We start from the raw sequence: 54,744 nt of genomic DNA, 5'->3' as shown, positions 1-54,744 counted from the left end.
CCGATACAATGTGGCTGTGCGGGGTGGCGCTTCATGAAGGCCTCGGCCTGGTGGGGCATTCCGATGCCGATGCCGGCCTGCACGCGGTCACCGATGCTGTTCTGGGCTGCGCCGGAGCCGGCGATATCGGGCAACACTTCCCGCCCTCGGACCCGCAATGGCGCGGCGCCGCGTCCGACAAATTCCTGCTGCATGCCCTCGATCTCCTGGCGAAGGCCGGGGGTGAGGCCGTGCATGTCGATGTCACCCTGATCTGTGAGCGCCCCAAGGTCGGACAATACCGCGCCGCCATGCAGGCCCGTCTGGCCGAGCTCATGGAGCTCCCCATGGCGCGGGTGAATATCAAGGCAACCACAACAGAAAAGCTCGGCTTCACCGGGCGGGGCGAAGGGCTTGCCGCGCAAGCCATCGTAACGGCGAGGATGACATGATTTTCAACCACTCCCTTATCGACCAGGCGGAAACCCTGCTGGACCGGGCACGGACCGCCGGCGTGATGATCGCAACGGCCGAGTCTTGCACAGGCGGGCTGGTCAGCGGATTGCTCACGGAAATCCCCGGCTCCTCCGACGTGGTGGACCGGGCCTTCATCACCTATTCCAATGAGGCCAAGACCGAGATGCTGGGCGTTCCGGCGCGCATCATCGAGGGGCATGGCGCGGTCTCGGCGGAAGTCGCCAAGATCATGGCCAAGGAAACCCTGCTGCGCTCGAATGCCGATATCACCGTCTCGATCACCGGCGTGGCGGGACCGGGGGGCAGCGAACGCAAACCGGCCGGCCTGGTCTATTTCGGACTGGCTTGCCGCGATCAGGCGACCCGCACCCATGTGCAGCGTTTCGGCGATCGCGGCCGCGATGCGGTCCGCCTGGCCAGTGTCGCCACGGCGCTCGACCTGTTAGCTGAGGGCGTCGATCTCTTCAGCTAGATCCTTTGAGGGATCACCGGCCGGTTCACAGCGCTGTTCGGCCTCGGCGGAAAACTTGCCGATCAGGATGCGCCCGGCCCGGTCGCGATTGCCTTCCAGCAGCATTTGCAGGATGGCATTGCGGAACTCCGCCTTGATGGTGAAGTCCACCAGGGTGGAGCCATCGGACAGGGCGTGGAACCGCCAGGCATTCTCCAGCACCCGGAAGGGGCCGGAGACAAAACTGACATCGATCGTGCGATGCACCGCATCCGCCCGCACCCGCGAGGTGAAGCGTTCGGCCACGAATTTGTAGCGCACGCGGGCCTCGGCGGTCAGATCGGTCAGCGGACCGTCATGCGCTTCCTTGAGGACCCGCATGGCGGTGATCTGCGGGATGAAGCCGGGATAGCGCCGCACGTCGAGGACGAGTTCGAAGAGATCGTCCGGCGCATGCAGCAACCGCAGGCGTTCACGCGTTTCGACCGCCACGACCGACCCGTCAGCCGCGCGCCAATTGCGCGTCGCGGGCGTCGCGCAGCTTGCGGAAATCATCCCCGGCATGGTGGCTCGAGCGGGTCAGCGGCGTTGCCGACACCATCAGGAAGCCCTTGGCCCGGGCGATGGTCTCATAGGCCTTGAACTCGTCCGGATGCACGAAACGGTCGACGGCGGCGTGCTTGCGGGTCGGCTGCAGATATTGGCCGATGGTCAGGAAATCGATGCCGGCGGAACGCATATCGTCCATCACCTGCATGACTTCTTCCTTGCTTTCCCCCAAGCCGACCATGATGCCGGACTTGGTGAACTGGGCCGGATCGCGTTCCTTCACGCGCTCCAGCAGCCGCAGGGAATGGTAATAGCGCGCGCCCGGGCGGATGGAGAGATAGAGCCGCGGCACGGTTTCCAGATTGTGGTTGAACACGTCCGGCTTGGCGTCGATGACGCGCTCGGCGGCGCCCGGCTTGCGCAGGAAGTCCGGCGTCAGGATCTCGATCGTGGTGCCCGGCGTTGCCGCGCGGATGGCCTCGATGACATCGACGAAATGCTGGGCCCCGCCATCATCCAGATCATCCCGGTCCACCGAGGTGATGACGACATGGTTCAGCCCCATCTGGGCGACGGCTTCCGCGACACGGCGGGCCTCGTCATGGTCGACGGCGGCCGGCAGGCCGGTCTTCACATTGCAGAAGGAACAGGCGCGGGTGCAGGTATCGCCCAGGATCATGAATGTGGCGTGTTTCTGTTCCCAGCACTCACCGATATTCGGGCAGCCCGCCTCTTCGCAAACGGTCACCAGACCGCCCTCTTTCACGATCTTCTGGGTTTCCGAGAAGGTCTTGCCGAGGGGCGCCTTGACGCGGATCCAGTCCGGCTTGCGCAGGACCGGCGTATCCGCCCGTTTCTGCTTTTCCGGGTGACGGGCCGCGCGGGCCTCGGTGGCAGCGCTGCGCGCCGTGTTATCGATCAGATTGGCCATGGGCTGCACATAATCCCGTGCGGGCTTTCCATCAAGTTGATCGGACTGTTGAGGGGTATGCGATTTTGCAGAGAGGCCGCCGAATGACCGATTTCACCATTTCATTCTGTCATCCCGGCCGAATGGCCTGCGTCGGCAGGCCGCAGAGCCGGGACCCATAAACACGGAGCAAGCCCGAAAGCAGGTACGGGCATCAAAACCGGCTGGAAACGCACCGGGCGTTTGGGTCCCGGACCTTCGCCCGGCCTGCGCCGGGCATCCATCCGGGATGACAATCTGCTTCAATTCCAAAATCGTCTTCCCAACACGACCAACAGCGCCACGGTGGTTACACCTGGCGGTATGAGGAGTGCGGGACGCCATCCGGCATCGTCGCTAATGAATTTGTGAGTGACACCGAAAGGCGTCCCGCACACGGAGATTTCCTCCCGCCTCTCGACGGGTATTCAAGACCGGGTGGGTACAGGTGCCGAACCCTTGGCACCAGCGGACCCCCTCGATAGCCGTTCCTTCCTTCCGGTGGTCAGCCCGGATGTCCGAAACGCTCCGCTAACTCATCACCCCCGACCTGACCGGGCCGGGCCTCGAGTGGTGAAGAGGCGGGAGGGAGATTATGCGAGGCGGTTGGGGGTGGGGATAAGTTTCCTCTGGTCCGCTCCGCGGACGCCCCTCACCCGGCGCTACGCGCCACCCTCTCCCGCAAGGGGAGAGGGAGTTCCCGTAGAGCTCAATGCCCTCCTTCTCCCCTCGCGGCAGAAGGTGCCCCAAAGGGGCGGATGAGGGGGATTCCCGATGACGGAACGATCATCCCCGAAACGAAGAACGGGCGGTGCCATAACCACAGCCCGTCCTGCATTCGAGTCTGTTCAGCAAGCTAAGCGCTTTGAGAACCGGAAGAAGCGGCCGGCTTTCGTGCCACCAGGAACAGGGCCTTGGACGGGCCGGGCCGCCATTCATAGGTGATCTCGAAGCCGGCGTCCTGCATGTCCTGTTTGAGGCGTTTCGCCCCGAACACGCGCAAGACCGGAAACAGACCCAGGGCCTGGGCGATCGGAATGATCGGAATCAGGAACCAGAACCCGTCTCCGAGGCAGACGGTTGATGTGACCAGCCGTCCGCCCGGTTTCAGCAGGTCGCGGGCTCTTGCCAGGGTCTCAGCCCGATCCCGGACGAGGTGAAGGATCGACATCCCCATCACCACATCAAACGGGCCGTCGGTGGCCGGGTCGATATCCTCCAGCCGCGCCTGGCGAAAGGTCACGTTTTCAACACCGGCTTCGGCCTTGCGGGTCTCGGCGATACGCAGCATCTCACCGGAGAAATCGGTCGCCAGTATGTGTTTCACGAACGGAGCATGCAGCAAGGCCGTTCCACCCGTACCGCAACCGAATTCCAGCACGGTCGACTCCGGGGTGAAACACCCCCGGGTCATCTCCAGCTTGTGTTCGTAGGACTCCATGTCCTTGATCGGATCCGCGGCATACTTCTCTGAAATCTTGTCCCAGAAGCGCCGGTCCTTGCTGTCACCCATTCCCTGATCATCCTTAGCCATGTGTCAGAGATGTCTGTTTACCCATACATTTTTGCGATAAAAATGGTCTTTTTCCTGCATCTGATATACGTAAATCAATGAACTGGCAGAGTATTCGCTTCGACTGGAACCACGTTCGCGCTTTCCTGGCGACGGTCGAGGAAGGCTCGTTTTCGGCAGCGGCCCGGGCGCTGGGCCAAACCCAACCCACCCTGTCCCGCCAGATCACGGCTCTGGAAGCGGATCTGGGCGTGACGCTGTTCGAACGGGGCCGGCGAAGCATGACCCCAACCCAAGCCGCGCTCGAACTGGTCGACCATGTGCGGACCATGGGGGATGCCGCCCACCGGATTTCACTGACGGCCTCGGGACAGGCCCAGTCCGTGGAAGGCTTTGTGTCCATCACGTCGACCGACATGATGGCCATCCATTTCCTGCTGCCGGTCCTGGAGCGGCTTCGGGCCCTGGCGCCCAAGCTTCAGATCGAGATCATTGCTTCGAATGATGTGCGCGATCTGACCAAGCGCGAAGCCGATATCGCCATCCGGCATGGCCGGCCAGAGCAGCCCGACCTGATTGCCCGGCTCCTGGGCGAGACTTCCGCCGCCCTCTACGCTGCGCCGGCCTATCTGGACCGTGTGGGCCGACCCAAAACCCTGGAAGAACTCAGCCAGTGCGACTTCGTCGGGTTCGAGCGCAGCCCTCGCCTGCTGGACGTCATGCATGAGCTCGGTCTCGACCTGACCACCGAGAACTTCCGCGTCACCTCGGAAAGCGGTCCGACCTACATGGCCCTGATCCAGCGCGGTTTCGGTCTCGGCTTTGTCACGCGCGACATGCTGAGATTCTACCCGGAGCTGGAACCCGTCTTCCCGTCCCTGCCCCGTCTCCCGGTACCGGTCTGGCTGGTTACGCACCGCGAATTGCACACGAGCCGGAAGATCCGGCTGGTCTTCGACACATTGGCCGAGGGTCTGAGCGACGCCCTTACACAGACCGGGTAGCGACGCCCCAACACAAAAAACGGGCGGTGCCAGAAGCACCGCCCGTCTCGCATTCGGGTCTGTTCGGTAAGCTTAGCGCTTGGAGAACTGGAAGGAGCGGCGGGCTTTCGCGCGGCCGTACTTCTTACGCTCAACCACGCGGCTGTCGCGGGTCAGGAAGCCATTGGCTTTCAGGACCGGGCGCAGGCCCGGTTCGAACAGGGTCAGAGCCTTGGAGATACCGTGACGCACGGCACCGGCCTGACCGGACAGGCCACCACCCTTGACGGTGGCAACGATGTCGAACTCGTTCACGCGCTCGGCGGTTTCCAGCGGCTGCTGGAGCAGCATGCGCAGGACCGGACGGGCGAAATACTTTTCCTGTTCCTGGCCGTTGATCGTGATCTTGCCGGAACCGCGCTTGATCCAGACGCGGGCGACCGCGTTCTTGCGCTTGCCGGTCGCATAGGAGCGGCCGTGTTCGTCGATCTGGGGCTCGGTCGGGATCGCCTCGTCAGCAACGGCAACATCGCTGCCACCGTCTTTCATGACGTCCTTCAGGTCTTCGAGCGAGCGGGCTTCTTCACTCATATCAGCCTCGCGTATTCTTGGAGTTCATGGACTTGAAATCGACCACTTCCGGCTGTTGAGCCTCGTGCTTGTGGTCGGCACCGGCGTAAACGCGCAGGTTCGAGAATTGCTGACGGGCCAGCGGGCTGTCTTTCGGCAGCATGCGCAGCACGGCTTTCTCGACAACGCGTTCCGGGAAACGGCCGTCCAGCAGCTTGGCCGGAGAGGTTTCCTTGATGCCACCCGGGTGACCGGTGTGCCAGTAATAGCGCTTGTCGTTACGCTTGTTGCCGGTGAAGACGACCTTGTCAGCGTTCACGACGATGACATTGTCGCCCATGTCGACATGCGGGGTGTAGTCCGGACGGTGCTTGCCGCGCAGACGGGTGGCGATGTAGGCAGCGAGGCGACCGACAACGGCACCTTCTGCGTCGATCACGACCCACTTCTTCTCGACATCCGCCGGTTTAACGGAATAGGTCTTCATAATAATCCTCAGGCCTTTGGGGGGCTCGGGTTGAATTCGAGCGCGCCGTTTAGAGGGGATTTCGCACTCGGTCAAGCGACCTTCGGATTTTGGCCGTGTTTTTATGCACCTAGCAGTGCGGTGTAATAATACCGCATTCCGCAGCACCGTCATATTCGCGTCGCGAAGTCCTTGTATTTCCGAGACTAAATTTCCAGCCCGGAGCTCGACTCATGTCCCTGTCCCGTCGCAATTTCCTGCAGTCCACTGCCGCCACCTCCCTCGCCTTCGCCGGTCTGGCCGCCTGTCAGCGCCAGCATGATACGGGCGGTGCCGTACGCCAGGGCTATCTCAACCAGGTCGAGGGACTGGGCGGACTGGTCCGTGACCCGAACGAACTCTTCGATCTGCCGGAGGGCTTCACCTATCAGGTGCTCTCCCAGACCGGCGACGCGATGACCGATGGACTGATCGTGCCGGGGGATCCGGACGGCATGGCCTGCTTCCAGCGCGCTGATGGCAAGATCGTCCTGATCCGCAATCATGAACTGCGCGCCAATGAGCTCGACAAATCGCCCTTCGGCCCCGATGCGGAAGGCCTTGCCCAGATCGAACGGGACCGGGTGCATGACTGGGCTTCGGACCGCGAACCGCATCTGGGTGGCACGACCCATCTCGTGCTCGATCCGGGCACGCTCACCGTGGAGGAACAATTCCTCTCCCTCGTCGGCACCGAAGTGAATTGCGCCGGCGGACCGACGCCCTGGGGCAGCTGGCTGAGCTGTGAGGAAACCGAACGCAATGCCGGCCAGGCCGCCGGCGTGGAGCACGGTTATGTCTTCGAAGTCCCGGCCGAGGCCCGCGGCCTGGTCGAGCCGGTTCCGCTCAAGGCGATGGGCCGTTTCCGTCACGAGGCCGTGGCCGTCGATCCGGCCACCTCGATTGCCTATGAGACCGAGGACCGCTCCAACCGCGCCCTCTTTTACCGCTTCATCCCGAATGTGCCGGAACGCTATGCCGAAGGCGGCCGCCTGCAGGGCCTGGCCGTGCGGGGCCGTCCGTCGCTGGACACCCGCAACTGGCAGAACCGGACAGTGCGTGTGGGCGAGTGGATGGAGGTCGACTGGATCGACCTGGACGATGTGGAAGCGCCGAATGCCGATCTGGCGGATCGCGGCGTCGTGGCAGGCGCGGCCCAGTTCACCCGTGGCGAAGGCCTGTGGTGGGGCGACGGCGAATGCTATTTCGCCTGCACCGACGGCGGTCCGCGCCGGCTGGGCCAGATCTGGCGCTACCAGCCGGGCGAGACTGGCGGCCGGCTTCAGCTCTTCTTCGAAAGCGATGACGACGCCGTGATGGAGGCTTGCGACAATCTGTGTGTCGCGCCCTGGGGTGATCTCATCGTGGTTGAAGACGGAGATGCAGAACAGTACATCCGCGGCGTGACGCCCCAAGGCGAGGTGTATACCATCGGCCGCAACGCGGCCTCCGGCCCCGATGGTGATAAAAGCGAGATTTGTGGTCCATGTTTCAGTCCCGACGGTTCGACCCTGTTCTTCAACGTGCAAAAACATCCCGGTCGCACATTCGCAGTGCGCGGTCCCTGGCCTCAGCCTTCGCTCTAGGCGCCAGCCTGCTGGCCCTGTCCGCCTGCAATAATCCGGTCGAGGAACCGGACCTGCCGGAACAGGGCCCGGACGCCAATACGGTCGAAGTCCTCGTCACCGCTGCCTTCACCGGCGTGCAGGGCGGCGGCGGCGATGTCGATTTCCTGCCGGATCCCGATGCGCCCTCTCTGGGCTATGTCGTCGCGGCGCCGCGCGAAGGCGGTCTCGACCTGTTCAATCTGGACGGGGAACTCGTCACGCGGCATGCCGGCGCCCGGCTCAGCTCGATCGCGGTCGCCCCGGACTTCGAGCTGCGCGGCGAAAGCCTGCCGCTGATTTTCGGCGCCTCTCCGGACAATGGCCAGGTCTTCGGCTATGCCGTGGTCCGGGCCGGCGCGCGCGTGCTGGACCTGCCGCTGGGCGCGGTCGAGGCCGCGGACGGCGTCTCCGGTATCTGCCTGCTGCGCGAAGGCGCAGGCTATGTCGATCTGGTGGTTCTGGGCACCGGCGCCAGCGCGGAAGTCTGGCGTGTGCGCGATGCCGGCGAGGACGCCCTGTCGGTGGAAAGCCTGCGGCGCTTCAACCTGCCCGCTCCGGCCCGCCAGTGCGACGCCTTCGACAGCGAGATCTACACGCTCAGCCCGGCCGGTGGTCTGGCCCGGCTCGATGCCAATGGCAATGTGCTGGCCGAAAGCCCGGCCCGCGCCTCCTCGCTCTCCGTGTCGGAATTTTCCGGCTCCCGCCTGGTCCTCGCCACGGACGGGTCCGGCGAAACCGTGATGAGCCTCGACGGCCGCACGCTGGAACCGCATTTCGACATTGATGTCATCGACGGCCTGTCCACGCCCGGGATCGAACAGCCCGGTGCGATCGATGCCTCGATGGCGAATTTCGGCTTCACCGCCTATGCCAATGGCATGCTCGCCGTGTTCGATGAGGACGATCAGCGCCTCAAGGTGATCTCGCGCGATGCGTTTTCGCGGGCCGTCATCACCGGTGAGGGTCCGGTCGCCGAATAGGCGGGCCCCGCTGAAAAACAGAAAAAGCCCGGGTCCAGGCCCGGGCTTTTTTGTGTCGTCGGGTGACGGTCTAGACCGAACGCCGGGCTGTCCAGGCGGCGCACAGTGTGCCGATGAAGAGGAGCACCGCGCCGAACTGGTGCAGCAGCGACAGGCTCAGCGGCACCACGGCCAGCAGGGCCGCAATGCCCAGACCGATCTGGGCAATGACCAGGGCCGGCAGAATGATCATGAAGGGTTTCAGCGAGACCCGCGGCTCGAACCAGAGCTTGGCCGCATAGGCCGCCACGGCAAGCGCCACGAGATAGCCGGTCCAGCGGTGATGCATCTGCACGGCGGCATGGCTCTCGAAAACGGCCGGGAAGAAGCTCATCCCCGCCAGATAGCCTTCCGGGATCAGGTCCCCATTCATCAGCGGCCAGGTATTGTAGATGCGCCCGGCATCCAGTCCGGCCACGAAGGCGCCCAGGATGATCTGCAGGAAGACCAGGGCGAGCAGGCCGAAGGACAGGCCGGTCAGCGTGCCCCGTCGCAGGGGCGGCGGTCCGAACCGCGCCTCCAGCGACAGCCAGAGCGAATAGCCCAGGATGATGAAGGCCATGCCCAGATGGGTGGCGAGCCGGTACTGGCTGACATCGAGACGGTCCACCAGGCCGGAGGCCACCATCCACCAGCCGATCGCGCCCTGCGATCCACCCATCACCAGAAGGATGAGCAGGCGCGGTTTGAGACGCGCGCTCAGCTGGCCCCGCATCCAGAAGACAACCAGCGGGACAAAGAACACCAGACCGATCAGCCGGCCCAGCTGGCGGTGCCCCCACTCCCACCAGAAGATCAGCTCGAACTCGGCCAGCGTCATGGCGGAATTCTGTTCCTGGAATTCGGTGGTGCGCTGGTAGAGGCGGAATTCCTCCTCCCAGTCGGACTGGGTCAGCGGCGGGATGGCGCCGGAGATCGGCTTCCACTCCGTGATCGACAGGCCGCTATCGGTCAGGCGGGTCGTACCGCCGACAATGATCATCGCCACAACCAGGAAGGCCACGACAAGCAGCCAGTTGGAGACCGCACGGCTGGTCAGGGAGGTGTGATAGGACATGGCGCGCTAACTACCGCAAACTTCGTGTCTGGCAAGTGAGCGACTTCACACGCCGCACAAAGACCGGTGATAATCCCCGTTACGCCCTTGCCCCCACGCGCCATGATGCCGCAGGGATAGAGGTCGTGGAATCAAGAACAGACCGGCCGCCCGATCGGACCGGCACGATAACGGGGAAGATATCATGAGCGGCGAGAACGAGACCGTGATCATCATCGGGGCGGGTCAGGCCGGCGGTCAGTGCGCCGCCTCCCTGCGCCGCAATGGCTGGACCGGCCGCATTGTGCTGGCGGGTTCGGAACCCCATCCCCCCTATCAGCGCCCGCCCCTGTCCAAGACCTATCTGTCCGGCGAGATCGGCGAGGACCGGCTCTGGCTGCAGCCACCGGAGACCTGGGACGCCCAGAATGTGGATCTGCGCACCGGCGTGACCGCGACGTCGATCGACCGCGAAGCCCGCACCGTCCGCTTCAGCGATGGCAGCCAGGAACGCTATGACCATCTCGTCCTGGCCACCGGCTCGCGGGTGCGCACCCTGCCCGTGCCGGGCGCCGACACGGAAGGCGTGCGCTATCTGCGCACGATTGCCGATGTCGATCATCTCAAGGCGGATTTCGCCCCAGGCAAGCGCATTGCCATCATCGGTGGCGGCTATATCGGGCTGGAGGCCGCCTCGGTGGCCAAGAAGCTGGGTGCGGAACCGGTCGTGCTGGAGGCCATGGACCGGCTGCTGGCCCGCGTCGCCGTGCCCGAATTGTCCCAATTCTATCTCGACACCCATCGCGATCATGGCGTGACCGTCGAACTGGGCGCCCAGGTCGCCGAAATCGCGACCAAGGGCGGCGGCCTGCTGGGCGGCCAGAAACGCGTGACAGGCGTGAAACTGGCCGATGGCCGCACCCTGGCCTGTGACAGCATCCTGGTCGGGATCGGTATCCTGCCCAATCAGGAGATCGCGGCCGAAGCCGGGATCAAGACCGGCAACGGGATCGAGGTGGACGGCGAATGCCGCACCTCCGATCCCGCCATCTTTGCCATCGGCGATTGCGCGGAACAGGAAAACTGGCTGACCGGCACCCGCCTTCGCCTGGAAAGCGTGCCCAATGCGCTCGACCAGGCCAAGCATGCCGCCGCCGCGATCTGCGGCTCAGCGGCGCCGAAGCCGGAAGTCCCCTGGTTCTGGTCGGACCAGTATCACCTCAAACTCCAGACCGCCGGCCTGATCGGCACGCAGGACACCACGATCCAGCGCCGCCCGGCGGACAATACGGAATTGGGCCATTTCTCCCTCTTCCATCTGAAGGATGGCGTGATCATCGCCGCTGATTGCGTCAATGACGCCCACGGCTTCATGGCCGCCAAGATGATGATCGCCCAGCGCGCCAGCCCGAACCCGGATGATCTGGCCAATCCGGAGATTTCCATGAAGGATGTGATGAAGGCAGCGCTGGGGAAGTAGCGTCGGCCTCACGGGCACAGCGAAGGAGCGCACAATGGCCAAGGCAGTGGGAATGGGCGGCGTCTTCTTTCGCGCCAAGGATCCGGCGGCGCTGGCAACCTGGTATGACACCCATCTGGGCATCAATCCGGCCCCGACCAATATGGAGATGAAACCCTGGACCGGCACGGAGGGCGTCACCGTTTTCGCGCCCTTCAAGGCCGATACGGACTATTTCCCCGCCGACAAGGGTTTCATGCTCAATTTTCGCGTCGACGACCTGACCGCCCTCACCGCCCAATTGCGCGCGGCAGGCATCGAAGTCAGCCATGAGATGGAAGAGGCCGGTATCGGAAAATTCGCCCGCATCCACGACCCGGAAGGCAATCCGGTGGAATTGTGGGAACCGCCGGTGGCGGATTGATCACAAATTCGGAAGAAAAATGGTCGGAGCGGCGAGATTCGAACTCGCGACCCCCGGTCCCCCAGACCGGTGCGCTAACCGGGCTGCGCCACGCTCCGACACTCTTTGTTGGACAGGCGGGCCCGTCCGATGGGGAGGCCGGTTATAGGGTGCGCTTTGCGGCTCGGCAACCAGCCTGTCAGCGCAAAATGCGGTGATGGCACCGGCCCGTGACAGGCGGGCTCAGTTTTGCGGCTCGATCGCCGCTTTCAGCTTGGCGCGGGCGCCTTCCAGATCATCCAGGATGTCCTGCAATTGGCGCTGCGGCGCCTCGGCCGGACGATGCGCCTGGGGGCGCGGTTCCGGGCGTTCAATATCGGCGGCATCCACGGCCTGCGGGCCGGGTTCGGCCGCGACCACGCCGCCACCGCCCTCACCCATTTCCATGACCGAGGCGATGCCATTGTCCTTGATGAATTTACGCGCGCCCTTGATCGTGAACCCGTCCTCATAGAGGAGGCGCTTCACGCCACGCAGCAATTGCAGGTCCTGGGGACGGTAGAAGCGTCGTCCGCCGGCCCGTTTGAGCGGGCTGATCTGGGGGAATTTGCTTTCCCAGAAGCGCAGGACATGCGCCGGTACGCCGATTTCATCGGCGGCTTCGGAGATGGTCCGGAAGGCTTCCGGTGATTTCTTGCTGACCGACATGATCTCACCGCGCCAGCATCATCCCGTGGGTGTCAGGCCCGGGCCGTTTGCGGCCTAGTCCTTGGAGAGGGATGAATCGACGCGCTCCTTGAGCACTTGCGACGGTTTGAACACCAGGACGCGGCGTTCCTCAATGGGAACTTCCACCCCGGTCTTCGGATTGCGGCCGACACGGCCACGCTTGTCCCGGAGAAGGAAGGACCCGAAAGATGACAGTTTGACGTTTTCACCGTTGGCCAGCGTATCCGACACCATGGTCAGGACCGACTGGACCAGGTCGGCAGATTCCTGCCGAGAAAGTCCGACCTCCTGATAGACCGCTTCGGCCAGATCTGCTCGCGTTAAGGTTTTATCCGACATGGCAATCCCCGCATAGACGTAAACAGGCTACGCCTCTCTTGGTCAGAACGTCAACGCCAAGACATTGGAAAATGGCGCTTATCGTAAAAAACAACGCAATACACACGCTTCAATAGCGTGCCAGCGCCGCTCCCCAGGTGAATCCACCGCCCAAGGCCTCCATCAAAACGAGGTCGCCCCGCTTGATGCGGCCATCCTGAACCGCCCGGTCAAAGGCCAGCGGAACCGAGGCCGCCGACGTATTGCCGTGATCGGCAACGGTCGAGATCACTTTCTCGGTCGGGATCGACAATTTGCGCGCCACACCTTCCAGAATCCGTTGATTGGCCTGGTGCGGGACGAACCAGTCGATATCCGCAATCCCGATCCCGGCCCGGCCGGCAATCGTGGTCATGGATTCCGCAATATTGGTAACGGCGTGACGGAAGACCTGGTTCCCGATCATGCGCAGCTGCCCCACCGTACCGGTCGAGGACGGTCCGCCATCGACATGGAGCAGATCCTTGAAACGGCCATCCGAGCGCAGATAGGTGCCCAGAATGCCCGGCTGTTCGCCCTCACCGGCCTCTTCGCCGGTCAGGACCATGGCGCCGGCCCCGTCACCGAACAGGACGCAGGTCGTGCGGTCGGTCCAGTCCAGGATGCGCGACATGGTCTCGGCCCCGACCACCAATGCTGTCTTGGCCTGACCGCGCGCGATCATGTTGTCCGCAACGGACAGGGCATAGACAAAGCCCGTGCACACGGCCTGGACATCAAAGGCCGCACCCTTGGTCGCGCCCAGACGGGCCTGCAGCATCGTGCCGACCGAGGGGAAGGTGAAATCCGGCGTCGTGGTCGCCACCACGATCAGGTCGACATCCTCACCGGTCAGTCCGGCGTGATCGAGTGCCCGGCGCGCAGCCTGCTCGGCCAGATCGGCCGTTGTCACGCCCTCCGGCGCGATATGGCGCTGGCGAATCCCCGTCCGCTCCCGGATCCAGCTATCGCTGGTATCCACCATGGAGGACATTTCTTCGTTGGTGAGAATGCGTTCGGGCAGATAGGACCCGATCCCCGCGATACGGGCCGTGAATTCGGTCATGAGGCGGCTGCCACACCCTGTTCTTCTGACTCAGCAAACTTGTCGAGATTCTTGCGGATCTCGGACATGAAATCGCTCTGCGCCATGACATAGGCCAGCCCGAGGGCCGAGGCGAAACCCTCACCATCAGCGCCGCCATGGCTTTTCACGACAATACCCTTGAGGCCCAGCAGGACGCCGCCATTGATGTAGCGCGGGTCCATCCGCTGGCGCAGCCGGTCCAGCGCGCCCAGGGAGAGAAGGCCGGCCGCGATCTTGGCGGTCCAGGACGAGGTCAGCGCATCGCGCACCCAGCCGGCCACCAGACGGGCCGTCCCCTCGGCCGTCTTGAGCGCGATATTGCCCGTGAACCCATCGGTCACGACGACATCGATATCGCCGGTGGAAATGTCATTGCCCTCGATGAAGCCCTGATAGGCCATGTCGAGACCGGAGGCGCGGATCAGCTGGTCGGCCTCGCGCACCGTGTCATTCCCCTTGAGCTCTTCCTGCCCGACATTGAGCAGTCCGACACTCGGATTGTCACCCCCGAAGACGGCGCGGTGATAGGCCTCGCCCAGAATGGCGAATTCGACGAGCTGGGTGGCGCCGCATTGTACATTCGCCCCGACATCGAGCACGACCGTATGCCCTTTCGGGGTCGGCCAATTGGCAGAGATGGCCGGACGATGCACGCCCTTCTTCATGCGAAGGATGACCTTGGAAATCGCCATCAGCGCGCCGGTATTGCCGGACGAGACGATCGCGCCGGCCTCACCGGACTTCACGCACTGGATGGCATTCCACATGGACGAGCCCCGCGCCCGGCGCACCGCGTCGGAGGGCTTGTCGGTCATCTGGACCAGCGTGTCGGTGTGACGGAGCTCGCAGATCGCGGCCACTTTCGGATTGGCATCCAGAAGCGGCTGCAACAGGGCTTCATCACCGTGCAGAAGGAAGCGGGCCTTGCGATCGGGCCAGCGCTTGAGAGTATTGGCAATACCCTCGACAACAGCCTGGGGACCGAGATCGCCCCCCATGGCGTCAACGGAGATCGTAGGGATGGCTGTCATGAGCTGCGAATATCTGTCCCTGACAATGGCAGACGGCGCCAAAAAACGCTCGCGGAACTTAGACCATGCTTGGTCAGATGCAAGGCGGCAAGACCGTGTCCGGCTTGCGGTCAGGCTTGCGGAAAGTCCGGGGCCTCACCGGCAATCAGGGCCGCAGCGCCCTGTGATTGCAGCGAGTCGTAGGCTGCATTGACGTATAGGGAAAGGCGTTCCGCCCGGGAATCCGGGGTCTCCTCGGACAGGGTATTGCGGGCCAGAACCTCGATCAGGGCGCGACTGTCATCATCTGCTTCGAGTGCCTCCTCCAAGGCCTTGGCCCGGCCGTAAAATCCTTCCGCCATGAAGCGAATCTTCTTCCCGACGGCCGAATCCCCAACGCCCAGCTCCCGCATCGCCGCATCGAAATCATCGAACATGGTGTCGAACAGGGCCTGGCTGACCGCGCGCGCCTGCGGATCCTCGGACTTTTGCAGCACCAGCACGATCAGGGCGGTGTGCAGAACGACGAGTTCGGACCGGCCTTCGATTGTGTCGGGCACGCCCTCATCGCCATACAGGGCAGGCTGACGCGCCGCCTCGACCAGCTTGCGGTGAAGGGCCTGAGCCGTACGCTTTTCGGGCTTGGGCGAAAACAGTCCGCGGAACATGTGATTATGGGCTCCCAACAATCGGTGCTTGAAGCTAAGGTGCGCCTTGGTTAGGTCAAGACAGGGCGACAGGTCTGTTGACGATCTGGCCGCCGTTCCAATCCGGCATGTCGCCGGTTCGGCAAGGAGTTCGGTTTACATGAAGCGTCGCCTCAGTGTCTCCCTCCTGGTGCTGGCCTGTGCTCTTGGAGCCTCGGCCTGCAATCCGGTCCTGCGCTCGCACGGTTACCGCTATGCCATCCAGGAAGAGCCGAACATCACGCCGGACGAGGACACGATCGACACCGTGCGCGCCCGCTTGGGCAATCCGTCCACCACGGGCACGTTCGAGGACAATACCTGGTACTACATCTCCTCCACGCGCGAGAGCCTGGCCTATCTGCGCCCGGTGACGCGCGACCGCCGCATCATCGCCGTCAGCTTTGACGATACCGGCGTGGTGGAACAGGTCGCCGAATACTCGCTGGATGATGGCCGCCTCGTCGCCTATGCCGGCCGGGAAACCCCGACCCGCGGCCGTGAGCTGACCTTCATCGAACAGATCCTCGGCAATGTCGGCCGCCTGCCCACCGAACAATTCGGTGGCGAACAGAACCTGCCCGGCGGCGCCGGCGGTCCGCGTCGGGATCAGTAGGTCTTTTCGCTCCAGAGCGAGCCAAGAAAAAAGCCCCGGTCCTGACCGACCGGGGCTTTTCCTTTGCGTGTGTGGCAGGCGCTAGCCGCCCGTGACGCCCTTGGCCAGGAAGGCCAGGAGGAGCAAGGCCACGATATTCGTGATCTTGATCATCGGGTTCACGGCCGGGCCGGCGGTGTCCTTGTAGGGATCACCGACGGTGTCACCGGTCACCGACGCCTTGTGGGCCTCGGATCCCTTGCCGCCATGATTTCCGTCCTCGATGTATTTCTTGGCATTGTCCCAGGCGCCCCCGCCCACCGTCATGGAAACGGCGACGAAGAGGCCGTTGACGATCACACCGAGCAGCATGGCGCCGACGGCGGCCAAGGCCTGGCTCTGATCGGCAATGCCGAGAATGACGAAATACAGGATGATCGGCGACAGGACCGGCAGCAGGGAGGGCACGATCATTTCGCGGATTGCCGAGCGGGTGAGGATGTCCACGGCGCGGCCGTAATCCGGCTTTGCCTTGAACTCCATGATGCCCGGGATTTCCTTGAACTGACGGCGCACCTCGGCCACGACCGAGGTCGCTGCGCGTCCCACCGCCATCATCGACATGCCGCCGAACAGATAGGGCAGCAGGCCGCCGAACAGCAGGCCGACGATCACGTACGGGTTCTCCAGGGAGAAGTCCGGCTCGAGGCCCAGCAAGTGCTCGACATCCGTCGTATAGGCCGCGAACAGGACCAGGGCACCCAGACCGGCCGAGCCGATCGCATAGCCCTTGGTGACCGCCTTGGTGGTATTGCCCACCGCGTCCAGCGTGTCCGTGGTCTCGCGAACCTTGTCGTCCAGCCCCGCCATTTCGGCGATGCCGCCGGCATTGTCCGTCACCGGACCGAAGGCATCGAGCGCCACGATCATCCCGGCCAGGGCCAGCATGGTCGTCACGGCAATGGCAATGCCGAACAGGCCGGCCAGGTTATAGGTGACCACGATGCCGATGATGATGATCAGCGCCGGCAGGGCCGTGGCTTCCAGCGACACGGCCAGGCCCTGGATCACATTCGTGCCATGGCCCGACTCGGAGGCTTTCGCGACGGATTTCACCGGCCGGTAGGCCGTGCCGGTATAGTATTCCGTCACCCAGATGATGGCTGCCGTCACCGCCAGGCCGACCAGGCCCGACAGGAAGAGGTTCTGCCCGGTGATCATGCGGTCACCGACCAGGCCGATCTCGCCCATCCCGTTGGGCAGCGCGTATTGCGTGACCAGCCAGACACCGCCGACCGAGAGCACACCGGCCGCGATCAACCCCTTGTAGAGCGCGCCCATCACATTGGTGGACTTGCCCAGGGAGACGAAGAAGGTGCCGATGATCGAGGTCACGATGCAGACCGCGCCAATGGCCAGCGGATAGGCCATCAGGGCCGGGCCCATGTCTCCGGCAAAGAAGATCGAGGCCAGAACCATCGTGGCCACCACGGTCACCGCATAGGTCTCGAACAGGTCGGCCGCCATGCCGGCACAATCGCCGACATTGTCGCCCACATTGTCCGCGATCGTGGCGGCATTGCGCGGGTCATCCTCGGGAATGCCGGCTTCGATCTTGCCGACCATGTCCCCGCCGACATCCGCACCCTTGGTGAAAATGCCGCCGCCCAGACGGGCGAAGATGGAGATCAGCGAGGCCCCGAAGCCCAGCGCGACGAGCGAGTCGATCACGACCCGGTCCCCGCTGGCATGGCCCATGCCTCCGGTGAGGATCAGGTAGTAGCCCGCCACGCCCAGCAGGGCGAGCCCGGCCACCAGCATCCCGGTGACAGCCCCCGAGCGGAAGGCAATGCTCAGTCCCGCGGCCAGGCTGGTGGAGGATGCCTGGGTGGTGCGGACATTGGCCCGGACCGAGACGAGCATGCCGATGAAACCGGCCGCTCCCGACAAAATGGCGCCGACCGCAAAGCCCAACGCGACTTCCCAGCTGAGGAAAATGGCGATGAGGATGCAGACGACAACGCCCACGATACCAATCGTTGTGTACTGGCGCTTGAGATATGCGTTCGCGCCTTCCTGAATGGCCGATGCAATTTCCTGCATCTTCTCGCTGCCGGCACTCGCGCTCATCAATCTTTGTGTCTGGACGACTCCGTAGATGATGGCGAGTACGGCTGCGGCAATGGCCAACAAAATTATGTTCATGGCTTCCAGCCCCGTTTCTTCACTTCTATTTTTAGTCTGAGAAGGAAAGGAGGAAGCATACGCGTGAGAACCACGCCGACCTCTGCATGCCCCCCGCATTTTTCTTATCGTTATATGAAGACTATGCCCAAGACATAGCTGGGGCGCAACAGACTGTATTAAGCCTGCCGATTCAGGGGTTTGGTTGGTTTTCTGGAGAAATCTAGTTGCTCAGGAGCCGGGTATCGGAGGCGCGAATCTCGATCCTGTCGATCGAGCCGGGCCCGTAGATCTCCTGCAGGACCTCACGCCAGACCTCGCGGGCATGGTCCGGATCCAGGTCGGACCCGTCAGCATTGGACAGCGGGTCGCGATATCCGGCCCGCACCAGGGCATCGAGCGCGAAATGCAGGTTTTCCTGCATGTTCCAGACATTCTGCCCGTCCGCCGCACGAACGCGGACATTGACGTAGGCAAAGCCCGTCAGGCGGCCATGCGCGGACAGCGGCACGACCAGGGCCGGCATGTTGAAGGCGCGCGGATCGTCTTCTTCCTCTTCCTCCGCCGGCGCTTCCTCATCGGAATCACCGCGATTGAAAAAGAGCGCGAACCGGTTGCCCGATCCGGAACCGGACCCGCTGCTGGCCGGCGGTTCACCGCCACCGCCGCCCAGGGCAAAAGCCGAGGTGCTCAGCGTGAGTGACATGAAAAGGGCAAGCCAAATGCGCGTCATGGGAACGTCTCCTGCCCGCACCCTCGCAGATCAGCCTCAAAAATGCGTAAACCCGGCCGTTCCGACAGACAGGACCTGCCCGTCGCCATCGCGACAGATCACCCCCTGCCCGTCCACGACCCGGCCGATCCGCGTCAGGCGCACCCCGCACACATTCGACAGGGCGAGAATCCGGTCGGAAATGCCAGGCGGTGCGGTAAAGAGCAGCTCGTAATCATCCCCGCTCGTGGCGAGACGGGTCAGCGCACGCTCATCCTCCCCGCCCAACCAGGTTTCCACGGCCGGGGAAAGCGGCAGAGCGGCCAGGTCGAGCTCAAGCCCGACCCCGCTGGCCTGCGCGACATGCCCGGCATCGGCCACCAGGCCGTCGGACACATCCAGCAAGGCCGTGGCCAGGCCCCGCAAGCCCTGCCCCAGACCCAGACGCGCCTCGGGCCGGGTGTAGCGCGCCGCGCAGGCGGCGGGCACGCTCGCATCGCCCTGCTCCCAGGCCAGACCCAGACCGGCATCACCGATCGTACCGGACACCCAGACATCCTCGCCCGGCTGGGCACCGGAACGCGACAGGGCCTGCCCGCGTGGCACGCAGCCAATCAGCGTCATCGAGATTGTGAGCGGACCCGGTGTCCGCGTCGTGTCGCCGCCCAGAAGGACCAGCCCATGGCGGCTCTGCTCATCACCCAGCGCCGCAGTGAAAGCGTCCTGCCAGGCCGGCGTGCACCGTTCCGGCCAGGACAGCGCCATGAGATAGCCGACAGGCTCGGCACCCATGGCGGCGAGATCGGACAGATTGCTGCCCAAGGCTCGCGCGGCCACGGTCTGCGGCGTGTCATCAGTGAGAAAATGGACCTGTTCCACCAGCGTGTCGCAGGCCAGGACCAGCTCCTGGTCCGGCGGACACCCGAGCACGGCGGCGTCATCGGCCAGACCCCGCGCGCCCGCATGCTGGCGGGTGAGCGGCACCAGGCGTGTCCGGATGAAATCGAACTCGCCCCGCCCGCTCATCGATCAGAACTCGTCGGGCCGGGCCTGGCGGGCGCAGCGATCCAGCGCCGCATTGACGAATTTCGGCTCGGAGCCCTCGAAGAAGGCGTTGGCGACCTCGATATATTCGTCGATCACGACGCGGGCCGGCACATCCTTGCGCTGGAAGAGTTCATAGCCGGCAACCCGCAGGATGGCGCGCACCGTGGCGTCCAGGCGCTCCATGCGCCAGCCATCGGCCAGCAGGCTGTCGATCATCGGATCGACCTTGGCCTGTTTGTCGACCACACCGGCGACGAGGCTTTCGAAGAAGTCCTCATCCGCCTCGACGAATTCATCGCCCTCATGCTCGGCGCCGAAACGGTGGTCGCGAAATTCGCGGATCACCGACGCGGCGCCCCGGCCGGCGATATCCATCTGGTAGAGCGCCTGCACGGCAGACAGGCGGGCGGCCCGGCGCAGACGGGCGCGGGCTTCGGACGGGTTTTCCCTGGCGTTTTCGCTCGCACTCATCAGGCGGCTCCAAACTTGTCGCGCAAGGCGATCAGCGACAGGGCGGCATTCGTGGCATCCGCCCCCTTCTTCTTGTCGACGGCGCGTACCATCGCCTGGTCACGGTTCTCCACGGTGAGAATACCATTGCCGGCAATCACACCATTGAGGTTCAGCTCCATCAGCCCGCGGGCACTCTCGCCGCAGACATAGTCGTAATGCGTGGTCTCGCCGCGGATGACGCAACCCAGGGCCACATAGCCATCATAACCCGCATCGGCGATTTCCGCCTGCACGATGGCGCCCGGGATTTCCAGCGCCCCGGGAACCTCGACCAGGTCGGCCTGCGCACCGGCGGCCGCCACAGCCTCCTGCGCGCCCTGGATCAGGGCATCGGCAATGTCGCGATAGAAGGTTCCGGCAATGATGAGAAGCTTGGGCGCGCTCATGCGCTTTCCTCCGGGAAATGGCGCTCTTCGCGCACGCTCAGACCATAGCCTTCCAGGCCGACAATGGTCTGCGGTTTCGTCGTCAGAAGGATCATCTCCTTCACACCGAGATCGAGCAGGATCTGGGCCCCGACGCCGTATTCACGCAGACGCCGCGCTTCGCGCTCACCGTCCGGCACCGGAGACTGGGCTCCCAAGCGTTCGATGATCGCGGTATGGGAAGTCTCGCGGATGAAGACCATCACCGCCGGCCCGTCGGCCTGGGAGATGGCCCGGATGCCGGCCTCGACCAGCTCGCCGCGCGGACCGGCCTCGTGCAGGACATCATCCACGAAGGAGACCTTGTGCATGCGCACAATGGTCGGCGCCTCCGCCGAGGGCGTGCCCTTGATCAGGGCGACATGTTCCGCCCCGTCCAGCCGGTTGCGGAAGACGGCCAGTTTCAGCGGGCCGCCGTACTGGCTGGTGAACTCGCTCTCCAGCCGGCGCTCGATGAAGCGGTCATTGCGGCGGCGATAGGCGATCAGATCGGCAATCGTGCCAATCTTGAGACCATGCAGCTGGGCAAAACCGACCAGGTCCGGCAGGCGGGCCATGGTGCCGTCTTCATTCATGATCTCGCAGATCACGCCAGCATCGCCAGCCCCGGCCAGGCGCGCCACGTCGACGGAGGCTTCGGTGTGTCCGGCGCGGACCAGCACGCCGCCATCACGGGCAACCAGCGGGAAGACATGGCCCGGCGTGGCGATGTCCTCGGCGCCCTTGGACGGGTCGGTGGCCACTTCGATCGTCCGGGCGCGGTCGTGCGCGGAGATCCCGGTCGTCACGCCCTCACGCGCCTCGATTGAGGTGGTGAAGGCCGTCTGGTGACGCGAACGGTTCTCCGTCGACATCAGTTTGAGGCCCAGATGCTCGATCCGTTCCTGGCTCATCGCCAGGCAGATCAGGCCGCGGCCATGCTTGGCCATGAAATTGACCGCATCCGGGGTGGCGAATTTCGCCGGGATGACCAGATCGCCTTCATTCTCGCGGTCTTCCGCATCGACCAGGATGAACATCCGGCCATTGCGGGCATCCTCGATGACGTCCTCGATGGGAGAAAGGGGGATATCGCTCACGCGCGCGTCTCCGAAAACTCGTTCAGGCGGGCGGCGTAGCGCGCCATGGTGTCGACCTCAAGATTGACGCGTGCACCTTTTTGCAGCGTGCCCAGCGTCGTGACCTCGGCCGTGTGGGGAATAATCATCAGATCAAAGCTCGATCGGGTCACCTCATTGACGGTCAGGGATACGCCATCGACCGTGATCGAGCCCTTCTTGGCAATGAATTGATTGAGGTTTTCCGGCGGCTCGACGGTGAAGACGATCCACTCGCCCTCTTCGCGCCGGTCCAGGACGGTGCCAACGCCGTCGACATGACCGGTCACCAGATGCCCGCCCAGCTCGTCACCGATTTTCAGCGCCCGCTCCAGATTGACCCGGTCGCCGACCGCCCAATCGCCCAAGGTCGTCAGTTTCAGGGTTTCCGGCGAGACCTCGACCGCAAACCAGCCGCCCTCATCCGTTTCGCCCTTTTCGACCACGGTGAGGCAGGCACCGGCATGGGCGATGGAGGCGCCCATGTCGATCGTGTCGGGCGCCCAGGGGCCTTCGATCTCGAAGCGGCGGACCGCCTCGCCCGAAATGGACCGGATCCGGCCCAGGGCTGTGACAATTCCGGTAAACATCAGCGGATCCGTTCGTAGCTTTCCTGCAGATCGGCGCCGCGTTCGCGCACGCCGGTGCGCCTGAACATGGGCGCCGCATCCAGTGTCTCAAGGCCGAGCGCTGCAATCACGGGCAATCCGTCACCGCCAAGCAGCTTGGGCGCGCGGAACCATTCGATCCGGTCGACCAGGTCCGCCGCCAGCGCCGAGGCGGCAATCTGGGCGCCGGCCTCGATCATCACGCTCTCATACTCCGCCATGGCCCGGGCCAGGTCGCGATGCGGCACCAGGGTCACCGTACGGGCGGTTTCCGCAAAGACGGCGGCGCCGGAGGGCGTGCGGTCCTGGCTGTCCATGATGATGATGTCGGGCTGGCGGTCGCAGCCGCCCTCGGGCCGGGCCGTCATCCGGGGATCATCGGCCAACACCGTTCCGATCCCGGTCAGGATGGCCTGGTGGGCGGCCCGCATCTTGTGGACCTCGGCCCGGCTTTCCGGCCCCGTGATCCATTGCGAGACCCCGTTGGCGAGCGCAATGCGCCCGTCCAGCGAGGTGGCCAATTTCAGGGTGACACGCGGACGCGCCGCGCCGGTCATTCGTCGTCGTCTTTCGCCGCGAGGCGCGCAGCATTGGCCAGGTGCTCATCCGTGATGAATTCGCGGAAGTCCTCGACCTTGTGGAAGTCCTTGTAGACCGAGGCGTAGCGGACATAGGCCACGGCATCGAGATTCTTCAGGCCTTCCATCACCAGTTCACCGACGCGATCGGAGGTGACATCCGTTTCGCCGGTGGATTCCAGGCGGCGCACAATGCCGGAGATCATCTGGTCGATCCGGTCCGGCTCGATATTGCGCTTCTGCATGGCCAGCTGGATGGAGCGGGTCAGCTTCTCACGGTCGAACGGGACGCGACGGCCGGATTTCTTCATCACGGTCAGCTCGCGCAATTGCACGCGCTCGAACGTCGTGAAACGGGCGGCGCAGGACGGACATTGCCGCCGGCGACGGATGGCATTCCCGTCCTCAGCCGGACGGGAATCCTTCACTTGGGTGTCGGGGTGACCGCAAAAAGGACAACGCATGAGGGAAGTTTAGGCCAGTTCCGGGTAAATGGGGAAGCGTGCCGTCAGGGCTTTCACTTCCTCGCGGACTTCGGCCTCCACTTCGGCATTGCCTTCCGGGCTGTCCACCAATGCATCCAGGACCCGCACCATCATCTGGCCGATCTGGGTGAATTCGGCCTCGCCGAATCCGCGCGTGGTGCCGGCCGGTGAGCCGACCCGCAGGCCGGAGGTCACGGTCGGCTTCTCCGGATCAAACGGCACGCCATTCTTGTTGCAGGTGATGTAGGCCCGTTCCAGCGCTTCTTCGGCGGCATTGCCCTTGAGGCCTTTCGGGCGCAGGTCGATCAGCGCGAGATGGCTGTCCGTACCGCCGGAGACGATGGCATAGCCCCCCTCGATCACCGCCGTCGACATGGCGGCGCAATTGGCGACGACCTGGCGGGCATAGTCGGCGAACTCCGGCTGCAGGGCTTCGCCAAAGGCGACGGCCTTGCCGGCGATGACATGCATGAGCGGTCCGCCCTGCAGGCCCGGGAAGATGGCCGAGTTGAACTTCTTGCCCAGATCCAGGTCGTTGGACAGGATCATGCCGCCCCGCGGTCCGCGCAGCGTCTTGTGCGTGGTCGTGGTGCAGACATGGGCATGCGGCAGCGGGTTGGGATAGACACCACCCGCCACAAGGCCGGCAAAGTGCGCCATGTCGACCATGAAATAGGCGCCGACCTCATCCGCGATCTTGCGGAATTCGGCAAAGTCGATTTCGCGCGGATAGGCGGACCCGCCCGCGATGATCAGCTGCGGCTGGACGTCTTGGGCCTGTTTGCGCACGGCATCATAATCGATCCGGGCATCTTCTTCGCGCACGCCATAGGCATGGGCCTCGAACCATTTGCCGGACATGTTGGGCCGGGCACCATGGGTCAGGTGACCGCCGGCATCCAGCGACATGCCGAGAATCTTGTCGCCCGGCTTGAGCAGGGCGAGGAAGACGCCCTGGTTCGCCTGGCTGCCCGAGGACGGCTGGACATTGGCATAGGCCGCGCCGAACAGCGCCTTGGCGCGCTCGATGGCCAGGGTCTCGACCACGTCGACGTGCTCGCAACCGCCATAATAGCGGCGGCCCGGATAGCCCTCGGCATATTTGTTCGTCAGCGGCGAGCCCTGGGCCTCCAGGACGGCACGGGAGACAATATTCTCCGAGGCAATCAGCTCGATCTGCTGCTGCTGGCGCTGGATCTCGGCATGGATGGCCTGGGCCACATCCTTGTCGGATTCAACGATGGAGCGGGTGAAGAATGCGGCGGCGCTTCCGCTTTCGACCTGATTGTCCGGCATGACGACTCCTTAAGGGGTTTTGCCACGTGTGATACGGCCCGTGGGGGGCTGAGACAAGCCATGTTTGCCCGCTATGGCACGCAATGTCCCGCGAGACATCTTGATTTGGAATTATTTGATACAAGATGCATCAACGCTTCAGCGTATAATCAAATTTCGTTTATTGCGGTTGATCTTCACAACGCAGCATAATACTCACCATCAAGGTCACACTGAATCTGGTCAGCGCGACTGGCCAATCGAAAACAGACGCTTGGAAGGTAAGACAATGTCTGACGACATGCTCCCCGAAATCGATAAAGAAGAACTTCTGCGCATGACCACCGACGTGGTCGCGTCCTACCTGTCCCACAACTCAATGCCGGCGGACAATGTTCCCGAGCTGATCAAGTCGGTTCACACGACGATGAAGGAAGTCTCCGAATCGACCGTTAAGGCCGAACCGAAGACCAAGCCGGCGGTCGCCGTGTCCAAATCCGTGAGCGACGACTACATCGTCTGCCTGGAAGACGGCAAGAAGCTGAAAATGCTGAAGCGTTACCTGCGCTCGCAATACAACATGTCGCCGGACGATTACCGCCGGAAATGGAATCTGCCCTCGGACTACCCGATGGTCGCCCCCGCCTATTCCCGCAAGCGCTCGCAGTTTGCCAAGGATATTGGCTTGGGCCGCGGCAAGAAGGGCTAGGCCTTCCGCTTCATTCAGACCGTAATTCCACGGCCGGGCCCAGTGCCCGGCCGTTTTGTGTCCGGCCGTTTTTTCTTGTCTGCATTCCGCTTGAGTTTCCAGTTGAGCTTGGCGCGCGCCAGATACTCCACCTCGGCCCGGGGTGTATTCTTGGGAACCTGGAAGACGACTTCCTCGGCGGTATCGGCATCCACAGCGGCCACGCGCAGGGCCTGGCCGATCCCGACAATCTCGATATAGATATCACCGCTCATGGGCGCTCCGGACTAGAGGTTCCGGATGATGCCCCAGAATCAGGCCCGTGCCACCCCGGTCTGCTCGCACGCCTTGGTCCACACCGCTTCCAGCGACTCGATCAGCGCATCGAACATGGCGTCCGTGTGCAGCGGGGTCGGTGTCAGGCGCAGGCGTTCCGTGCCGCGCGGCACGGTGGGATAATTGATCGGCTGGACATAGATGCCGTGCTCGTCGAGCAGCAGGTCCGAGATGCGCTTGCACAGGACCGGGTCACCGACATGCACCGGCACGATATGCGTCACCGAGCTTTCCAGGACCGGGAAACCGGCCGCGTTGAGCCGGGATTTCAGGGTGGCGGCGCGCTCCTGGTGCTGTTCCCGCAGGTGATGCGCGGATTTCAGGTATTCCACGCTGGCGCGCGAACCGGCGGCCAGGGCCGGCGGCAGGGCCGTGGTGAAGATGAAGCCCGGCGCCATGGAGCGGATGGCGTCACAGATCGCGCCGTCGGCCGCGATATAGCCGCCCATCACGCCGAACGCCTTGCCCAGCGTGCCCTCGATGATATCGACGCGGTGCATGACCCCGTCGCGCTCGGCAATGCCGGCGCCCCGCAGGCCGTAGAGGCCGACCGCATGAACTTCGTCCAGATAAGTCAGCGCGCCATACTTGTCGGCCAGGTCGCAGACCTCCTCGATCGGGCCGATATCGCCATCCATGGAATAGACCGACTCAAAGGCGATCACCTTGGGCGCATCGGCCGGAGCCGCCGCCAGCAATTCTTCCAGATGCTCGACATCATTATGGCGCCAGATCCGCTTCTCGCAGCGCGCACCCTTCACGCCCTCGATCATCGAGGCGTGGTTCAGCTCGTCGGAGAAAATGATCAGGCCCGGCAGGATTTTCGACAGGGTGGAGAGCGTCGCCTCATTGGCGATATAGCCGGAGGTGAAGAGCAGTGCGCCATCCTTGCGGTGCAGGTCGGCGAGCGAGCGCTCCAGCTCGACATGATAATGCGTGGTGCCGGAAATATTGCGCGTGCCGCCGGCGCCGGAGCCGACATCATCAATGGCCTGCTTCATCGATTCCACGACACAGGGCACCTGGCCCATGCCGAGATAGTCATTGGAACACCAGACCGTCACATCGCGAACATCGCCGCCCGGCGAACGCCAGCGGGCCACCGGGAAACTGCCCTTGCGACGCAGCAGGTCGGCAAACACACGGTAGCGGCCTTCAGCCTTCACGCGGCGGACAGCATCTTCGAAAGCGCTCTGGTAGTTCATCGGCGGGGCCTTTCGTCAGACGTCTGCCAAATTTCAATCTCTGACTCGACTGTTTAACGGCATCTTTTGAAGGATGCGACCGGACAGACCGCCGCACCTGCATGAAATCTCACAATGCCTTCAACAGATAGCCTCTATGCCCCCAGTATATATGCGGGTTCCCGGATGTAAAAAGGGCGCGAGCGACACCGGATCGCTCACGCCCTCTGTCTGACCGGGGTGGGAAAACTTACATGCGGAAGCGGATATGGTCCGCCCAGAAGCGCTCGATACGCGCCAGGGCCGTATTCATCGCCGGCAGCTGGTCGGTATCGACACCGCCCACCGCCTGCAAGGAGGCCGCCTGGCGGTCGAACAGCTTGTTCAGCTGGGCCCGCACCGCGCTGCCGCTTTCCGTCAGGCTGACCCGCACCGAGCGGCGGTCCACAGCGGAGCGCTCATGCCGGATATAGCCTGCATCCACGAGTTTCTTGAGATTGTAGGAGACGTTGGAGCCGAGATAGTGACCGCGCGTCCGCAGCTCGCCGGCCGTCAGTTCCTGGTCGCCAATATTGAACAGGAGCAGGGCCTGCACCGAGTTCAAATCGTCCAGGCCTTCCCGGTCCAGCTCGTCCTTCACCACGTCCAGCAGCTGACGGTGCAGCCGTTCGACGAGCTGAAGAAGCTCCAGATATTGCGTGTCCGGCGCCATGTCCGGCGCCATGTTTTCTGCCATAGCCATGTCAACACTCCACCCGATCTTTAGTGATCTTTGGATGGACGGTACGGGAAAAGGACAAAAAACCCCTTAACGGCCCTGCCAGCTGCCATCGAGCAGTTTGATAATGCCCGAAAAGTCCTTGGCGCCACCGCCCAGATTGTCGAACATCGCGTAGAGCGCTTCGGCCTGCGCGCCCATTGGCGTCGTGGCGCCGGCGGCTTGGGCTGCATCCTGCGCCAGCTTGAGATCCTTCAGCATCATCGCCGTAGCAAAGCCCGGATTGTAGTCATTGTTCGCCGGCGTTGTCGGCACCGGTCCCGGCACCGGACAATAGCTGGTCATCGACCAGGATTGGCCGGACGCCTTGGAGGCGATGTCGAAGAAATTCTGCGGATCCAGGCCCAGCTTCTCGGCCAGGGTAAAGGCTTCGCACGTGCCGATCATGGTGATGGCGAGCAGCATGTTGTTGCAGATCTTCACGGCCTGACCGGCCCCCAGATCGCCGCCACGGATCACCGCCTTGCCCATGGCCTGCAGGAAAGGCTCGGCGACCGCGAAATCCTCTTCGGAGCCGCCGACCATGAAGGTCAGCGTGCCCGCCGTGGCGGCCGCGACACCGCCGGAGACCGGCGCATCGACGAAACGGAAACCCTTCTCCTTGGCCAGCCCGCCCACATGGCGCGCACTGTCCACATCAATGGTGGAGCAATCCATGAACAGCGTGCCCGCCGCCGCAGCCCCGAAAATCTCGCCTTCATAAACGGCGCGGACATGCTTGCCCGCGGGCAACATGGTCACGACGGCCTCGGCGCCGGACACGGCATCGGCCGCGGACGAGGCCGCCACAGCGCCCTCACCCACCAGCTTGGCCACGGCCGCCTCGCTCAGATCGAAGGCCCGCACCGAATGGCCGGCCTTGACCAGATTGGTCGCCATGCCGGACCCCATATTGCCCAGGCCAATGAATGCGATCGTCGCCATGGAAATACTCCCCGTGAATTGTCTTTTTGAAGCTCGGTCTTATTCGCCGAGAAATGTCATTTCGTGGTCGTCATCGAGCGTATCGAAGGCCGTCTCGATCCACGCATCATCCACCTCGCCGATCGCCGCCGGCGACCATTTCGGCGCATGGTCCTTGTCGATGATGACGGCGCGCACACCCTCATAGAAGTCGACGCCTTTCAGGCACCAGCTCGACACCCGCAGATCCTGGCGCATCACATCCTCAAAGGCGAGATCGCCGCCCCGGCGCAGACAGGCCAGGGTCAGTTTCAGCGCGGTGGGAGACTTGGACGCCATCACCTTGGCCTGTTTCGCCGACCAGCTGTCACCGGCCGCCGCGATCCGGCTGGCAATCTCCTCGAAACTGTCACCGGCAAAGGCCGCATCGATCAGGCCGCGGGTCAGGCCCAGCTCGCTATCGCCCGGATCGCCGGAGAATTCCTCCAGCAGGACTTCCAGCGCGTCCTCGTCCGACAGGTCGGCACTTTCCAGCGCGGCGACGAGTTCGTCATATTGCGAGGACGGGCAATAATGCGTCGCCAGCCCGGCCGCGACACTGTCAGCGGCCTTCAGGCGCGCGCCGGTCAGCCCCATCCAGGTGCCGATCTCGCCGGCCAGGCGCGGCAGGAAGAAGGCCCCGCCCACATCCGGATGGAAGCCGATCCCGGTCTCCGGCATCGCAAACATCGTCCGGTCACCGGCCACCCGGTGGGAGCCGTGCACGGAGACGCCGACACCGCCACCCATCGTGATGCCGTCAATCAGCGCCACATAGGGTTTGGGATAATGGTAGATCAGCGTGTTGAGCCGGTATTCATCGCGCCAGAACAGCCAGGCCTGGTCATCGCCCGCCTTGCCCGAATTGTGCAGTTTCAGGATATCGCCGCCGGCACAGAAGCCCTTCTCCCCGGCCCCGTCGACGACGACGGCCTGGACCGCATCATCCTCGCGCCAGGCTTCCAGCGCCTCGATCATGGTCAGGCACATGCCATGGGTCAGCGCATTGAGCGCCTTGGGACGGTTCAGCGTGATCCGGCCCACCTGGCCGGTCTTGCGGGTGATGACTTCGGGTTCTTCGGTCATGACGCTTCCACTCAATTGAGGTCGTGACAGGGGATGGCGTGTGCGCGGGCTGCGGTCAACAGGGCGGTGTCCCTGGACACCAGTTCGGCATCCGCTTCAACCGCGAGGGCGAGATAGGCGGCATCATAGAGACTGAGCCCGACATCCCGGGCAAGAGGCGCCAGTTCATACACCTGGCGCGCAGGACGGGCTGAGGAATGGGTGATGTTCAACGCGGACAACATCGCCGATCCTTCCTCGAGGTCGAGCACCTTCGCCACCGCGAAACGGCGCAGCAGGTTCGCCATCTCCCAAGCGAACACATCCGGAGCGATAAGCCGGTAGGTCGGGAGTGTCTCAGCGAAATCCGTCGAGCGCGCGCTGGATTGGGAATCAACGAGCCAGGCAATCGCCGCTGACGCATCAACGACCAGCGACCTCACTTGCGCATCTCGTCCTTGAGCTCGTCCCAGCTGAGCCCATCCAGCTCCGGCGCCGCAGCCTGCTTCTCCCGAAACGCACGCAGCTTGTTGGCCAGCTCCGCCCCCGACAGGGGCGCAGGCTCAGCATAAGCGACATCCTTCGAGAGCACCGCCACGCGCTTGCCATAGCGCGTGATGGCAATCGGCCCCTCACCCTTCTCGATCATCTCGAGCAAGGCGGAGAGCCGTGTCTTGGCTTCCAGAACACCGATTTCGATCATGGCACAATCCTGACCAGCTTTCTGGTCAGGATATCATACCCCCGCGCAATCCCCTAGCTATTGCTCGGCCAGCTGCACTTCATGTCCTTGGCGATGATCACGCGCATGATCTCGTTCGTGCCTTCCAGGATCTGGTGCACGCGCAGATCACGGACGATGCGCTCCATCGGGTAATCCTTGAGATAGCCATAGCCGCCATGCAGCTGCAGGGCCTGGTTGGCCACATCGAAACACGTATCCGTGGCGAAACGCTTGGCCATGGCGCAATAGCGCGGCGCGGACGGATCCTTGGCATCCAGCATGGCGGCAGCGCGATAGACCATCAGGCGCGAGGCATCGAGCTCGGTGGCCATGTCGGCCAGTTTGAACTCGGTGACCTGGAATTCGCCGATCGGACGGCCGAACTGCTTGCGTTCGCCGGTATAGCCCATCGCCTGGTCCAGCGCTTCGCCAGCCCCGCCCAGCGAGCAGGCGGCGATATTGATGCGGCCGCCATTGAGGCCCTGCATGGCGAAGGAGAAGCCCTGGCCTTCCTCGCCGATCCGGTTGGCCACCGGCACGCGACAATCCTCGAAGGTCACAACGCGCGTCGGCTGGGCATTCCAGCCCATCTTCTTCTCATTGGCGCCGAAGGAGAGGCCGGGCGTGTCCTTCTCGACCAGGATGGTGGAGACGCCTTTCGGGCCATCCTCACCGGTCTTGCACATGACGACATAATAATCCGACGTGCCGGCGCCCGAGATGAAGGCTTTCGACCCATTGAGCACATACTCATCGCCATCGCGCACGGCGCGGGTGCGCATCGAGACCGCATCGGACCCGGAACCCGGCTCGGTCAGGCAGTAGGAGGCGATCTTGTCCATCGTCATCATGGGCGGCAGGAAGCGTTGGCGCTGCTCCTCGGACCCCCAGCTGTCGATCATCCAGGCGCACATATTGTGGATCGACAGGAAGGCCGCCGTGGCGACGCAGCCGCGGGACAGTTCTTCAAAGATCAGAGCCGCATCCAGACGGGTCAGATTCGATCCGCCGACATCCTCACGCGTGTAAATGCCCGCGAATCCCAGCTCGGCGGCTTCGCGCATCGCCTCGACCGGGAAATGCTTCTCTTCATCCCATTTCGCCGCATTCGGCTTCAGGCGGTCATCGGCGAATTTTCTCGCCATGTCGCGAATAAGGGTCTGATCTTCTGTAAGAGCGAAATCCACCGCAGCACTCCTGTTGCTGATCACGCCATTGGAAGACAAATATTGCTTCCGGCCATTTGCGCCGGAGGCGTAACGCGGCTTTCCGTCCGCGGCAAGTTTGATATGTGTCTCATCCCGGTGGGGGCCAAGCCAGACGCCTGCCTTTCCCGCCCGTGCACCGGGATTTTCGAGGAAGCCCGCCATGTCGTCCAAATCCGCGCAGACCAAGCCCTGCCCGTCCTGCGGATTGCCGGTCAGCCTGCACACGGCCCGGCGGGAAATCGCGCGCATTCCCTTTGCCCCGGTGACCTCGCGCTGGCTGCCAGGCTCACGCCGCTGCCCGCACTGCAACGCCCAACTCTTCTCCCAGGACCGGCACTGGATCTGGATCCTCGGCCTGGCGGGCGGCTTTGCCGGTCTGGTGGTGCTGGGCACCTTAGTCGGACTGAGCCCGTTGGGCATTGCGCTCGTGATCGGCCTGCTGGCCATGATCATCGGCCTGGCCGGCATCATCTTCGATCACTGAGGCCCGCGACACTGTGCGCACCCACTGCGCCGTGACAGGGCGCGCCGGTCTCGCTATCCCTGTCGACCACAGACCACTGACCGGACATGCCAGGACGGACCCGACCCATGTATCCCAATACCCGACTTCGCCGCACCCGCCAGGCTGACTGGTCCCGCCGCCTCGTGCGCGAGAACACGCTGACGGTGAATGACCTCATCTGGTCCGTCGTGGTCTCGGACACCGCCGATCCGGTCGAGCCGGTGGCCGCCATGCCGGGGGTGGAACGCCTCTCCCTGTCCGCCCTGGCGAAAGCCGCCAAGGAAGCCCAGGAGCTGGGCATTCCGGCCATGGCGATCTTCCCGCATATCGATCCGACCAGGAAGGATGATGACGGGTCCGAGGCCCTCAATCCGGACGGTCTGGTGCCGCAAGCCATCAAGACCATCAAGGACGCCGCCCCCAATGTCGGCGTGATCTGCGATGTCGCGCTCGACCCGTTCACCACGCACGGCCATGACGGCATTCTCGATGGCGATGTCATCGACAATGACGCCACGGTCGACCGGCTGATCGAACAGGCCCTGGTCCAGGCGAAGGCCGGCTGTGATGTGGTCGCCCCCTCCGACATGATGGATGGCCGCATCGGCGCCATCCGCGAGGCGCTCGAGTCGGAAGGTTTCACCAACACGATGATCCTCTCCTACGCCGCCAAATACGCCTCCGGCTTCTACGGCCCCTATCGCGAGGCGATCGGCTCGGCGGCAGCACTCAAAGGCGACAAGCAGACCTATCAGATGGATCCGTCCAACCGGGATGAATGCCTGCGCGAGGTGGAGCTCGACATCGCCGAGGGCGCCGACATGGTCATGGTCAAGCCCGGCCTGCCCTATCTCGACATCGTCCGCGCCCTCTCCGACACCTTCCCCGTCCCGGTCTACGCCTTCCAGGTCTCCGGCGAATACGCCATGATCGAAGCCGCCGCCGCCAACGGCTGGATCGACGGCGACCGCGTCATGATGGAAAGCCTGCTGGCGTTCAAACGTGCCGGGGCGTCCGGGATCATTACGTACTTTGCGCCGCGGGCGGCGCGGCTGTTGGGGTAAGGCAGTCGATGAAATGGGGTCGCTTTATCTGTCCCGACTGCGGATATGATATCAATCCGGACAAGGCACTCGCTGCCCTGGAAGGCGAATATCGTGAGCAGGAAGAGAAATATGGCGGTTTCCCCAGCTTCCGGCGGCCCAGCGTCACAGGCACATTCGACCCGGTCAAATGTCCGGAGTGCGGCTTGCGGGTTCGGGCGGCGTTCTGGCCGGCTCTTTTCGTCGTCATTCCGCTAGCCTTCGCCTGGTGCTTCGGACTTTTCGGGATAGCCTTGAGCCAAACCATCGATTTCCGGCCAGACCTGATCCAACTGGCCATCAAAGTTGGTAGCGGTGTCCTTCTGGCGGGCTTCATCGCCATGTTCTGGGGCTATTCCATCGCCAAGCCCATCCGGTGCGGGCATTATTGAACGGCTCAATCCCTGCAACCCGCTTTCCTTGTCATCCCGGACGAAGGCCCGGCCCTGAGCCGGGCGCAGATCCGGGACCCATGTCTGCACAAGGGAGGCGCGCCCTGATGGGTCCCTGATCTACGGCCAGCTTTCGCAGGCCATCCGTCAGGGATGACAAGGAAGGTACTGGCGCCCTTGATGAGCACCGTCGAGCGGATCACGCCCCAAACTGCGCCCATTCAGCCTGCGTCACGACCATCGACACCACCGTCATCCCCCGGCTTGGCCGGGGGACCTCACCCAACCCGCCAACAGGTGAGCTGAGGTCCCCCGGATGCCCTGCGGGCACCGTGGGATGACGAGAGTAGTGTCGGAAAAACTCCCACACTTGTCATCCCGGATGGATGCCCCGCGCAGGCGGGGCGCAAGTCCGGGACCCATAATCTCGGTTTGGAGCAAAATTGCGCTGAAGTCTCGCGTCTGCTTTCGGGCTAATTCTGTGTTTATGGGTCCCGGCTCTCCAGCCTGCTTTCGCAGGCTAGAAGCCTGCGCCCGCGAAAGCGGGGGGCCGGGATGACAAATGTTGTGGGTTAGCCACCCCCTTTGACCCCACGCCCGACTTCCGGCATCCATTCCCCATGAGCCAAACACCCGACACACCCACTTCCCGCGAAACGAAAACCGTCCAGGCGATGCACGCGCCCGACACGCAGACCGGCGCGGTCATCCCGCCGATCCATCCCTCCACCACCTATCTGCGCGGGGCGGAGAATGAGCTGGTCGGGCCGACCGATTACCGGCGGCCGGAAGGGCCGACGGAGATGCAGGCGGCCGAAGTGCTGGCCATGCTGGATGGCGGGGCGGATGCGCGGCTCTTTCCCTCGGGCATGGCGGCGATTGCGGCGGCGCTGGAAAGCGTTCCGACGGGCGGGCATGTGATTGCCCAGACCGAGATGTATTACGGCGCGCGCCTTCTTTTCCAGCGGGCCCAGCGGCTCAACCGGATCACGCTCAACCTGGTGCCGCCGGGTGATCTCGATGCGCTGACAGCCGCCTGCCGGCCGGATACGGACCTGATCTGGATCGAGACCCCGGCCAATCCGTCCTGGGCCATTGTCGACATTGCCAAGGCCGCCGATATCGCCCACGCCGTGGGCGCGCGTCTGGCCGTGGACAGTACCTGCGCGCCGCCCTGCACCACCCAGCCGATCCAGCTGGGCGCGGATCTCGTCATGCATTCGGCGACCAAATATCTCAACGGTCATTCCGACGTGCTGGCCGGGGCGCTGGTGACCGCCAAGGCAGACGAGAATTGGGACACTATCGCCACCCTGCACAGCCAGACGGGCGGCGTGCCCGGCCCGTTTGATACCTGGCTCCTCTTGCGCGGCCTGCGCACGCTCTTCGTGCGCTTTGAACGCCAGAGCGCCAGCGCGCTCTTCCTCGCCAAGGCTCTGAAGGATCATCCCAAACTCTCCGCTGTCCATTATCCCGGCCTGGAGAGTCATCCCGGCCATGCCATCGCGGCAAAGCAGATGACCGGCGGGTTTGGCGGCACGCTCTCAATCCAGCTCAAGGATGGCTATGACGCCGCCCGCAAACTCGCCGCCTCCACAAAGCTATTCTTCCAGGCCACGTCACTGGGCGGGGTGGAGAGCCTGATCGAGCATCGCAAGCCGATCGAGGGGGCGGACAGCCCCTGCCCATCCGACCTGGTGCGCCTGTCGGTGGGCCTGGAAACGCCGGAGGATTTGCTGGCCGACTTGCTCCAGGCGCTGGATCGGGCAAACTGAGGCCACCCAACCCCTGCGTGTAAGGGAGCATTGCGCATGCGTGTTCACAAGCACTGCCCGTCCTGCGAGACGGAATTGCCGCCGGAACTCCATTGGCCGATCGACCGGGAGAAGGTTTTCTCCTGCGAGCGCTGCGGCGCCTATCACCGCTGGCAGACCAATTTCCTCATTCCCTTCACGCTGGGCCTGATCCTGGTGAAGCTGGTGGCCGCGGTCGGGCTCGGCATTGCCGGCCTCTGGGCCATCCTCATCCCCTTCATCCTTGTCTCCATCCCGGTCGTGACCTTCCTCCTCTATCTCGGTTTCCAGCCGGAACCGGTGGATTTCGGAAAGGTGGCAGACGGGCGGATCAAGAAGGATGATCTGAACACGACGCTGCATTGAAGCGCCGTTCAGACCAGAGAGCCCTCACTCCCCCAGCTTGATCGCCGGCAGGGACCATTTGAACTGGATGGCACAGCCGCGCAGGACCAGGGCCAGAATGGCCGAGCCGAGGGTGACGAGACTGGGATTGAGGCCCAGCGCGATCCCCGCCACATAGGCCGCCGCCCCCGCCAGAGCGGCCAGGGCGTAAATGTCCTCGCGCAGGATGAGCGGCACGTCATTGACGATGATGTCGCGCAAAAGGCCGCCGAAGGCCGCGCTCATCATCCCGGTCAGCAGGGCGATGGTCCAATGGGCGCCGGCAGCCAGGCCGGCCTGGGCCCCGATGACGCAGAACACGGAGAGCCCGATCGCATCGGCCCAGATCAGGGCGGCACGGCGTGTCGCGATGGCCTGGGCCCAGGGCGAGGTGAAATAGCCCAGCAAGGCGCCGCCCAGGGCGACGGCGAGATAATTGGGTTCTTCGATCCAGTAGACCGGCAGCTCGCCCAGCAGGACATCGCGCAGCGTGCCGCCGCCCATCCCGGTGACCGCCCCGACAATGGCGGCGCCGAACGGGTCCAGCGCCTTGCGCGCGCCCAGCATGCCACCGGAATAGGCAAAGAAGCCGATCCCGGCATAGTCCAGCCAGAGAAAGAGGGTCTCGACGCTCATTCGGCCGGGGCCTTTGCCTGTTTGGCCGCGTCGAACTGGCGGCGGGCCTGTTCGAACTCGATCAGGTCCGCCAATTCCTGGGCCCGCCAGGCGGCGGCCATCATCAGGCCCGCCAACGCCATCCAGGCGCCCAGAACGACGATCAGGGTTTCCGACTGTTCAAACCCCAGCCGGTCCCAGATCTCCGGATCCAGCTCGGTCAGGCCGAAAATGCCGGCCACGGGAATCGACACGAATATCAGCGCTGTGGCCCGAAACAGCCGGTCCACCTTGCGAGCATTGATGCGGGCATAGGCGAGCAGGAAATCGACCTGGTCATCATTCAGCCCGCCGAGCAGGCCCAGACCGATCTTCCAGTGCGTCGCCTCATTGAGAATGCTCAACTGGTCATTGGCGATCATGTTGAGCGCGCGCTTGGTGAAGCTGGCAAACACGATCAGCCGCCAGGTCGCGAACTGCGCCGTCAGGCGCTTCCAGACACCCATCGCCACCGGATCGGTGCGGATGAGGCGGCCATCCTCGGTCACAGATCGCGCTCCAGACGGGCGATCAGGCTGGACGTGTCCCAGCGGTTTCCGCCCATGGCCTGCACATCGGCATAGAATTGATCGACCAGGGCCGCGACCGGCAGGCGCGCCCCATTGCGTCGGGCCTCTTCCAGCGTGATGCGCAGATCCTTGCGCATCCAGTCGATGGCAAACCCATAATCGAACTTGTCCTCGACCATGGTCTGCCAGCGGTTTTCCATCTGCCAGGACTGGGCCGCCCCCTTGGAAATGGCCCCGATCACCAATTCCGGGTCCAGGCCCGAGCGTTTGGCGAAGTGCAGGCCTTCCGACAGGCCCTGGACGATGCCGGCAATGCAGATCTGGTTGACCATCTTGCACAGCTGGCCGGCTCCCGCCGGTCCGATCAGCGACATCGCCTTGGCATAGGCATCCATGACCGGTTCTGCGCGCTGGAAAGTGTCCGCCTCGCCGCCGCACATGATGGTCAGCTGACCATTCTCCGCGCCCGCCTGCCCACCGGAGACCGGGGCATCGAGAAAGCCGATCCCGGCCTCGCGCGCTTCCAGGTCCAGATCGCGGGCCAGCTCCGCCGAGGCGGTGGTGTGGTCGATCAGGATGGCGCCCGGCTTCATCGCGGGAATCGCCTGTTCCGCGACCGCGCGGACATCGGGGTCATCACCCAGACAGGCCATCACGAAATCCGCTTCGGCGACGGCCGCCTCGACCGTGTCGGCGGCCTGGCCGCCATGCTGGCCGGCCCAGGCCTTGGCCTTGCTGGACGTGCGGTTCCAGACCGTCACTTCATGTCCGGCAGCGGCCAGATGACCGGCCATCGGATAACCCATGACCCCGAGGCCCAGGAAGGTACAGCGTGACATTGGCGGCTCCCCATTTGATCAACCCCTTGCTAGTCTCCCGGCATTCGGGGAGCAAGTCATCATGATCGCACGTCTTCTACGCTATTCGGCCTGGACCCTGGCCGGACTGGCCGCCGTCCTCATTCTCGCCGCGCTGGTGATCGGCAACCGGCTCTACGCCTCCCTGCCCCAGACCGAGGGTGAATGGGTGCTGGCGGGTCTCGAGGACGAAGCCCAGATCATCCGCGACGAACACGGCATCCCCCACATCTTCGCCAGCACCGGCCATGACGCCTATTACGCGCTGGGCGTGGCCCATGCCCAGGACCGGCTCTGGCAGATGGACATCACCCGCCGGGCCCTGCGCGGCCGGGTCGCCGAACTGATCGGGCCGCCGGCTGTGGAGACGGACATCTTCTTCCGCACAATGGGGCTGGGCGACGCCGCCGACGAGGCCGTCGCCACCCTGCCCGATGATGTCATCGCCGCGCTGGAAGCCTATGCCGATGGCGTCAATGCCGTAATCGAGGCGCCCGGCTTCGTGCCGCCGCCGGAGTTCCAGATCCTGATGGCATCGCCGGAACCCTGGACACCCGCCGACACGGTCGTCGTCTACAAGGCGATCGCGCTGGACCTGTTCGGCAATGCCTTCGGCGAGCCTGCCCGCGCCGCGCTGGACGAACAACTGGGTGCCGAACGTGCCGAGGAATTCATCGGCCGCTATCCGGACGACGCGCCGCGCTCGCTGTCCATGGCCGATCTCGGTCTCAGCGAGGACCTGCCGGCGATCGAGGAAGCCGCCCCGGTCCAGGGGCCCGAGGACAATGGCCGCGACGGTTCCAACAACTGGGCCCTGTCCGGCGAGCGCACCGCGTCCGGCCTGCCCATCCTGGCCAATGACCCGCATCTGGGCCTGCGTGCGCCCGCCATCTGGTATCTGGCCCGCCTGACCACGCCCGACGGCAGCGCTGTCGGTGCCACCCTGCCCGGCACGCCCTTCGTGACGCTGGGGCGCAATGACGACATTGCCTGGGGCTTCACCAATACCGGCCCGGATGTCGGTGATTTGCACCCCGTCACGGCCGATGCCGTCATCGGTGAGCGCGAGGAACACATCAAGGTCCGCTTCGGCGAAGACATCACGATCACCCGCCGCGAGACCGCCACCGGCCCGGTGCTGGATCCGGAACATTTCGACTATGAGGTGCCGGAAGGAGCCGACTTCTTCGCCCTGCAATGGATGCTGGACGAGCCGGATGATGCGACGACGGGGGTCGGCCTGCACATTCTGTCATCGGAAGACTGGGATGATTTCGTCAATGCGGTCCGCGGCTTCGTCGCCCCGCAGCAGAATATCGTCTTTGCGTCCCGTGACGGTGATATCGGCTTTTACGCTCCTTCGCGCATTCCGGTCCGGGATGAGGACGGCAATTGGGTCTCCACCATTCCCTTCGAGGACTTGCCGCATACCCGCAATCCGGACCGCGGCTTCATCGCCACCGCTAACAACAAGATCGTGCCGGACGGCTATCCGCACTATCTGACCAGTGAGTGGTATGGCGTGTCCCGCATCCGGCGCATCTATGACGGGATCGAGTCCCAAGCCGTTCACGACATGGACTCCATGGCGGCGCTGCAGATCGACACGGTCTCGGACATGGCCTTGCGCATCCTGCCCGTCCTGATGACGGCGGAACCCTCCAGCGAACTGGGCGTCAACGCCCTGGCCGAACTGGAAGGCTGGGATGGCGACATGGTCGTCGACCGGCCGGAACCGCTGATCTATGCCGCCTGGGTGCGCGAGCTGAACCGGGCCGTCTACGCCGATGATCTCGGCACGCTCTTTCCGCGCTGGTATGCCGACCGCCGCGTCCTCTTGATGGATGTGCTGACCGGGGATCTGTCCGCCTGGTGCGATGATATCACCACCGAGGCCACCGAGACCTGCCAGAGCCTTCTGGGACCGGCCCTCGACCGGGCCATGGCGACGACCGCAGAGAGCCAGGGCCGCGACATCACCGCCTGGCGCTGGGGCGATGTGCATTACGCCCGCCACGCCCACACGCCGTTTTCGGACTTCCCGGTCCTGTCCGATGTCTTCACCATCACCACACCCATTCCGGGCGATGGCGCGACGGTGAATGTCGCCCATTATTCCTACCGCACGCCGGGCTATTCCGTCTTCCACGGCGCCTCCTACCGGGCGCTCTATGACCTGGCGGATCCGGACGCGTCACGCTTCATGATCACCACCGGCCAGTCCGGCAATGTCCTGTCGCGCCATTATGACGACCTCGCCCCGCTCTGGGGCCGCGGTGAGTATCTGGAAATCCCGACGGGCTGGACGGCGGATGCGCCGCCGCAAGGCACGCGCGTGCTGACGCTTCAGCCCGGCTCGCAATAGTTCGAGGTGTAGAAAACCAGGGCGGACACATCACGCGGCGTGTCGAAATCGGTGACTTCGCCGATGATGATGTCGTGGTCGCCGGCGGTCACAAGAGACTGCTGGCGGCACACGAAGCGCGCGACACAGCCTTCGATCAGCGGCGCGGTCTCGCCCTGCCATTCCGCATGGCAAGCCCGCAGGTCCGGCTCGATGGCACAGGCATGCGCCAGCCCGGCCTGGTCGGCGGCCAGCACATTGATCGCATAGTCCTGGGCCTCCACGAAACGCTTGTAGCGGTCCGTGCCATGCTCCACCGACCACAGCACGAGGCGCGGGTCCAGCGAGACCGAGGCAAAGGAATTCACCGTCATGCCGATCGCCTTGCCCTCCACATAGGTGGTGACAATGGTGACCCCGGTCGGATAGCGCCCGAGGGCGTCACGGTAGGAACGGCTGTCGGTCAATGCGGGTCCTTTCGGAAATCAGGAATGAAACCTGGCCTTAACGCTAACCGTCTACAGGAGAGACGGACCTAGAAACAAGGCGGGTGGACATGGCGGCCAAGGATCAGCCGATTGTCATCAAGAAAGTCGTAAAAGGCGGCGGCGGCGGACACCATGGTGGTGCCTGGAAAGTTGCCTATGCCGACTTCGTCACCGCGATGATGGCCTTCTTCCTTCTGATGTGGCTCATCAATACCACCACGCCGGAACAAAAGCGCGGCATTGCCGACTATTTCGCACCCGCCAGCGTCTCGCCGGCCAATTCCGGTTCCGGCGCCCCGCTGGCCGGCACGGCTCCGGGCGATGACGGTGTCCAGGGTTCCGGCGACAGTTCCATGCGCCAGCGCCTGGCCCCGACCGCGCCGCAACTCAATGACCGCGATCGCCAGCAACAGCCGGAGGGCTCGCCCGAGGCGATGGAAGAATCGGAGACCACGGTTCAGGCCTCTGCCCTCGCGGAAGCCCAGCAGCGCCGTGACGCGGCCCAGCTACACTCTGCCGCCATGTCGCTGCGCCAGGCCATGCAGGACATGCCGGAACTGGCCGAACTGTCCAACCACATTCTTGTCGACGAAACGCCGGAAGGCCTGCGCATCCAGCTGATCGACCAGGAAGGCCGTCCGATGTTCAATCCGGGTGCCACGGAACCGAATGACCGCGCCGTCACCCTACTGCGCGCCGTGGCCCGGATCGCCGAACGCCTGCCCAACCGGCTTTCCATTGCCGGACACACGGACAGCGCCCCGGCCACCAATCTGGAATACACGAATTGGGAATTGTCCGCCGACCGCGCCAATGCGGCCCGCGCCGTGCTGCAGCGTGCCGGAATCTCCAATGACCGCGTCTATGAAGTGCGCGGCAAGGCCGGGTCCGAACCGCTGTATCCGGACGATCCCTACATGCCGGGCAATCGCCGCATTTCCATTGTCCTGCTGCGGGAAGCGCCGGTTCTGCCCAACGGGCACGAGCTCTAGTCCCAGCGCAATACACACCGGTTTCAAGGAAAGGCTTCGCAACTCCGCCGGACGCATGATAGCGTCTGGAGACGGATGAACCGAACCTCTGTTTCCCGAAATCGAGATGAGTGAATTGGCGGCTGAATTCGCGGCGCTCGGCGCTTGGCAGATGTGGGCAATACTGGGCGGTCTGCTGATCGCCGTGGCCCTGTTTATCTGGGATCGTTTTCCGATCGAGATGGTGTCCGCCGGCATCGTCGCCCTGCTTCTGCTCTTCTTCAATCTCTTCCCGGTGGAACTGGCCGGACAGGAAGACGTGAACTGGTCCGCGCGCATGCTGTCGGGCTTCGCCAATCCGGCCCTGTTCACGATTCTCTGCCTTCTCATCGTGGGCCAAGGTATCTTCCAGACCGGCGCGATGGAGGGGCCGACCCAGTTTCTCCTGTCTTCCTACGACCAGCGCCCGACCCTGACGCTGATCATGATGTTCGCCTTTGCCTTCGTGGTCTCGGCCTTCATCAACAACACGCCCGTCGTGGTCATGTTCGTGCCGATCCTGGTCGCCATCGCCCACCGGATGGAACAGAGCCCGTCCAAACTCCTCATCCCGCTGAGCTATGTCTGCATCCTGGCCGGCATGACCACGCTCATCGGCTCCTCCACCAACCTTCTGGTGGCGGAACAATTGCGGGCGATCTCCGAGATCGACCTCAATTTCTTCACCCCGACCGGGCCGGGCCTCTACCTGGCCGGTGTCGGGCTGATCTATATCGTGCTGGTGCTGCCGCGCCTCCTGCCCGACCGGGACACGATGGAGTCGGAAATCGCCGGCGGGGCCAAGGGTCGCCAATATATTGCCCAGCTGGAGGTCACCTCGGACCACCCGCTGGTCGGCAAGAAGCCGGTCATGGGCATGTTTTCCGACCTGCCGGACATGACCGTCCGCATGATCCAGCGCGGAGAGCACGCCCTGCTCCCGCCCTTCGACCAGATCGAACTGAAAACCGGCGATCTCGTGATTGTCGCGGCCACACGCCAGACCCTGTCCAGCCTCCTGTCCAAGCGCGCCGATTTCATGCGCGGCATGCTGGCCACGACCGGCCCCGGTGACAATCCGAACCCGGGTGAGACCCTGATGATGACCGAGGCTGTGGTGGCCCCGGGTTCGCGCCTAATCGGCCGCACCATCCAGCAGATCGGTTTCCGTCATGCCACCGGCTGTATCGTGCTGGGCATCCAGCGCCGCAGCCGCATGATCCGCTCGCGCATGGGCGAGATCCGCCTGGAAGCCGGCGACACCCTGCTCCTGTTCGGGTCGGCAGACTCCATGCGCCAGCTGCGCGCCGACCGTGATCTCCTCTTGATGGAATGGGCCACCCAGGCCTTGGCCGATCCGCGCCGGACCACGGCCGCCCGGATCATTTTCGGCGCTGTCGTGCTGAGTGCGGCGACCAGTCTGCTCCCGATCGTGGTCGCGTCCTTCCTGGGCGCGGTCGCAATGATCGCCGCAGGCTGTCTGAACACCCGCCAGGCCGCCCGCGCCATCGACATGAAGGTTTTCCTGCTGATCGGCGCCGCCATCGCCCTGGGCACCGCACTCCAGGATACCGGCGGGGCGGATCTGCTGGCCTCCGCCGTGGTGCGGGTGTTTGCGCCCTTCGGGGAAGTCGCCCTGATGTCGGCCCTCTTCATCGTGGTCGCCGTGCTGACAAACTTCCTGTCCAACAGTGCCACGGCGATCCTGTTCACGCCCATCGCCGTGGGCGCCGCCAACCAGATCGGTTCGGACAATACGATCCTGTTTGCCCTGACCGTCCTGTTCGCGGCCAATACCTGTTTCGCCACACCGATCGGCTATCAGACCAATCTTCTGGTGATGGGCCCGGGCCACTACAAGTTTTCCGACTATATCCGGGCGGGCGCGCCCATGGTCATCCTGTTCTGGCTGGCCTTCACGATTTACATATCCGTGCTCTACGCGTTTGGATGGACCTGAGTTAGTCTGTCCACGAAGCAGCTGAAACGAAGACCGGCCCGTGACCCATCCGTTTGCGACACGCCAGATTCCCTTCTTCCTGACAGCCGCCGCGCCCTGCCCTTACCTGCCGGGCCGGTGGGAACGGAAAGTCTTTACCCGCATCGATGTCGGGGAAGGCCCGGCGCTCAATGACGCGCTGACCCATGCCGGATTCCGCCGCAGCCAGGGCGTGTTATACCGCCCGGCCTGCGAAGCCTGTGACGCCTGCAAATCCGTGCGGATCGACGTCGCCGAGTTCAATTGGAAACGGCGCTGGCGCAAGATCATGAACCGCAATGCGGACCTCACCGTGTCGACCGAGGCCCAGACGGCGACGCTGGAACAATTCGACCTGCTCTCGCGCTATCTGGAAAGCCGGCATGGCGATGGCGACATGGTGGGCATGTCCTTCGGCGAATATGTGATGATGGCCGAGGAAGGCGCCCAGCGGACCCATATCGCGGAATATCGCGATGACATGGGAGAGCTGACGGCCTGCGTGCTGACCGATGTCCTCAAGGACGGGCTGTCGCTGATTTATTCCTATTTCGACGCCGACCAGGACCGCCGCAGCCTGGGTGCCTTCATCATCCTGGACGCGGTCCGTCAGGCCGAAGCCGCCGGTCTGCCCTTCGTCTATCTGGGCTATTGGGTGCGCGACAGCCGCAAGATGAACTACAAGGCCCAGTACGAGCCGCTGCAAGTTTTGACGCCCTCGGGCTGGCAGGCCCTGTCCGAACTGGATAACCATGAGGGCGACGAGGACGAATAAGGCACGGCCTGAGGGGTCAGGAGCCGTTCCCCGGGGGAGACAGACATGGATCGACGTACATTCATCAGCGGTGGTGCCATCGCTGCCGCCACCGTTGCGACCGCTTGCGGCGAGACCGGTCAGGAGAGCAGCGGCCCGGCCGCGCCGGCCGTCAATCGCGGCGTCACCCGCCTGCGCATGGTGACGACCTGGCCGGCCAATTTCCCGGGCCTGGGAACCGCCGCCAACAATGTCGCCGACTATATCAACCGCATGTCCGGCGGTTCGCTGGAAGTGCGCGTCTATGCCGCCGGCGAGATCGTCAGCGCCTTCGAAGCCTTTGACGCGGTCTCCGAAGGCACGGCGGACATGTATCATGGCGCCGAGTATTACTGGCAGGGCAAATCGCCGGCCTTCAACTTCTTCACCGCCGTGCCGATGGGCATGACCGCCTATGAGATCATGGGCTGGGTGGAATATGGCGGCGGCCAGGCCCTGTGGGACGAACTGTCCGGCCAGTTCAACATCAAACCCTTCCAGGCGGGCAATTCCGGCCACCAGATGGGCGGCTGGTTCAAGCGCGAGATCAACACGCTGGACGATTTCCAAGGCCTGCGCATGCGCATTCCGGGCCTGGGCGGCAATGTCCTGCGCGAGCTCGGCGGCGCGGCCGTCACCCTCTCCGGCGGCGAGATCTATCCGGCCCTGCAGAACGGCACGATCGACGCCACCGAATGGGTCGGTCCCTGGAATGACCTCGCCTTCGGCTTCTACCGCGAGGCCCCCTTCTATTACGGTCCGGGCTTCCACGAGCCGGGCTCCTGCCTCGGCGTCGGCATCAATCGCGGCGTCTGGGACGGCCTGGCCGACGATCACAAGGCGATCATCGCCTCGGCCTGCCGCACGGCGAACAATCTCTCCCTGGCCGAATTCCAGTACCAGAACGGTCTGGCCCTCGATGTCCTCGTCAACGAGCATGGCGTCGAACTGCGCCAGTTCTCCGACGAGATCTGGACCCGAATCGGCGAGATTTCCGAACAGGTCGTCGCCGATACCGGCAATGCCGATCCGTTCACGCAGCAGGTCTATGAGAGCTATCTCGATGCCCGCAACAAGATGCGCGGCTGGGGCCGGATTTCCGAACTCCCCTACATGGCCCAACGCGAACGCGTGCTCGGTCGCTAGACGATGCGTGACGGCGATCGCCTGATCCTGGCCTGTCTCGGTCTCTCTCTGGTCCTCGTCCTGCTCGACGGGATCACGGGCGGGGGTGTGGCCGGCTGGTCGCAGGAGAACCTGCCCGGCATCGCCCACATGATCGGCCTCTGGGCCGGACGCATCGGCCTGGTCCTGGCGCCTCTCGTCTTCCTGCCCCTGATCACCGGAATTCTCGGCCGTTTCATTAAAATGCGCGGTCTTGTCTGGACCCTGCATGAGCGGCTTATCCGGCTGATAGAGACGGTCACCCGGTCCATCGGCGGCGCCGCGCGCTGGTTCGCCCTCGGCCTGGTCGTGGTCACCGCCCTGATCGTGGTCCAGCGCTATGTCTTCGGCTTCGCCTCGACCAAGCTGCAGGAGAGCGTGATCTACATGCACGCCCTGCTTTTCCTGCTCGCCTCGGCCTCCGCCCTGCTCAGTGGCGGTCATGTCCGGGTCGATGTCTTCTATTCCAAGGCCTCCGACAAGGCGAAGGCCTGGATCGATCTGTTCGGCACCTATCTCGCCCTCATCCCGATGAGTGCCCTCATCCTCTGGTCCTCCACCGGATACATGGCCTCGGCCTGGCGCATCCTCGAGCGATCCCGCGAGAGTGACGGCTTGCCCTTTGTTTTCCTTCTGAAAACCTCCATTCCCCTGTTCGCCATCCTGATGATCATCCAGGGGGTCGCCATGGCTGCGCGCGCTGCCATGACCCTGGCCGACCAGAAGACGCCGGAGCTTCCGGCCTCGCTGGAGGCGGACGTCTGAGCATGACCCTGTTCATCGAACTCCTGCCCTTCCTCATGTTCATCGCCGCCTTCGCGGCGCTGCTGCGCGGCTATCCGGTCGCCTTCACCCTCGCCGGCGTGGCCCTCGTCTTCGCGCTGATCGGTATCGGTCTGAACCTGTTCGACCCGATCCATTTCCGCGCCTTCCCGCAGCGCATCTACGGCAATCTGATGGAGATGGACCGCTCCATCCTGGTCGCGGTCCCGCTCTTCGTCTTCATGGGCGTGATGCTGGAAAAGTCCAAGATTGCCGAGGAGTTGCTGGAAGCCATGGGCGCCCTTTTCGGCTCCCTGCGCGGCGGTCTGGGAATCTCTGTCGTGGTCGTCGGCGCCCTCTTGGCTGCCTCCACCGGCATTGTCGGCGCGACCGTGGTGACCATGGGCCTCCTGTCCCTGCCCACCATGCTCAAGCGCGGCTATGACCCGGCCCTGGCCGCCGGCTCGATTGCGGCCTCCGGCACGCTGGGACAGATCATTCCGCCCTCCATCGTCCTGGTTCTGCTGGGGGACCAGATTTCCAACGCCTATCAGGAGGCCCAGCGCGCCCAAGGCATTTTCTCGCCCGACATTGTCTCCGTGGGCGATCTTTTCGCCGGCGCCCTGATCCCGGGCCTGCTCCTGGTCGGTCTCTACATCGCCTACCAGATCGTCATGGCGATCTGGAAACCGGAGAGCGCCCCCGCCACGCCGCGCAACGAGCTCAAGGCCGATTGGGGGGCCATCCTGCATGCCCTGGTCCCGCCGCTCGCCCTGATCATCGCCGTGCTCGGCTCCATCCTGGCCGGACTGGCCACGCCGACCGAAGCGGCCGGGGTCGGCGCCGTCGGCGCGACCTTCATCGCCGGCGCCCGCAATGCCGGATCCGACAGCAATCCCGCGCGCGGACAACTGCTCGCCTATGCCGGCCTGTTCTCACTGGTGGCCCTAATCGCGCTGGTGATCATTCCCAACCTGGTGACAGGCGAGCGCTATTTCGTCAGCGATCTCGGACTGCCCGGCATGGCCGCGGCAAGCCTGCTTTGCCTTATCACCCTGGCCGGTGCCGGGCTCAGCCTGATCCGGCTGAAGCGCTCCGGCGTGCTCGACGAGGTCATGTCCTCCACGGCAACCATTTCCGCCATGGTCTTCGTGATCCTGATCGGCGCGTCGCTCTTCTCGCTCATCTTCCGGGAGCTGGGCGGGGATGACACGGTCGCCCATGCGCTCCAGTCCGTCCCCGGCGGCGTGTTCGGAGCGCTGGCCGTGGTCATGCTGGTCATGTTCATTCTCGGTTTCTTCCTGGACTTCATCGAGATCACCTTCGTGGTGGTGCCGATCGTCGCGCCCATCCTCCTGATGATGGGCGTGGATCCGGTCTGGCTGGGCGTGCTGATGGCGATGAATCTCCAGACCAGCTTCCTGACCCCGCCCTTCGGATTTGCCCTCTTCTACCTGCGCGGGGTCGCCCCCAAGAGCGTGAAGACGATGGATATCTATCGCGGCGCCATTCCCTTCGTGATCATCCAGATCCTGGCCATTCTGGCCGTCGCCGCCCTGCCCTGGCTGGCCACGGGCCTGCCGAACATGCTCTATGATTGAGTCATGAGTCCGCACCGCAAGATCGAGCTCCAACGCGCCTTTATCGCGGCGCTGGCCCTGATCATCTCCGGCCTCTTCGTCTGGATGATCCGGGACTATCTGGCTGCGCTCTTCCTGGCCGGCGTGCTGGCACTCTTCCTGGCCCCGCCCCATGCCTGGCTGGCCAAACTGTTCGGAGACCGCCGTGGACTGGCAGCCGGCCTTCTGGTTGCCGTGTCGGTCCTCGCCTTTGTCATTCCTGCCACCATCCTGCTGGGCGTCGTCGCCGACCAGGCCATTGAAGTCACGCAAATGGTCTCACCCTGGGTGCAGGAACAGGTCAGCCGGATCCGTCAGGACGGTCTGACCGGCCTGCCCGACTGGCTGCCCTTCCGCGACGAGCTGATCGAATACCAGGCCAGCGTGGCGGCCCAGCTGGGCAATCTGGCCGGCACGGTGGGCCGCATCCTTGTGAACTCCTTGCGCGCGGGCACGGGCGGTTTCCTGATCGCCACGCTGAACACCTTCATCCTCATCTATGCGCTCTATTATTTCCTGATGTCCGGCCAGTCCCTGGGTCGATCTGCCGTCTCCCTCCTGCCGATGACGAAGGAAGGCCGCGACCTGCTCGCCGAACGCGCCCTGTCGACCATCCGCGCCACGGTGAAGGGCTCCTTCCTGATCGCCATTGTCCAGGGTGTGCTGACCGGTATCGGCCTGTTCGTGGCCGGCGTGCCCGGCGCGATTTTCTGGGCCGCGATCGCGGCTCTCCTGTCCATCATCCCGATGATCGGCCCGCCGCTGATCTGGATTCCGGCCGCCGCGTGGCTGATCGGGACGGGGCAGTACATTCCCGGCGCCGGCCTGGTCATCTGGGGCGCCGTCTTCGTCGGTACGTCCGACAACATCCTGCGCCCCATCCTGGTCGGCAAGGACGCGAAAATGTCCGACCTCATGGTGCTGATCTCCACCCTGGGCGGGCTTACCCTGTTCGGTGCTGTGGGCATCATTCTCGGCCCCGTCATCGCCGCGCTGTTCAGCTCGGTCTGGTACCTCTTCCGCGAGACCTATGCGGGGCTTCTGGAAGAGGAGGATGACGATGCGGACGAGACACCGTCATCCGAAGGCTGACCCGCTGCGGCTTTAAGCCGGACGGCAAAACCTCTAGGGTCGGCTTACGGACGTCTGGGGATTTTGCGAATGGCCGATCCGGCCCGACAACCGCCAGTCTGGATTCTCACCGGCATGGTGTGCGCCCTGCTGGTCATTCCCCTCTTCTTTTCGATCCAGATCCTGCTGATCGAAATCGGCCGCCCCGACCTCACCCTGAATGCCGACCGCTCCGTCAGGCTCTACGAGCTGACGCCAAACTGGTCCCGCATCGCGCCCATCCTGCGCATCGGCGTCCTGCTGGCCGGCCTGGTCTTCCTGTGGCGGAAGCCGGACTGGTTCCTGCCCGCCTTCATCCTGGATGTGATGCTGCACGTCTCCGGCTGGATCCTGATCATCGGCAATCCGGAATTCACCCTGCCGACCGGCTATATCAGCTTCGGTCTGCAAGCGGTCGCCGGCTGGCTGATCCTGCAATTCGGCCCCCTGCCGGGACGCTAGGCGCTCAATCGGGCCGGAACCCGGCTTCCAGCTCGCGCAGGAACCGGCTGACCTCTCGCAGGGTCAAACGCCCGGCCAGGGCATCGCAATCCAGGCGCGGTGCCGGGGCGACATCACCGCGCGCGGCCCGGATCGCCTCCGCATGCAGGGCGATATGGTCGACGCCGGCCGGCAAGTCATTCATGCGCCCCGCAAAAGCCTCGAACGCCGCCCGGTCCTCGGACCCCGGCACCGCCAGCGCTTCGTACAAATGCTCGATATAGGCCTGATAGACCGCCGGTCGCATCGCGACATAGTCCGGTGCATGCCCATCAAGCAGATGGCCATAGAGCTCGCCATAGGCCTCGCCCTGCCCGTATTCGCCCCGGGTATGCGCGAAACTGTCGCCCAGCGCGTGGATGATCAGCCCGCTCTGCCAGACCGTGTCATGCGCCCCGACCGGGCGGCCTGACAGGGCGCGCGCGAGGTCCCGGCGGCGCTGGTCTACAGCCTCCGGTCCACCGCCATGCAGGGAATGCAGCACCCCGACAATGCGGTGCCGGTAGGTCCAGCCGCCGAAACTCGCCCAGACACTCACCTGCGGCGCCGCAAAGCGCCAGGCCAGATCATCCGCGGCCTCATTGTAGAAAGACAGGAGTGCCGCCTCCCGCGGCGACCGCCCGGCCATGACAGCCACGATATAGGTCGTGTCCTGGTGGCCGTCCCGATTGTATTTCGCGTCGGGGAAAGGCTCCACGCAGCTGGGATTGAGTGTGCGATAACCGGGTGTGGAACAGGCTGTGACGGTCAGTCCCGCCAGGGCCGCACAAGCCCAGGTCTTCCAGCCTTGTTTCATCTCATACCTCCGGCACGCTGCTCCGGCCCAGCGACGGCGTCCCGCCGGCATATTTCACCAGCATCTCGATCCGTTTCGGGATCGGCGGATGGGTAGCGAAAACGCCCATGAAGCCCTGTTTGGGGTTTTCGATGAACATTTCCCGGACCTCGTCCGGCGCGTCCTCGATATCGGCATGGCCGGAAATCTTGCGCAGGGCGGAAATCATGGCGTCGGGATTATGGGTCAGTTCCACTGCACCCGCATCGGCCATGTATTCGCGCCGGCGTGACAGGGAGAAGCGGATCGCGATGGCCAGGACATAGGCGATGACCAGGATGGCAATCGCCGCGACAATCACCAGACCGCCCGAACGGCCGCCAGAGCGCCGATCGCCACCCGCACGCAGGCCGAACCAGAAAATCCGCCGAAAGACGATCTCGGCCACGAAGGAAATGATGCCAACGAAGATGATCGCGATCACCAGGAGGCGAACATCCTTGTGGCGGATATGGGAGAGCTCGTGGGCGATGACGGCTTCCAGTTCCGCATCATCGAGCCGTTCCATCAGGCCGCGCGTCAGCGTCACCGTGTACTGGCCCTCATGCAGGCCGGAGGCATAGGCATTGAGCGCCGGTGTCTCGATGACAGCCAGTTTCGGCATGGTCATGCCGCGCGAGATGCACAGGTTTTCCAGGAGGTTGTAGGCGCGTGTCTCCTGTTTCCGTGTCACCGGACGCGCGCCGGTGGCGGCATTGATCATGGCCTGGTGGGCGAACCAGGCAATCACGAACCAGATGCCGGCCAGACCCAGTGACCAGGCGGCAATCATCGGCAGGCGCTGGAGTTCGGCCTGCCAGAACCCGGCCGCAGCGCCGCCCTTGCCGCCGGAAACGGCAGAGGGGTCTGCCATGCCCACCATCAGCCAGGTCACCGCCAGTCCCAGAAGGATCAGCAGGACCGGAAACCCGGCCAGCAGGAGGACGGATTTGAGATTGTTGTTCCAGATATGGGAGCGAAGTCCGGTCGCGCCCAGGAACATGGCCTAGAACTGCACTTTCGGGGCGCCGCGTTCGCTCTCGCCGGCTTCGAAATAGTCGCGCGACTTGAAGCCGAAGGAGTTGGCAATCACCACGGCGGGGAATTGTTCCAGCGAGGTGTTGTACTCATTGACCGCATTGTTGAAGAAGCGGCGGGCGGCAGCGATCTTGTTCTCCAGATCGGCCAGCTCGTTCTGCAGCGAAAGGAAGTTTTCGTTCGCTTTCAGGTCCGGATAGCTCTCCGAAAGGGCGAAGAGCTGGCGCAGGGCGCCGGAGAGCATGTTCTCGGCCTCGGCCAAGCCTTTCACCGACGTCGCATCGATCGCGGTCTGACGCGCCTTGATGACGTTCTCCAGCGTCTCCTGCTCATGCTTGGCATAGCCCTTCACGGTCTCGACGAGATTGGGCACCACGTCATGGCGCTGTTTCAGCTGGACGTCGATATCGCCCCAGGCCTGGTTACAGGTCTGCCGCAGGGCGACCAGCCGGTTGTAGATGACGACCAGGACAATGCCGAGGCCGATAAGCAAGATCAAAACGATAAGTCCGGCGTCCATGACAAACTCCTGTCGATGCAACCAACTGGTTGAGTGTTACCTATTCCGCTTTCGCCTGTGAAGCGAGGAATTCCGAGCCGCGCGGGGCAAAGCGGAGTGAGCGCGGGAAGCCCCGCGGGGCCATCTTGCCGGCCTGGGCCCGCTTGGCGGTCCACAAATGCCAGTCGTCCAGATTGAAACGGCGTCCGGCACCGTCCAGCCAGGTCAGCCCCTCCTCGGACGAGAAGGTCGTGGCATCGGCCAGCAAGGCGCCCTTGCCGCCCAGAAGGCGCACGCCCTTGCCGCGCGACATCATCGGGATTTCCTCGAGCGGGAAGACGAGCAGTTTCTTGTTCTCGCCGATCACGGCGCAGGTGTCGCCCATGGCCGGAATGCAGAGCAGCGCCTCGCTGCCTTCGACCAGATTGAGGATCTGCTTGCCGCCCTTCTTCATGGCGACGCAATCCTTCTCCTGGATGCGGAAACCGGTATTCCCCGTCGAGGCGACCAGAAGCGTGCGTTCCGGATCATATTTGAACAGGCCGATCGGCGCGGCATCATCGGGCAGGTCGACATGCAGGCGTACCGGCTCGCCATGGCCGCGCCCGCCGGGAAGCTTGGAGGCTTCCAGCGTGTAGAATTTCCCGTCCGTGGCGAACATGAGGAGCTTGTCCGTCGTCTCGCACTTCACGGCAAAGGCGGAGCGGTCACCCTCCTTGAATTTCAGCTCGGTGACGTCGTTGATATGCCCCTTCAGCGCGCGCACCCAGCCCTTCTCGGACAGGACGGCGGTGATCGGCTCGCGGACAACAAAGGCTTCGATGGGCGCGTCTCCGGCAATGTCCGGCGCTTCACCGAAGATGGAGCGGCGCTTACCCAGCGGCGTGGTCTCGGCATAGTAGTCACCGACCTCGGCCACTTCGCCGCGCACCTTCTCCCACTGCTTCTCGGTGGAACCGATCAGCGCCTTCAGCTCGGAGCGTTCGGCACGCAGGGACTTGTCCTCCTTGCGGATTTCCAGCTCTTCCAGCTTGCGCAAGGCGCGCAGGCGCATGTTGAGAATGGCTTCGGCCTGGCGCTCGGACAGGGAGAAGGTCTCGATCAGCTTGGCCTTGGGCTCATCCTCGAAGCGAATGATGCGGATCACCTCGTCCAGATCGGCATAGACGATGAGATAGCCGGCCAGGACTTCCAACCGGTCTTCCACCTTGGCCAGACGCGTTTGCGCCCGGCGCACGGCCACTTCGCGGCGGTGTTCCAGCCAGATTTCCAGCGCTTCCTTGAGCCCGATCACCCGCGGCGTGCCGGTCGGGTCGAGCACATTCATGTTCAGCGAGATCCGGCTTTCCAGATCGGTCAGCTTGAACACGCTCTCCATCAGCATGTCCGGATCGACCAGCTTGGACTTGGGCACCAGGACGAGACGGATGTCCTCGGTGGACTCGTCCATGACATCATCCAGCAGGGGCAGTTTCTTGGCGTCCATCAACTGGGCGATGCGCTCGACCAGTTTGGACTTCTGGACGAGATAGGGGATCTCCGTGATCACGACCTGCCAGGTGCCGCGGCCGAGGTCTTCCTTTTCCCACTTGGCGCGAACGCGGAACCCGCCCCGTCCGGTGAGATAGGCTTCGCGGATGGCTTCCGGCGGCTCCACGATCGTGCCGCCCGTGGGAAAGTCCGGCCCCTGGACATGCTTCAGGAGCGCGTCGGTCTCTGTCTCCGGATTGTCGATCAGCGCCGTGGCCGCTGCACACAGCTCGGCGACATTGTGCGGCGGAATGGAGGTCGCCATACCCACGGCAATCCCGGTGGAGCCATTGGCCAGAAGGTTCGGGAAAGCGCCCGGCAGGACCAGCGGCTCACGCTCGGACCCGTCATAGGTCTCCTCGAAATCCACCGTGCCGTGTTCGATATCGGACAGGAGCAGCTCGGCGGCCTTGGTCAGGCGGGCTTCAGTGTATCGCATGGCGGCGGCGCTATCGCCGTCGATATTGCCGAAATTACCCTGCCCCTCGACCAGTGGATAGCGCGAGGCGAAATCCTGGGCGAGACGCACCAGCGCCTCATAGACCGACTGGTCGCCATGGGGGTGATACTTACCGATCACATCACCGACCACACGCGCCGACTTCTTGAACGCCTGATCCGGGTTCAGCTTCAGCTCGCGCATGGCGTACATGAGACGCCGGTGGACCGGTTTCAGACCATCGCGCGCATCCGGCAGGGCCCGCTGGGTGATCGTCGAGAGCGCATAGGCCAGATAGCGCTTGGACAGCGCCTCATCGAACTTCTCCTCGACGATATGCCCGCCATCGGGATCGAAATGCTCACCCATGTCTCAACGCCTCGTGATTCGGTCAGCAATCACTATAGCGCACAGGGCTGGCACGGCAGGGTCGCAGCGCAGGATTAGCTGTGGGGAAGCGGGGTCAAAAGCTGGAAACCCTGGCGAGTTCAGACAGAAATCGGCGGTTTACTTTTTGAAAACACGCAAGCCTGCCAACTCAATCCAATCTTCATCACTCACGCAGCCCTCAATATAGAGAACCGAGTCCTCTTTAATCTCGACTGGCGGGCATGGAATAACTATACCCTGAGATAAATTCTCTTG

61 protein-coding genes and 1 tRNA gene (2 of these 62 running past the window's edge) are annotated in these 54,744 nt (G+C 63.9%); 23 read left to right on the top strand and 39 right to left on the bottom strand.

Annotated features, from left to right (window positions below):
* Both FCS99_RS01250 and FCS99_RS01245 read left to right on the top strand, forming a co-directional pair.
* Positions 1-431, top strand: partial view of a bifunctional 2-C-methyl-D-erythritol 4-phosphate cytidylyltransferase/2-C-methyl-D-erythritol 2,4-cyclodiphosphate synthase gene (locus FCS99_RS01250; RefSeq protein ID WP_138509737.1) — the final stretch only. It extends 721 nt beyond the left edge of the window; 431 of the gene's 1,152 nt are visible here — the last part of the coding sequence; its start codon lies off the left edge, out of view; its stop codon occupies positions 429-431.
* Positions 428-928 carry a CinA family protein gene (locus tag FCS99_RS01245; RefSeq protein WP_138509735.1) on the top strand — a complete coding sequence of 167 codons (501 nt, stop codon included), beginning with the start codon at positions 428-430 and terminating at the stop codon, positions 926-928. Before FCS99_RS01250 ends, FCS99_RS01245 begins: the two co-directional genes overlap by 4 nt.
* Here FCS99_RS01245 and FCS99_RS01240 read toward each other — a convergent pair.
* The 3 genes from FCS99_RS01240 to FCS99_RS01230 all read right to left on the bottom strand — a co-directional run bounded on the left by FCS99_RS01240 (position 899) and on the right by FCS99_RS01230 (position 3,918).
* Positions 899-1,399 carry a type II toxin-antitoxin system RatA family toxin gene (locus tag FCS99_RS01240; RefSeq protein WP_138509733.1) on the bottom strand — a complete coding sequence of 167 codons (501 nt, stop codon included), beginning with the start codon at positions 1,397-1,399 and terminating at the stop codon, positions 899-901. The two genes, FCS99_RS01245 and FCS99_RS01240, sit on opposite strands and share 30 nt — an antisense overlap.
* Positions 1,400-1,409: 10 nt before the next feature.
* Positions 1,410-2,396, bottom strand: a complete 987-nt coding sequence (gene lipA, locus FCS99_RS01235) for a lipoyl synthase (protein WP_267899603.1) — start codon at positions 2,394-2,396, stop codon at positions 1,410-1,412.
* Positions 2,397-3,261: 865 nt separating this feature from the next.
* Complete coding sequence (locus FCS99_RS01230) at positions 3,262-3,918, bottom strand: class I SAM-dependent methyltransferase (RefSeq protein ID WP_138509729.1); 657 nt, start codon at positions 3,916-3,918, stop codon at positions 3,262-3,264.
* Positions 3,919-4,016: 98 nt separating this feature from the next.
* On the opposite strand from FCS99_RS01230, the gene FCS99_RS01225 reads away from it, so the two are divergent.
* A complete protein-coding gene (locus FCS99_RS01225; RefSeq protein ID WP_138509727.1) occupies positions 4,017-4,922 on the top strand; it encodes a LysR family transcriptional regulator in 906 nt (301 codons plus the stop codon).
* A gap of 72 nt (positions 4,923-4,994) precedes the next feature.
* Here the strand turns inward: FCS99_RS01225 and rpsI are convergent, their stop codons facing one another.
* Positions 4,995-5,492 (bottom strand): 30S ribosomal protein S9, encoded by a 498-nt coding sequence (gene rpsI, locus FCS99_RS01220; protein ID WP_138509725.1) that lies wholly within the window; start codon positions 5,490-5,492, stop codon positions 4,995-4,997.
* A 1-nt stretch (position 5,493) separates the two neighbouring features.
* Positions 5,494-5,958, bottom strand: a complete 465-nt coding sequence (gene rplM / locus FCS99_RS01215) for a 50S ribosomal protein L13 (RefSeq protein ID WP_138509723.1) — start codon at positions 5,956-5,958, stop codon at positions 5,494-5,496.
* A gap of 212 nt (positions 5,959-6,170) precedes the next feature.
* On the opposite strand from rplM, the gene FCS99_RS01210 reads away from it, so the two are divergent.
* Positions 6,171-7,562, top strand: coding sequence for an alkaline phosphatase PhoX (locus FCS99_RS01210; RefSeq protein ID WP_138509721.1), 1,392 nt, complete (start codon positions 6,171-6,173; stop codon positions 7,560-7,562).
* A complete protein-coding gene (locus tag FCS99_RS01205; protein WP_138509719.1) occupies positions 7,463-8,563 on the top strand; it encodes a hypothetical protein in 1,101 nt (366 codons plus the stop codon). Before FCS99_RS01210 ends, FCS99_RS01205 begins: the two co-directional genes overlap by 100 nt.
* A gap of 70 nt (positions 8,564-8,633) precedes the next feature.
* Here FCS99_RS01205 and FCS99_RS01200 read toward each other — a convergent pair whose 3' ends face one another.
* Positions 8,634-9,659 (bottom strand): COX15/CtaA family protein, encoded by a 1,026-nt coding sequence (locus FCS99_RS01200; protein ID WP_138509717.1) that lies wholly within the window; start codon positions 9,657-9,659, stop codon positions 8,634-8,636.
* A 184-nt stretch (positions 9,660-9,843) separates the two neighbouring features.
* Here FCS99_RS01200 and FCS99_RS01195 point away from each other — a divergent pair, with 184 nt between their 5' ends.
* Together FCS99_RS01195 and FCS99_RS01190 are read left to right on the top strand one after the other, a co-directional pair.
* Positions 9,844-11,118 carry an NAD(P)/FAD-dependent oxidoreductase gene (locus FCS99_RS01195; protein ID WP_138509715.1) on the top strand — a complete coding sequence of 425 codons (1,275 nt, stop codon included), beginning with the start codon at positions 9,844-9,846 and terminating at the stop codon, positions 11,116-11,118.
* A 34-nt stretch (positions 11,119-11,152) separates the two neighbouring features.
* Positions 11,153-11,521 carry a VOC family protein gene (locus FCS99_RS01190; protein WP_138509713.1) on the top strand — a complete coding sequence of 123 codons (369 nt, stop codon included), beginning with the start codon at positions 11,153-11,155 and terminating at the stop codon, positions 11,519-11,521.
* Positions 11,522-11,541: 20 nt separating this feature from the next.
* Here FCS99_RS01190 and FCS99_RS01185 read toward each other — a convergent pair.
* The 6 genes from FCS99_RS01185 to FCS99_RS01160 all read right to left on the bottom strand — a co-directional run bounded on the left by FCS99_RS01185 (position 11,542) and on the right by FCS99_RS01160 (position 15,351).
* A tRNA-Pro gene (locus tag FCS99_RS01185) sits at positions 11,542-11,619 on the bottom strand.
* Positions 11,620-11,743: 124 nt separating this feature from the next.
* Positions 11,744-12,208: a MerR family transcriptional regulator gene (locus FCS99_RS01180; protein WP_138509711.1), complete on the bottom strand. Its 465-nt coding sequence runs from the start codon at positions 12,206-12,208 to the stop codon at positions 11,744-11,746.
* 54 nt (positions 12,209-12,262) lie between these two features.
* Complete coding sequence (locus FCS99_RS01175) at positions 12,263-12,568, bottom strand: integration host factor subunit alpha (RefSeq protein WP_138509709.1); 306 nt, start codon at positions 12,566-12,568, stop codon at positions 12,263-12,265.
* Positions 12,569-12,677: 109 nt separating this feature from the next.
* Positions 12,678-13,652, bottom strand: coding sequence for a beta-ketoacyl-ACP synthase III (locus FCS99_RS01170; protein ID WP_138509707.1), 975 nt, complete (start codon positions 13,650-13,652; stop codon positions 12,678-12,680).
* The gene (plsX, locus tag FCS99_RS01165) at positions 13,649-14,704 is read right to left on the bottom strand and encodes a phosphate acyltransferase PlsX (protein ID WP_138509705.1); all 1,056 of its coding nucleotides are present in this window, start codon (positions 14,702-14,704) and stop codon (positions 13,649-13,651) included. Before plsX ends, FCS99_RS01170 begins: the two co-directional genes overlap by 4 nt.
* Positions 14,705-14,814: 110 nt before the next feature.
* A complete protein-coding gene (locus tag FCS99_RS01160) occupies positions 14,815-15,351 on the bottom strand; it encodes a ubiquinol-cytochrome C chaperone family protein (protein ID WP_138509703.1) in 537 nt (178 codons plus the stop codon).
* Positions 15,352-15,490: 139 nt separating this feature from the next.
* On the opposite strand from FCS99_RS01160, the gene FCS99_RS01155 reads away from it, so the two are divergent.
* Entirely contained in the window at positions 15,491-15,985 is a 495-nt protein-coding gene (locus tag FCS99_RS01155; RefSeq protein ID WP_138509701.1) for an outer membrane protein assembly factor BamE, read from the top strand.
* Between the two features lie 81 nt (positions 15,986-16,066).
* Here FCS99_RS01155 and FCS99_RS01150 read toward each other — a convergent pair whose 3' ends face one another.
* The 10 genes from FCS99_RS01150 to glyA form a co-directional block, all read right to left on the bottom strand.
* Entirely contained in the window at positions 16,067-18,169 is a 2,103-nt protein-coding gene (locus tag FCS99_RS01150) for a sodium-translocating pyrophosphatase (protein WP_138509699.1), read from the bottom strand.
* A gap of 202 nt (positions 18,170-18,371) precedes the next feature.
* Entirely contained in the window at positions 18,372-18,881 is a 510-nt protein-coding gene (locus FCS99_RS01145; RefSeq protein ID WP_138509697.1) for a hypothetical protein, read from the bottom strand.
* A gap of 36 nt (positions 18,882-18,917) precedes the next feature.
* Complete coding sequence (gene thiL, locus FCS99_RS01140; RefSeq protein WP_138509695.1) at positions 18,918-19,886, bottom strand: thiamine-phosphate kinase; 969 nt, start codon at positions 19,884-19,886, stop codon at positions 18,918-18,920.
* Positions 19,887-19,889: 3 nt separating this feature from the next.
* A complete protein-coding gene (gene nusB / locus FCS99_RS01135) occupies positions 19,890-20,378 on the bottom strand; it encodes a transcription antitermination factor NusB (RefSeq protein ID WP_138509693.1) in 489 nt (162 codons plus the stop codon).
* Positions 20,378-20,806, bottom strand: a complete 429-nt coding sequence (gene ribH, locus FCS99_RS01130) for a 6,7-dimethyl-8-ribityllumazine synthase (RefSeq protein ID WP_138509691.1) — start codon at positions 20,804-20,806, stop codon at positions 20,378-20,380. Before ribH ends, nusB begins: the two co-directional genes overlap by 1 nt.
* A complete protein-coding gene (gene ribB, locus FCS99_RS01125) occupies positions 20,803-21,924 on the bottom strand; it encodes a 3,4-dihydroxy-2-butanone-4-phosphate synthase (protein ID WP_138509689.1) in 1,122 nt (373 codons plus the stop codon). The genes ribH and ribB overlap by 4 nt, the downstream gene beginning before the upstream one ends.
* A complete protein-coding gene (locus FCS99_RS01120; protein ID WP_138509687.1) occupies positions 21,921-22,532 on the bottom strand; it encodes a riboflavin synthase in 612 nt (203 codons plus the stop codon). The genes ribB and FCS99_RS01120 overlap by 4 nt, the downstream gene beginning before the upstream one ends.
* The gene (locus FCS99_RS01115) at positions 22,532-23,107 is read right to left on the bottom strand and encodes a RibD family protein (protein WP_138509685.1); all 576 of its coding nucleotides are present in this window, start codon (positions 23,105-23,107) and stop codon (positions 22,532-22,534) included. The genes FCS99_RS01120 and FCS99_RS01115 overlap by 1 nt, the downstream gene beginning before the upstream one ends.
* Entirely contained in the window at positions 23,104-23,592 is a 489-nt protein-coding gene (gene nrdR, locus FCS99_RS01110; protein WP_138509683.1) for a transcriptional regulator NrdR, read from the bottom strand. The genes FCS99_RS01115 and nrdR overlap by 4 nt, the downstream gene beginning before the upstream one ends.
* 9 nt (positions 23,593-23,601) lie before the next feature.
* Complete coding sequence (glyA, locus tag FCS99_RS01105) at positions 23,602-24,909, bottom strand: serine hydroxymethyltransferase (protein ID WP_138509681.1); 1,308 nt, start codon at positions 24,907-24,909, stop codon at positions 23,602-23,604.
* A gap of 268 nt (positions 24,910-25,177) precedes the next feature.
* On the opposite strand from glyA, the gene FCS99_RS01100 reads away from it, so the two are divergent.
* Entirely contained in the window at positions 25,178-25,597 is a 420-nt protein-coding gene (locus tag FCS99_RS01100; protein WP_138509679.1) for a MucR family transcriptional regulator, read from the top strand.
* A gap of 14 nt (positions 25,598-25,611) precedes the next feature.
* Here the strand turns inward: FCS99_RS01100 and FCS99_RS01095 are convergent, their stop codons facing one another.
* The 8 genes from FCS99_RS01095 to FCS99_RS01060 form a co-directional block, all read right to left on the bottom strand.
* The gene (locus tag FCS99_RS01095) at positions 25,612-25,851 is read right to left on the bottom strand and encodes a DUF6898 family protein (RefSeq protein ID WP_138509677.1); all 240 of its coding nucleotides are present in this window, start codon (positions 25,849-25,851) and stop codon (positions 25,612-25,614) included.
* A 39-nt stretch (positions 25,852-25,890) separates the two neighbouring features.
* Positions 25,891-27,117 carry a 5-aminolevulinate synthase gene (gene hemA, locus FCS99_RS01090; RefSeq protein WP_138509675.1) on the bottom strand — a complete coding sequence of 409 codons (1,227 nt, stop codon included), beginning with the start codon at positions 27,115-27,117 and terminating at the stop codon, positions 25,891-25,893.
* 229 nt (positions 27,118-27,346) lie between these two features.
* Positions 27,347-27,838, bottom strand: a complete 492-nt coding sequence (gene ldtR, locus FCS99_RS01085; RefSeq protein ID WP_138509673.1) for a transcriptional regulator LdtR — start codon at positions 27,836-27,838, stop codon at positions 27,347-27,349.
* A 66-nt stretch (positions 27,839-27,904) separates the two neighbouring features.
* Positions 27,905-28,798 (bottom strand): 3-hydroxyisobutyrate dehydrogenase, encoded by an 894-nt coding sequence (mmsB, locus tag FCS99_RS01080; protein ID WP_138509671.1) that lies wholly within the window; start codon positions 28,796-28,798, stop codon positions 27,905-27,907.
* 39 nt (positions 28,799-28,837) lie between these two features.
* The gene (locus tag FCS99_RS01075; RefSeq protein ID WP_138509669.1) at positions 28,838-29,902 is read right to left on the bottom strand and encodes an enoyl-CoA hydratase/isomerase family protein; all 1,065 of its coding nucleotides are present in this window, start codon (positions 29,900-29,902) and stop codon (positions 28,838-28,840) included.
* 11 nt (positions 29,903-29,913) lie between these two features.
* Positions 29,914-30,324 (bottom strand): type II toxin-antitoxin system VapC family toxin, encoded by a 411-nt coding sequence (locus FCS99_RS01070; RefSeq protein ID WP_171036194.1) that lies wholly within the window; start codon positions 30,322-30,324, stop codon positions 29,914-29,916.
* Complete coding sequence (locus tag FCS99_RS01065) at positions 30,321-30,584, bottom strand: type II toxin-antitoxin system Phd/YefM family antitoxin (protein ID WP_138509665.1); 264 nt, start codon at positions 30,582-30,584, stop codon at positions 30,321-30,323. The genes FCS99_RS01070 and FCS99_RS01065 overlap by 4 nt, the downstream gene beginning before the upstream one ends.
* Positions 30,585-30,637: 53 nt before the next feature.
* A complete protein-coding gene (locus tag FCS99_RS01060; protein WP_138509663.1) occupies positions 30,638-31,792 on the bottom strand; it encodes an isobutyryl-CoA dehydrogenase in 1,155 nt (384 codons plus the stop codon).
* A gap of 181 nt (positions 31,793-31,973) precedes the next feature.
* Here FCS99_RS01060 and FCS99_RS01055 point away from each other — a divergent pair, with 181 nt between their 5' ends.
* From FCS99_RS01055 to FCS99_RS01035, 5 genes are all read left to right on the top strand, one after another.
* Positions 31,974-32,297 (top strand): hypothetical protein, encoded by a 324-nt coding sequence (locus FCS99_RS01055; protein ID WP_138509661.1) that lies wholly within the window; start codon positions 31,974-31,976, stop codon positions 32,295-32,297.
* A 107-nt stretch (positions 32,298-32,404) separates the two neighbouring features.
* On the top strand, positions 32,405-33,382 hold the full coding sequence (hemB, locus tag FCS99_RS01050; protein WP_171036193.1) for a porphobilinogen synthase: 978 nt from the start codon (positions 32,405-32,407) through the stop codon (positions 33,380-33,382).
* An 8-nt stretch (positions 33,383-33,390) separates the two neighbouring features.
* Positions 33,391-33,792, top strand: a complete 402-nt coding sequence (locus FCS99_RS01045) for a hypothetical protein (RefSeq protein ID WP_138509657.1) — start codon at positions 33,391-33,393, stop codon at positions 33,790-33,792.
* A 620-nt stretch (positions 33,793-34,412) separates the two neighbouring features.
* Positions 34,413-35,567 (top strand): trans-sulfuration enzyme family protein, encoded by a 1,155-nt coding sequence (locus FCS99_RS01040; RefSeq protein WP_138509655.1) that lies wholly within the window; start codon positions 34,413-34,415, stop codon positions 35,565-35,567.
* A gap of 36 nt (positions 35,568-35,603) precedes the next feature.
* Positions 35,604-35,951, top strand: a complete 348-nt coding sequence (locus FCS99_RS01035) for a hypothetical protein (protein ID WP_138509653.1) — start codon at positions 35,604-35,606, stop codon at positions 35,949-35,951.
* A gap of 24 nt (positions 35,952-35,975) precedes the next feature.
* Here FCS99_RS01035 and FCS99_RS01030 read toward each other — a convergent pair whose 3' ends face one another.
* The 3 genes from FCS99_RS01030 to FCS99_RS01020 are packed head-to-tail and all read right to left on the bottom strand — an operon-like array spanning position 35,976 to position 37,992.
* Positions 35,976-36,605, bottom strand: coding sequence for a trimeric intracellular cation channel family protein (locus FCS99_RS01030; protein WP_138509651.1), 630 nt, complete (start codon positions 36,603-36,605; stop codon positions 35,976-35,978).
* Positions 36,602-37,132, bottom strand: coding sequence for a hypothetical protein (locus FCS99_RS01025; protein WP_138509649.1), 531 nt, complete (start codon positions 37,130-37,132; stop codon positions 36,602-36,604). Before FCS99_RS01025 ends, FCS99_RS01030 begins: the two co-directional genes overlap by 4 nt.
* Positions 37,129-37,992 carry an NAD(P)-dependent oxidoreductase gene (locus FCS99_RS01020; protein WP_138509647.1) on the bottom strand — a complete coding sequence of 288 codons (864 nt, stop codon included), beginning with the start codon at positions 37,990-37,992 and terminating at the stop codon, positions 37,129-37,131. The genes FCS99_RS01025 and FCS99_RS01020 overlap by 4 nt, the downstream gene beginning before the upstream one ends.
* 61 nt (positions 37,993-38,053) lie before the next feature.
* On the opposite strand from FCS99_RS01020, the gene FCS99_RS01015 reads away from it, so the two are divergent.
* Positions 38,054-40,375 (top strand): penicillin acylase family protein, encoded by a 2,322-nt coding sequence (locus FCS99_RS01015; protein WP_171036192.1) that lies wholly within the window; start codon positions 38,054-38,056, stop codon positions 40,373-40,375.
* Here FCS99_RS01015 and FCS99_RS01010 read toward each other — a convergent pair.
* The gene (locus tag FCS99_RS01010; protein WP_138509643.1) at positions 40,357-40,821 is read right to left on the bottom strand and encodes a flavin reductase family protein; all 465 of its coding nucleotides are present in this window, start codon (positions 40,819-40,821) and stop codon (positions 40,357-40,359) included. The two genes, FCS99_RS01015 and FCS99_RS01010, sit on opposite strands and share 19 nt — an antisense overlap.
* Positions 40,822-40,910: 89 nt before the next feature.
* Between FCS99_RS01010 and FCS99_RS01005 the strand changes: the two genes are divergently transcribed.
* The 8 genes from FCS99_RS01005 (at position 40,911) to FCS99_RS00970 (ending at position 49,740) form a co-directional block, all read left to right on the top strand.
* On the top strand, positions 40,911-41,834 hold the full coding sequence (locus tag FCS99_RS01005; RefSeq protein ID WP_138509641.1) for a flagellar motor protein MotB: 924 nt from the start codon (positions 40,911-40,913) through the stop codon (positions 41,832-41,834).
* Positions 41,835-41,940: 106 nt separating this feature from the next.
* On the top strand, positions 41,941-43,812 hold the full coding sequence (locus tag FCS99_RS01000) for an SLC13 family permease (protein WP_138509639.1): 1,872 nt from the start codon (positions 41,941-41,943) through the stop codon (positions 43,810-43,812).
* Between the two features lie 40 nt (positions 43,813-43,852).
* Complete coding sequence (locus FCS99_RS00995; protein WP_138509637.1) at positions 43,853-44,605, top strand: arginyltransferase; 753 nt, start codon at positions 43,853-43,855, stop codon at positions 44,603-44,605.
* A 45-nt stretch (positions 44,606-44,650) separates the two neighbouring features.
* Positions 44,651-45,769, top strand: a complete 1,119-nt coding sequence (locus FCS99_RS00990; protein ID WP_138509635.1) for a TRAP transporter substrate-binding protein — start codon at positions 44,651-44,653, stop codon at positions 45,767-45,769.
* Positions 45,770-45,772: 3 nt separating this feature from the next.
* Positions 45,773-46,552, top strand: a complete 780-nt coding sequence (locus tag FCS99_RS00985; RefSeq protein WP_138509633.1) for a TRAP transporter small permease subunit — start codon at positions 45,773-45,775, stop codon at positions 46,550-46,552.
* Positions 46,553-46,554: 2 nt separating this feature from the next.
* The gene (locus tag FCS99_RS00980; RefSeq protein WP_138509631.1) at positions 46,555-48,150 is read left to right on the top strand and encodes a TRAP transporter large permease; all 1,596 of its coding nucleotides are present in this window, start codon (positions 46,555-46,557) and stop codon (positions 48,148-48,150) included.
* A 3-nt stretch (positions 48,151-48,153) separates the two neighbouring features.
* Positions 48,154-49,260, top strand: coding sequence for an AI-2E family transporter (locus FCS99_RS00975; protein WP_138509629.1), 1,107 nt, complete (start codon positions 48,154-48,156; stop codon positions 49,258-49,260).
* Positions 49,261-49,329: 69 nt separating this feature from the next.
* On the top strand, positions 49,330-49,740 hold the full coding sequence (locus tag FCS99_RS00970; RefSeq protein ID WP_138509627.1) for a hypothetical protein: 411 nt from the start codon (positions 49,330-49,332) through the stop codon (positions 49,738-49,740).
* Positions 49,741-49,744: 4 nt separating this feature from the next.
* On the opposite strand, the gene FCS99_RS00965 is transcribed toward FCS99_RS00970, so the two are convergent.
* The 5 genes from FCS99_RS00965 to FCS99_RS00945 form a co-directional block, all read right to left on the bottom strand.
* Positions 49,745-50,575 (bottom strand): hypothetical protein, encoded by an 831-nt coding sequence (locus tag FCS99_RS00965; RefSeq protein WP_138509625.1) that lies wholly within the window; start codon positions 50,573-50,575, stop codon positions 49,745-49,747.
* A gap of 1 nt (position 50,576) precedes the next feature.
* Positions 50,577-51,596, bottom strand: a complete 1,020-nt coding sequence (locus FCS99_RS00960; RefSeq protein ID WP_138509623.1) for a M48 family metallopeptidase — start codon at positions 51,594-51,596, stop codon at positions 50,577-50,579.
* 3 nt (positions 51,597-51,599) lie between these two features.
* Positions 51,600-52,151: a LemA family protein gene (locus FCS99_RS00955; RefSeq protein ID WP_138509621.1), complete on the bottom strand. Its 552-nt coding sequence runs from the start codon at positions 52,149-52,151 to the stop codon at positions 51,600-51,602.
* Between the two features lie 40 nt (positions 52,152-52,191).
* Positions 52,192-54,468 (bottom strand): DNA topoisomerase IV subunit A, encoded by a 2,277-nt coding sequence (parC, locus tag FCS99_RS00950; RefSeq protein WP_138509619.1) that lies wholly within the window; start codon positions 54,466-54,468, stop codon positions 52,192-52,194.
* A gap of 138 nt (positions 54,469-54,606) precedes the next feature.
* On the bottom strand, positions 54,607-54,744 hold the 3' portion of the coding sequence (locus FCS99_RS00945) for a hypothetical protein (RefSeq protein ID WP_138509617.1). It continues 258 nt past the right edge of the window; only the last 138 of its 396 coding nucleotides appear in the window; the start codon falls outside the window, past its right edge; it ends in the stop codon at positions 54,607-54,609.

The organism is Maricaulis alexandrii (assembly GCF_005871165.1).
Taxonomy (GTDB): domain Bacteria; phylum Pseudomonadota; class Alphaproteobacteria; order Caulobacterales; family Maricaulaceae; genus Maricaulis; species Maricaulis alexandrii.
Note: the sequence above shows the minus strand (reverse complement) of the source record. Positions and strands in the feature narration are given on the sequence as shown.

Bases quoted from the DNA above. Each gene is read 5' to 3' on its own strand.
- hemB (WP_171036193.1), top strand. From the start codon at position 32,405: ATGTATCCCAATACCCGACTTCGCCGCACCCGCCAGGCTGACTGGTCC.
- FCS99_RS01000 (WP_138509639.1), top strand. From the start codon at position 41,941: ATGAGTGAATTGGCGGCTGAATTCGCGGCGCTCGGCGCTTGGCAGATG.
- FCS99_RS00990 (WP_138509635.1), top strand. From the start codon at position 44,651: ATGGATCGACGTACATTCATCAGCGGTGGTGCCATCGCTGCCGCCACC.
- plsX (WP_138509705.1), bottom strand. From the start codon at position 14,704: ATGACAGCCATCCCTACGATCTCCGTTGACGCCATGGGGGGCGATCTC.
- parC (WP_138509619.1), bottom strand. From the start codon at position 54,468: ATGGGTGAGCATTTCGATCCCGATGGCGGGCATATCGTCGAGGAGAAG.
- FCS99_RS01075 (WP_138509669.1), bottom strand. From the start codon at position 29,902: ATGACCGAAGAACCCGAAGTCATCACCCGCAAGACCGGCCAGGTGGGC.
- mmsB (WP_138509671.1), bottom strand. From the start codon at position 28,798: ATGGCGACGATCGCATTCATTGGCCTGGGCAATATGGGGTCCGGCATG.
- FCS99_RS01115 (WP_138509685.1), bottom strand. From the start codon at position 23,107: ATGACCGGCGCGGCGCGTCCGCGTGTCACCCTGAAATTGGCCACCTCG.
- FCS99_RS01055 (WP_138509661.1), top strand. From the start codon at position 31,974: ATGTCGTCCAAATCCGCGCAGACCAAGCCCTGCCCGTCCTGCGGATTG.
- FCS99_RS01030 (WP_138509651.1), bottom strand. From the start codon at position 36,605: ATGAGCGTCGAGACCCTCTTTCTCTGGCTGGACTATGCCGGGATCGGC.
- FCS99_RS01020 (WP_138509647.1), bottom strand. From the start codon at position 37,992: ATGTCACGCTGTACCTTCCTGGGCCTCGGGGTCATGGGTTATCCGATG.
- FCS99_RS01100 (WP_138509679.1), top strand. From the start codon at position 25,178: ATGTCTGACGACATGCTCCCCGAAATCGATAAAGAAGAACTTCTGCGC.
- nrdR (WP_138509683.1), bottom strand. From the start codon at position 23,592: ATGCGTTGTCCTTTTTGCGGTCACCCCGACACCCAAGTGAAGGATTCC.
- rpsI (WP_138509725.1), bottom strand. From the start codon at position 5,492: ATGAGTGAAGAAGCCCGCTCGCTCGAAGACCTGAAGGACGTCATGAAA.
- FCS99_RS01205 (WP_138509719.1), top strand. From the start codon at position 7,463: ATGTTTCAGTCCCGACGGTTCGACCCTGTTCTTCAACGTGCAAAAACA.
- FCS99_RS00975 (WP_138509629.1), top strand. From the start codon at position 48,154: ATGAGTCCGCACCGCAAGATCGAGCTCCAACGCGCCTTTATCGCGGCG.
- FCS99_RS00960 (WP_138509623.1), bottom strand. From the start codon at position 51,596: ATGTTCCTGGGCGCGACCGGACTTCGCTCCCATATCTGGAACAACAAT.
- FCS99_RS01145 (WP_138509697.1), bottom strand. From the start codon at position 18,881: ATGACGCGCATTTGGCTTGCCCTTTTCATGTCACTCACGCTGAGCACC.
- FCS99_RS01150 (WP_138509699.1), bottom strand. From the start codon at position 18,169: ATGAACATAATTTTGTTGGCCATTGCCGCAGCCGTACTCGCCATCATC.
- hemA (WP_138509675.1), bottom strand. From the start codon at position 27,117: ATGAACTACCAGAGCGCTTTCGAAGATGCTGTCCGCCGCGTGAAGGCT.
- FCS99_RS01170 (WP_138509707.1), bottom strand. From the start codon at position 13,652: ATGACCGAATTCACGGCCCGTATCGCGGGGATCGGGTCCTATCTGCCC.
- FCS99_RS01190 (WP_138509713.1), top strand. From the start codon at position 11,153: ATGGCCAAGGCAGTGGGAATGGGCGGCGTCTTCTTTCGCGCCAAGGAT.
- FCS99_RS00980 (WP_138509631.1), top strand. From the start codon at position 46,555: ATGACCCTGTTCATCGAACTCCTGCCCTTCCTCATGTTCATCGCCGCC.
- FCS99_RS01120 (WP_138509687.1), bottom strand. From the start codon at position 22,532: ATGTTTACCGGAATTGTCACAGCCCTGGGCCGGATCCGGTCCATTTCG.
- FCS99_RS00965 (WP_138509625.1), bottom strand. From the start codon at position 50,575: ATGAAACAAGGCTGGAAGACCTGGGCTTGTGCGGCCCTGGCGGGACTG.
- FCS99_RS01180 (WP_138509711.1), bottom strand. From the start codon at position 12,208: ATGTCGGTCAGCAAGAAATCACCGGAAGCCTTCCGGACCATCTCCGAA.
- FCS99_RS01230 (WP_138509729.1), bottom strand. From the start codon at position 3,918: ATGGGTGACAGCAAGGACCGGCGCTTCTGGGACAAGATTTCAGAGAAG.
- FCS99_RS01045 (WP_138509657.1), top strand. From the start codon at position 33,391: ATGAAATGGGGTCGCTTTATCTGTCCCGACTGCGGATATGATATCAAT.
- thiL (WP_138509695.1), bottom strand. From the start codon at position 19,886: ATGAGCGGGCGGGGCGAGTTCGATTTCATCCGGACACGCCTGGTGCCG.
- FCS99_RS00985 (WP_138509633.1), top strand. From the start codon at position 45,773: ATGCGTGACGGCGATCGCCTGATCCTGGCCTGTCTCGGTCTCTCTCTG.
- ldtR (WP_138509673.1), bottom strand. From the start codon at position 27,838: ATGGCTATGGCAGAAAACATGGCGCCGGACATGGCGCCGGACACGCAA.
- FCS99_RS01160 (WP_138509703.1), bottom strand. From the start codon at position 15,351: ATGTTCCGCGGACTGTTTTCGCCCAAGCCCGAAAAGCGTACGGCTCAG.
- FCS99_RS01225 (WP_138509727.1), top strand. From the start codon at position 4,017: ATGAACTGGCAGAGTATTCGCTTCGACTGGAACCACGTTCGCGCTTTC.
- FCS99_RS01095 (WP_138509677.1), bottom strand. From the start codon at position 25,851: ATGAGCGGTGATATCTATATCGAGATTGTCGGGATCGGCCAGGCCCTG.
- FCS99_RS01015 (WP_171036192.1), top strand. From the start codon at position 38,054: ATGATCGCACGTCTTCTACGCTATTCGGCCTGGACCCTGGCCGGACTG.
- FCS99_RS00955 (WP_138509621.1), bottom strand. From the start codon at position 52,151: ATGGACGCCGGACTTATCGTTTTGATCTTGCTTATCGGCCTCGGCATT.
- FCS99_RS01175 (WP_138509709.1), bottom strand. From the start codon at position 12,568: ATGTCGGATAAAACCTTAACGCGAGCAGATCTGGCCGAAGCGGTCTAT.
- ribH (WP_138509691.1), bottom strand. From the start codon at position 20,806: ATGAGCGCGCCCAAGCTTCTCATCATTGCCGGAACCTTCTATCGCGAC.
- FCS99_RS00970 (WP_138509627.1), top strand. From the start codon at position 49,330: ATGGCCGATCCGGCCCGACAACCGCCAGTCTGGATTCTCACCGGCATG.
- FCS99_RS01210 (WP_138509721.1), top strand. From the start codon at position 6,171: ATGTCCCTGTCCCGTCGCAATTTCCTGCAGTCCACTGCCGCCACCTCC.
- FCS99_RS01065 (WP_138509665.1), bottom strand. From the start codon at position 30,584: ATGATCGAAATCGGTGTTCTGGAAGCCAAGACACGGCTCTCCGCCTTG.
- FCS99_RS01195 (WP_138509715.1), top strand. From the start codon at position 9,844: ATGAGCGGCGAGAACGAGACCGTGATCATCATCGGGGCGGGTCAGGCC.
- FCS99_RS01200 (WP_138509717.1), bottom strand. From the start codon at position 9,659: ATGTCCTATCACACCTCCCTGACCAGCCGTGCGGTCTCCAACTGGCTG.
- FCS99_RS01035 (WP_138509653.1), top strand. From the start codon at position 35,604: ATGCGTGTTCACAAGCACTGCCCGTCCTGCGAGACGGAATTGCCGCCG.
- FCS99_RS01155 (WP_138509701.1), top strand. From the start codon at position 15,491: ATGAAGCGTCGCCTCAGTGTCTCCCTCCTGGTGCTGGCCTGTGCTCTT.
- glyA (WP_138509681.1), bottom strand. From the start codon at position 24,909: ATGCCGGACAATCAGGTCGAAAGCGGAAGCGCCGCCGCATTCTTCACC.
- FCS99_RS01040 (WP_138509655.1), top strand. From the start codon at position 34,413: ATGAGCCAAACACCCGACACACCCACTTCCCGCGAAACGAAAACCGTC.
- FCS99_RS01005 (WP_138509641.1), top strand. From the start codon at position 40,911: ATGGCGGCCAAGGATCAGCCGATTGTCATCAAGAAAGTCGTAAAAGGC.
- rplM (WP_138509723.1), bottom strand. From the start codon at position 5,958: ATGAAGACCTATTCCGTTAAACCGGCGGATGTCGAGAAGAAGTGGGTC.
- nusB (WP_138509693.1), bottom strand. From the start codon at position 20,378: ATGAGTGCGAGCGAAAACGCCAGGGAAAACCCGTCCGAAGCCCGCGCC.
- FCS99_RS01245 (WP_138509735.1), top strand. From the start codon at position 428: ATGATTTTCAACCACTCCCTTATCGACCAGGCGGAAACCCTGCTGGAC.